The organism is Streptomyces albipurpureus (assembly GCF_023701525.1).
Classification (GTDB): Bacteria; Actinomycetota; Actinomycetes; order Streptomycetales; family Streptomycetaceae; genus Streptomyces; species Streptomyces albipurpureus.
In genome coordinates, this window is record NZ_JAMQAW010000010.1 from 228,358 (window position 1) to 286,028 (window position 57,671).

General features: G+C 68.3%; 49 protein-coding genes and 2 pseudogenes (1 of these 51 running past the window's edge). 35 read left to right on the top strand and 16 right to left on the bottom strand.

Annotated elements, in window-relative coordinates:
* Window positions 1–314: 314 nt before the first annotated feature.
* Window positions 315–554, bottom strand: a complete 240-nt coding sequence (locus NBG84_RS13055) for a chaplin (protein WP_250919552.1) — start codon at window positions 552–554, stop codon at window positions 315–317.
* 242 nt (window positions 555–796) lie between these two features.
* Here NBG84_RS13055 and NBG84_RS13060 point away from each other — a divergent pair, with 242 nt between their 5' ends.
* The 6 genes from NBG84_RS13060 (at window position 797) to NBG84_RS13085 (ending at window position 5,970) form a co-directional block, all read left to right on the top strand.
* Window positions 797–1,207, top strand: coding sequence for a rodlin (locus NBG84_RS13060; RefSeq protein ID WP_250919553.1), 411 nt, complete (start codon window positions 797–799; stop codon window positions 1,205–1,207).
* A 491-nt stretch (window positions 1,208–1,698) separates the two neighbouring features.
* On the top strand, window positions 1,699–2,109 hold the full coding sequence (locus NBG84_RS13065; RefSeq protein ID WP_250919554.1) for a rodlin: 411 nt from the start codon (window positions 1,699–1,701) through the stop codon (window positions 2,107–2,109).
* 323 nt (window positions 2,110–2,432) lie between these two features.
* Window positions 2,433–2,666: a chaplin ChpD gene (chpD, locus tag NBG84_RS13070; RefSeq protein ID WP_250919555.1), complete on the top strand. Its 234-nt coding sequence runs from the start codon at window positions 2,433–2,435 to the stop codon at window positions 2,664–2,666.
* Between the two features lie 292 nt (window positions 2,667–2,958).
* Window positions 2,959–3,612 (top strand): DUF4360 domain-containing protein, encoded by a 654-nt coding sequence (locus tag NBG84_RS13075; protein WP_250919556.1) that lies wholly within the window; start codon window positions 2,959–2,961, stop codon window positions 3,610–3,612.
* Between the two features lie 346 nt (window positions 3,613–3,958).
* The gene (locus NBG84_RS13080; protein WP_250919557.1) at window positions 3,959–5,170 is read left to right on the top strand and encodes a pyridoxal phosphate-dependent aminotransferase; all 1,212 of its coding nucleotides are present in this window, start codon (window positions 3,959–3,961) and stop codon (window positions 5,168–5,170) included.
* Window positions 5,171–5,583: 413 nt separating this feature from the next.
* Complete coding sequence (locus NBG84_RS13085) at window positions 5,584–5,970, top strand: SCO4983 family protein (RefSeq protein ID WP_250919558.1); 387 nt, start codon at window positions 5,584–5,586, stop codon at window positions 5,968–5,970.
* A 429-nt stretch (window positions 5,971–6,399) separates the two neighbouring features.
* Here the strand turns inward: NBG84_RS13085 and NBG84_RS13090 are convergent, their stop codons facing one another.
* Window positions 6,400–8,241: a phosphoenolpyruvate carboxykinase (GTP) gene (locus NBG84_RS13090; RefSeq protein ID WP_250919559.1), complete on the bottom strand. Its 1,842-nt coding sequence runs from the start codon at window positions 8,239–8,241 to the stop codon at window positions 6,400–6,402.
* A 302-nt stretch (window positions 8,242–8,543) separates the two neighbouring features.
* Here NBG84_RS13090 and trhA point away from each other — a divergent pair, with 302 nt between their 5' ends.
* The 3 genes from trhA (at window position 8,544) to NBG84_RS13105 (ending at window position 11,529) form a co-directional block, all read left to right on the top strand.
* The gene (trhA, locus tag NBG84_RS13095) at window positions 8,544–9,230 is read left to right on the top strand and encodes a PAQR family membrane homeostasis protein TrhA (protein WP_250919560.1); all 687 of its coding nucleotides are present in this window, start codon (window positions 8,544–8,546) and stop codon (window positions 9,228–9,230) included.
* Between the two features lie 119 nt (window positions 9,231–9,349).
* Entirely contained in the window at window positions 9,350–10,873 is a 1,524-nt protein-coding gene (locus NBG84_RS13100) for a DHA2 family efflux MFS transporter permease subunit (RefSeq protein ID WP_250919561.1), read from the top strand.
* Between the two features lie 5 nt (window positions 10,874–10,878).
* A complete protein-coding gene (locus tag NBG84_RS13105; protein WP_425608627.1) occupies window positions 10,879–11,529 on the top strand; it encodes a TetR/AcrR family transcriptional regulator in 651 nt (216 codons plus the stop codon).
* 106 nt (window positions 11,530–11,635) lie between these two features.
* Here NBG84_RS13105 and NBG84_RS13110 read toward each other — a convergent pair whose 3' ends face one another.
* Window positions 11,636–13,642: a thioredoxin domain-containing protein gene (locus NBG84_RS13110; protein ID WP_308312051.1), complete on the bottom strand. Its 2,007-nt coding sequence runs from the start codon at window positions 13,640–13,642 to the stop codon at window positions 11,636–11,638.
* A gap of 353 nt (window positions 13,643–13,995) precedes the next feature.
* On the opposite strand from NBG84_RS13110, the gene NBG84_RS13115 reads away from it, so the two are divergent.
* From NBG84_RS13115 to NBG84_RS41520, 3 genes are all read left to right on the top strand, one after another.
* Window positions 13,996–14,562 (top strand): Uma2 family endonuclease, encoded by a 567-nt coding sequence (locus NBG84_RS13115; protein WP_250919563.1) that lies wholly within the window; start codon window positions 13,996–13,998, stop codon window positions 14,560–14,562.
* A 698-nt stretch (window positions 14,563–15,260) separates the two neighbouring features.
* The gene (locus tag NBG84_RS13120) at window positions 15,261–17,051 is read left to right on the top strand and encodes a hypothetical protein (RefSeq protein WP_250919564.1); all 1,791 of its coding nucleotides are present in this window, start codon (window positions 15,261–15,263) and stop codon (window positions 17,049–17,051) included.
* 938 nt (window positions 17,052–17,989) lie between these two features.
* Window positions 17,990–18,205: a hypothetical protein gene (locus NBG84_RS41520; RefSeq protein WP_425608628.1), complete on the top strand. Its 216-nt coding sequence runs from the start codon at window positions 17,990–17,992 to the stop codon at window positions 18,203–18,205.
* 458 nt (window positions 18,206–18,663) lie between these two features.
* Here NBG84_RS41520 and NBG84_RS13130 read toward each other — a convergent pair whose 3' ends face one another.
* The 4 genes and pseudogenes from NBG84_RS13130 to NBG84_RS41525 all read right to left on the bottom strand — a co-directional run bounded on the left by NBG84_RS13130 (window position 18,664) and on the right by NBG84_RS41525 (window position 20,736).
* On the bottom strand, window positions 18,664–19,437 hold the full coding sequence (locus NBG84_RS13130; protein ID WP_250919565.1) for a DUF4365 domain-containing protein: 774 nt from the start codon (window positions 19,435–19,437) through the stop codon (window positions 18,664–18,666).
* Window positions 19,438–19,538: 101 nt separating this feature from the next.
* On the bottom strand, window positions 19,539–19,736 hold the full coding sequence (locus NBG84_RS13135) for a hypothetical protein (RefSeq protein ID WP_250919566.1): 198 nt from the start codon (window positions 19,734–19,736) through the stop codon (window positions 19,539–19,541).
* Between the two features lie 57 nt (window positions 19,737–19,793).
* A pseudogene (locus tag NBG84_RS13140) lies at window positions 19,794–19,928 on the bottom strand (DUF255 domain-containing protein); the annotation flags it as partial.
* A 135-nt stretch (window positions 19,929–20,063) separates the two neighbouring features.
* Window positions 20,064–20,736: pseudogene (locus tag NBG84_RS41525) on the bottom strand (type I-E CRISPR-associated protein Cas6/Cse3/CasE).
* A 268-nt stretch (window positions 20,737–21,004) separates the two neighbouring features.
* Here NBG84_RS41525 and NBG84_RS13150 point away from each other — a divergent pair.
* The 7 genes from NBG84_RS13150 (at window position 21,005) to NBG84_RS13180 (ending at window position 30,798) form a co-directional block, all read left to right on the top strand.
* The gene (locus NBG84_RS13150) at window positions 21,005–21,247 is read left to right on the top strand and encodes a type II toxin-antitoxin system VapB family antitoxin (RefSeq protein ID WP_250919568.1); all 243 of its coding nucleotides are present in this window, start codon (window positions 21,005–21,007) and stop codon (window positions 21,245–21,247) included.
* Window positions 21,247–21,666 (top strand): PIN domain nuclease, encoded by a 420-nt coding sequence (locus NBG84_RS13155; RefSeq protein WP_250919569.1) that lies wholly within the window; start codon window positions 21,247–21,249, stop codon window positions 21,664–21,666. Before NBG84_RS13150 ends, NBG84_RS13155 begins: the two co-directional genes overlap by 1 nt.
* Window positions 21,667–21,820: 154 nt before the next feature.
* Window positions 21,821–22,339: a hypothetical protein gene (locus NBG84_RS13160; protein WP_250919570.1), complete on the top strand. Its 519-nt coding sequence runs from the start codon at window positions 21,821–21,823 to the stop codon at window positions 22,337–22,339.
* Between the two features lie 126 nt (window positions 22,340–22,465).
* Entirely contained in the window at window positions 22,466–25,669 is a 3,204-nt protein-coding gene (locus NBG84_RS13165) for a tetratricopeptide repeat protein (RefSeq protein ID WP_250919571.1), read from the top strand.
* Between the two features lie 39 nt (window positions 25,670–25,708).
* Entirely contained in the window at window positions 25,709–28,318 is a 2,610-nt protein-coding gene (locus NBG84_RS13170; RefSeq protein ID WP_250919572.1) for a hypothetical protein, read from the top strand.
* Between the two features lie 4 nt (window positions 28,319–28,322).
* A complete protein-coding gene (locus NBG84_RS13175; RefSeq protein WP_250919573.1) occupies window positions 28,323–29,603 on the top strand; it encodes a CHAT domain-containing protein in 1,281 nt (426 codons plus the stop codon).
* Window positions 29,604–29,823: 220 nt separating this feature from the next.
* Window positions 29,824–30,798: a hypothetical protein gene (locus tag NBG84_RS13180; protein ID WP_250919574.1), complete on the top strand. Its 975-nt coding sequence runs from the start codon at window positions 29,824–29,826 to the stop codon at window positions 30,796–30,798.
* Window positions 30,799–30,878: 80 nt separating this feature from the next.
* Here NBG84_RS13180 and NBG84_RS13185 read toward each other — a convergent pair whose 3' ends face one another.
* The gene (locus NBG84_RS13185) at window positions 30,879–31,583 is read right to left on the bottom strand and encodes a TetR/AcrR family transcriptional regulator (RefSeq protein WP_250919575.1); all 705 of its coding nucleotides are present in this window, start codon (window positions 31,581–31,583) and stop codon (window positions 30,879–30,881) included.
* Window positions 31,584–31,821: 238 nt separating this feature from the next.
* Here NBG84_RS13185 and NBG84_RS13190 point away from each other — a divergent pair, with 238 nt between their 5' ends.
* Complete coding sequence (locus NBG84_RS13190; RefSeq protein ID WP_250919576.1) at window positions 31,822–33,042, top strand: saccharopine dehydrogenase family protein; 1,221 nt, start codon at window positions 31,822–31,824, stop codon at window positions 33,040–33,042.
* Between the two features lie 31 nt (window positions 33,043–33,073).
* Here NBG84_RS13190 and NBG84_RS13195 read toward each other — a convergent pair whose 3' ends face one another.
* Window positions 33,074–33,799 (bottom strand): TetR/AcrR family transcriptional regulator, encoded by a 726-nt coding sequence (locus NBG84_RS13195; RefSeq protein ID WP_250919577.1) that lies wholly within the window; start codon window positions 33,797–33,799, stop codon window positions 33,074–33,076.
* Window positions 33,800–33,963: 164 nt separating this feature from the next.
* On the opposite strand from NBG84_RS13195, the gene NBG84_RS13200 reads away from it, so the two are divergent.
* The 10 genes from NBG84_RS13200 to NBG84_RS13245 all read left to right on the top strand — a co-directional run bounded on the left by NBG84_RS13200 (window position 33,964) and on the right by NBG84_RS13245 (window position 46,067).
* The gene (locus tag NBG84_RS13200; RefSeq protein WP_250919578.1) at window positions 33,964–35,706 is read left to right on the top strand and encodes an amidohydrolase; all 1,743 of its coding nucleotides are present in this window, start codon (window positions 33,964–33,966) and stop codon (window positions 35,704–35,706) included.
* Window positions 35,703–36,692, top strand: a complete 990-nt coding sequence (locus tag NBG84_RS13205; protein WP_250919579.1) for a PDR/VanB family oxidoreductase — start codon at window positions 35,703–35,705, stop codon at window positions 36,690–36,692. The genes NBG84_RS13200 and NBG84_RS13205 overlap by 4 nt, the downstream gene beginning before the upstream one ends.
* Window positions 36,689–37,327, top strand: a complete 639-nt coding sequence (locus NBG84_RS13210; protein ID WP_250919580.1) for an MSMEG_1061 family FMN-dependent PPOX-type flavoprotein — start codon at window positions 36,689–36,691, stop codon at window positions 37,325–37,327. The genes NBG84_RS13205 and NBG84_RS13210 overlap by 4 nt, the downstream gene beginning before the upstream one ends.
* Before the next feature lie 83 nt (window positions 37,328–37,410).
* A complete protein-coding gene (locus tag NBG84_RS13215) occupies window positions 37,411–39,099 on the top strand; it encodes a CocE/NonD family hydrolase (protein WP_250919581.1) in 1,689 nt (562 codons plus the stop codon).
* 19 nt (window positions 39,100–39,118) lie between these two features.
* A complete protein-coding gene (locus NBG84_RS13220; protein ID WP_250919582.1) occupies window positions 39,119–40,795 on the top strand; it encodes an ABC transporter substrate-binding protein in 1,677 nt (558 codons plus the stop codon).
* A 14-nt stretch (window positions 40,796–40,809) separates the two neighbouring features.
* Window positions 40,810–41,757, top strand: a complete 948-nt coding sequence (locus tag NBG84_RS13225; protein ID WP_250919583.1) for an ABC transporter permease — start codon at window positions 40,810–40,812, stop codon at window positions 41,755–41,757.
* Window positions 41,754–42,671, top strand: a complete 918-nt coding sequence (locus NBG84_RS13230; RefSeq protein ID WP_250919584.1) for an ABC transporter permease — start codon at window positions 41,754–41,756, stop codon at window positions 42,669–42,671. Before NBG84_RS13225 ends, NBG84_RS13230 begins: the two co-directional genes overlap by 4 nt.
* Complete coding sequence (locus NBG84_RS13235; RefSeq protein ID WP_250919585.1) at window positions 42,668–43,663, top strand: ABC transporter ATP-binding protein; 996 nt, start codon at window positions 42,668–42,670, stop codon at window positions 43,661–43,663. Before NBG84_RS13230 ends, NBG84_RS13235 begins: the two co-directional genes overlap by 4 nt.
* A complete protein-coding gene (locus NBG84_RS13240; protein ID WP_250919586.1) occupies window positions 43,660–44,469 on the top strand; it encodes an ABC transporter ATP-binding protein in 810 nt (269 codons plus the stop codon). The genes NBG84_RS13235 and NBG84_RS13240 overlap by 4 nt, the downstream gene beginning before the upstream one ends.
* Window positions 44,470–44,549: 80 nt before the next feature.
* Window positions 44,550–46,067, top strand: a complete 1,518-nt coding sequence (locus NBG84_RS13245; protein ID WP_250919587.1) for a class I adenylate-forming enzyme family protein — start codon at window positions 44,550–44,552, stop codon at window positions 46,065–46,067.
* Between the two features lie 387 nt (window positions 46,068–46,454).
* Here NBG84_RS13245 and NBG84_RS13250 read toward each other — a convergent pair whose 3' ends face one another.
* The gene (locus NBG84_RS13250) at window positions 46,455–46,688 is read right to left on the bottom strand and encodes a hypothetical protein (RefSeq protein WP_250919588.1); all 234 of its coding nucleotides are present in this window, start codon (window positions 46,686–46,688) and stop codon (window positions 46,455–46,457) included.
* Window positions 46,681–47,562: a mycothiol conjugate amidase Mca gene (gene mca / locus NBG84_RS13255; RefSeq protein WP_250919589.1), complete on the bottom strand. Its 882-nt coding sequence runs from the start codon at window positions 47,560–47,562 to the stop codon at window positions 46,681–46,683. Before mca ends, NBG84_RS13250 begins: the two co-directional genes overlap by 8 nt.
* Before the next feature lie 175 nt (window positions 47,563–47,737).
* Between mca and NBG84_RS13260 the strand changes: the two genes are divergently transcribed.
* Entirely contained in the window at window positions 47,738–48,139 is a 402-nt protein-coding gene (locus NBG84_RS13260) for a DUF4307 domain-containing protein (RefSeq protein ID WP_250919590.1), read from the top strand.
* A 371-nt stretch (window positions 48,140–48,510) separates the two neighbouring features.
* Window positions 48,511–49,008 carry a transcription elongation factor GreA gene (greA, locus tag NBG84_RS13265; protein WP_250919591.1) on the top strand — a complete coding sequence of 166 codons (498 nt, stop codon included), beginning with the start codon at window positions 48,511–48,513 and terminating at the stop codon, window positions 49,006–49,008.
* Between the two features lie 185 nt (window positions 49,009–49,193).
* On the opposite strand, the gene NBG84_RS13270 is transcribed toward greA, so the two are convergent.
* From NBG84_RS13270 to NBG84_RS13285, 4 genes are all read right to left on the bottom strand, one after another.
* Window positions 49,194–50,045: an ABC transporter permease gene (locus tag NBG84_RS13270; protein WP_250919592.1), complete on the bottom strand. Its 852-nt coding sequence runs from the start codon at window positions 50,043–50,045 to the stop codon at window positions 49,194–49,196.
* On the bottom strand, window positions 50,042–51,061 hold the full coding sequence (locus NBG84_RS13275; protein ID WP_250919593.1) for an ATP-binding cassette domain-containing protein: 1,020 nt from the start codon (window positions 51,059–51,061) through the stop codon (window positions 50,042–50,044). The genes NBG84_RS13270 and NBG84_RS13275 overlap by 4 nt, the downstream gene beginning before the upstream one ends.
* Before the next feature lie 791 nt (window positions 51,062–51,852).
* Window positions 51,853–52,314, bottom strand: a complete 462-nt coding sequence (locus NBG84_RS13280) for a rho GDP-dissociation inhibitor (RefSeq protein ID WP_250919594.1) — start codon at window positions 52,312–52,314, stop codon at window positions 51,853–51,855.
* Between the two features lie 199 nt (window positions 52,315–52,513).
* Complete coding sequence (locus NBG84_RS13285; protein ID WP_250919595.1) at window positions 52,514–53,326, bottom strand: phosphotransferase; 813 nt, start codon at window positions 53,324–53,326, stop codon at window positions 52,514–52,516.
* Between the two features lie 433 nt (window positions 53,327–53,759).
* Between NBG84_RS13285 and NBG84_RS13290 the strand changes: the two genes are divergently transcribed.
* The gene (locus NBG84_RS13290) at window positions 53,760–54,866 is read left to right on the top strand and encodes a helix-turn-helix domain-containing protein (protein WP_250919596.1); all 1,107 of its coding nucleotides are present in this window, start codon (window positions 53,760–53,762) and stop codon (window positions 54,864–54,866) included.
* 119 nt (window positions 54,867–54,985) lie between these two features.
* Here the strand turns inward: NBG84_RS13290 and ilvA are convergent, their stop codons facing one another.
* Window positions 54,986–56,215: a threonine ammonia-lyase gene (ilvA, locus tag NBG84_RS13295; protein ID WP_250919597.1), complete on the bottom strand. Its 1,230-nt coding sequence runs from the start codon at window positions 56,213–56,215 to the stop codon at window positions 54,986–54,988.
* A gap of 156 nt (window positions 56,216–56,371) precedes the next feature.
* Here ilvA and NBG84_RS13300 point away from each other — a divergent pair, with 156 nt between their 5' ends.
* Complete coding sequence (locus NBG84_RS13300) at window positions 56,372–56,917, top strand: MarR family winged helix-turn-helix transcriptional regulator (protein ID WP_250919598.1); 546 nt, start codon at window positions 56,372–56,374, stop codon at window positions 56,915–56,917.
* 350 nt (window positions 56,918–57,267) lie between these two features.
* Window positions 57,268–57,671: the 5' portion of a sigma factor-like helix-turn-helix DNA-binding protein gene (locus NBG84_RS13305; RefSeq protein ID WP_250919599.1), read on the top strand. 109 nt of this gene lie beyond the right edge of the window; only the first 404 of its 513 coding nucleotides appear in the window; the start codon lies at window positions 57,268–57,270; its stop codon lies beyond the right edge, outside the window.

Genomic DNA, 57,671 nt, shown 5'->3' on the forward strand with positions numbered 1-57,671 from the left:
GGCATCGTATGCCGCCCCCTCCCCGTATGCCGTTGCCGCGGCTCCCACGACGCAGCGCGCCCCCGGCCCGCCCGGGTGTCCGCGCCACCCCAGACACCCGAGACTCGCCATCCGACACAGAAGAATCGGACGCGGAAGATCGGACGCGGAAGATCCGACGCGGAGAGCTCGATCCAACGCGGTCGACACAACGCCTTCGACACACAGAGGGGTCGGACGCAGTAAGGGGAGGTCACAGAGGGGGTCGGACACAGAAAGGTGGTGTCACCGACGAGTGCCGGTGACACCACCTCGGGTGTGGCGAGTCGGGAACGTCAGTCGTTCACCGAGGTGTTACCGAAGGCCGGGTTCAGCAGGCCGACGATGTTGATCGTGTTGCCCGTGAGGTTCACCGGAATGTTGACCGGGACCTGGACCAGGTTGCCGGAGAGAACACCCGGCGAGCCGACGGCTGCACCGTGGGCCGAGCTGTCGGCGAACGCGGTACCAGCGGCGGCACCGGCGGCCATACCGGCAGTGGCCAGGACCACGGCGGCCTTCTTGGCAGTCTTCATGGGAAATAGCACCTTCTGTTCGATGTTCTGCCCTGCGGACGGGCTCGCATAGATCGAAACGGTTGTCTTCAGGAGATGACACGGGCGACATCGCCAGTACCTCCATTTGGCCGATTGATCCGATGAACCACTCACATCGGGTCCACGGGGCCATTGGAGTGAATCGGGAGAACCAATCACCGGGGGGCGTAGTTGCTCAGGACGCTCCAGCAGCGGGCATCCACGAAACAGAAGGACTGAACATGTTCAAGAAGGTTATGGCGACCGCGGCGGTCACCCTCTCCGTGGCGGGCGCGGGCGCAGCGATGGCACCGCAGGCTATGGCCATCGGGGACCACCAGGGCACGACCTCGGTCAGCGGCAACGGCTCTTCCCAGTCGTACGGCAACTCCGAGACGTACGGTGACCTGAGCCCGCAGCTCGGCCTCGTCCAGGGCTCGCTCAACAAGCCCTGCATCGGTCTGCCGCTCAAGGCCAACGTCGGCTCCCTGATCGGCGCCATCCCGATCGCCGTCCAGGACATCCCGATCCTCTCGGCCCCGCAGAACCAGCAGTGCACCGAGAACTCGACCCAGGCCAAGGGCGACGAGCCGCTCTCGCACATCCTCAGCAACATCCCGATCCTCTCGGGCAACGGCGTCGCCAACGGCTGACCCCAGCACCGCCTCCGGTAGGCACCCTGGCGCTCCCACCTTTCGGAGACGGCGGCTGTACCAGCACACAAGCACCCCTGCTCCCTTGGCGCCGGGGTGCTTGCGCTGTTTATGGACCTTTGCTTTTGCTTTGTAAATACCGTGCTGGATTCATTCCGCAGACGGGTGAAGGAGTGGCATTCCCTCTTGTGTGCGGTGCTTGAATTGAGCGGGCGGATCGCCCATGGATCTGCTCCGTGTGTAGGCCTCCAGCCGGCGGCGCATTGCGTCGTGGGGCAGTCGTGCCTCCTGTTGGCATGGCGCGTACGGAGACACCCGGCGGTCCGCCCAGCCAGTGGAGAGTCCGTTTATATGACCCTCCGCTGATATTCCGTACGTCATCACCATCGGTAGCCATGCCGCATTCGAGTGAACGGGCGGAACCAAACCGGTGGAGAACAGTTGATCAGTCTGCTCCACGATCGATCGTTCATAGCGAAAAGGGACATCAAGTGATCAAGAAGATTCTGGCTACCGCAGCGGTCACCGCTTCGATGGTGGGCGCCGGTGCGGCGATGGCCTCCCCGGCCCTGGCCATCGGCAACGACGGCGGCACCACCTCCTTCAGCGGCAACGGCGCCTCGCAGACCTACGGCAACTCCGCCACCCACGGCGACATGAGCCCGCAGCTCGCCCTCGTTCAGGGCTCGCTCAACAAGCCCTGCATCGCCCTGCCCGCGAAGGCCAACGTCGGTTCGCTCATCGGCCTTATCCCGATCGCCGTCCAGGACGTCTCGATCCTCTCGGCCCCGCAGAACCAGCAGTGCACCGAGAACTCGACCCAGGCCAAGGGCGACGAGCCGCTCTCGCACATCCTCAGCAACATCCCGATCCTCTCGGGCAACGGCGCGGGCAACAACTAAGCGCCGAACCGAGTGTGCCCCTGAGCGCGATGCGTTCGGGGGCACACTCGTTTTCTGTTGTCGAGAGCCACCGGCACTCTCGAAAATCACACCCGGCAAACCCTACCGCTTTACTTTCCGTTATCACTTGCAGTAATAGGCCACCGATCGGAAAAATTATGGTGCGGCATACGAGTGACTTTTCGAACTAGCGGCCATATGGCGGTTTCCTGGCGGGAATCTGATCGTTACTAAATCTGCGGGGGCGCTCATGCACAGGAAACTGTCGACGCAGCGCGAGGGTCGCGGCTGCGTACAGCACCACCGCTGAAAGGATCAATGACATGAAGCACAAGAAGGCTGCTGCCGTCGTCGCGGGCCTCATCATGGCGCTGGGCTCTGCCGCCCCGGCCATGGCCGACGCCGGAGCCCACGGTGCCGCGGTCGGTTCGCCTGGCGTCCTGTCCGGCAACCTGATTCAGATCCCCGTTCACGTGCCCGTCAACGTCTGCGGTAACTCGATCAACGTGATCGGGCTGCTGAACCCGGCCTTCGGCAACGCCTGCGTGAACGACTGATTACTTTCCGTCGGCGTTACGGACAATTAGTCAGTAGGGAATTGCTGACAATTAGTCAGTGCGCACTGGCCCCGGGGTATGCGAATGCATACCCCGGGGCTGTTTTACGCCAACTCATAGCCGGGATCGACCAGAGTGCCTAACCCTCTGGCAACTCCACTCTCCGGTACCTAGCATTCCGCCTATCCGGCTCTACAGGGAACGGCGAGATTTACTGCGGAGTTGACATGACCCTGCCCGGTCATGGGCTTTTCCGGATGAAAGAATTCTCATTTCCATCGATCGGAGAATCATGTCTCGTGTACTTCTGGCGGGTGGCGCGGCGGCCGCTATCGTCGCGTCCTTGCTCGGCGCCACGAACGCCTCGGCGAAGACGACTAGCTTTGCTCCGCCCCCGGAGAAAATCACCATAGACATCGCGACCATCAATGGTTCCGGCTGTCATCCGGGCACCGCGGCCGTCGCCGTCTCCGAGGACAACACCGCCTTCACCGTGACCTACAGCGACTACCTCGCCAAGGTCGGAGTGGGCGCCTCGCCGACCGACTTCCGGAAGAACTGCCAGCTCAGCCTGGTCGTCCATGTGCCGCAGGGCTTCACCTACGCCATCGCGAGCACCGACCACCGAGGCTTCGCCAGCCTGGAGCCCACCGCCATCGGTACGCAGAAGGCCTCGTACTACTTCCAGGGCTCCCCGCTGACCGCCAGCAGAACCCACAACTTCCGCGGGCCGCTGAACGACAACTGGCAGGCCACCAACACCACCGAGTGGGGCCAGATGGTCTGGGCTCCCTGTGGCGTGAAGCGCAATTTCAACGTCAACACCGAACTGCGGGTGAGCCCCGGGCTCTCCGACCGGACGAAGACCACCAGCTTCATGACGATGGACTCCACCGACGGCGCCATCGACACCATCTACCGGCTCGCCTGGAAGGAATGCGTCTGAACCGCTCGCCCCCAGAGCTGATCCCCCAGAGCCCGACTGACTGAACAGCCGCCCCGTCCGCCTCCTTCGAGCGGACGGGGCGGTGGCTTTCTGCCCCTTACGGGGTTTTCGCCTTGCGGCGACTGCTCCTTTGACCTCCATACGGAGGAGGTGACGAGCGCAACATTCGCCACCCGCCCACGGAGTACGAAGGCGCAAACCGCAGGCGCCGGCCGCATCCGGGGAACGCTTTCCAAGGACGTATGGGGCTCCCGCCAAATGAAGCGCCAAAGAGGACATTCCCGTCGCGCCCGAGCGGGTGGAAAACACGAAGCGAGCGCCGAAACCCGCCCGTAAGCTCACGGTCATGCAGGTGATCCAGTCGACGAAGCTCGCGAATGTCTGTTACGAGATCCGAGGTCCGGTACTTGAGGAGGCAATGCGGCTGGAGGCAGCAGGGCACCGCATCCTCAAGCTCAACACCGGCAACCCGGCAGCCTTCGGGTTCGAATGCCCGCCCGAGATCCTGGAGGACATTCTCCGCAACCTCAGCAACGCCCATGGATATGGCGATGCAAAAGGGCTGCTGTCCGCGCGGCGCGCGGTGATGCAGCATTACCAGACCAAAGGCATCGAGCTGGACGTCGAGGACGTCTATCTCGGCAATGGTGTCTCCGAGCTGATCCAGATGTCGATGCAGGCGCTGCTCGACGACGGCGACGAGGTGCTCGTACCGGCCCCGGACTATCCCCTGTGGACCGCCTCGGTATCGCTCGCCGGTGGCACCGCCGTGCACTACCGGTGCGACGAGCAGTCCGACTGGATGCCCGACCTCGCCGATATCGAGCGGAAGATCACCGACCGCACCCGCGCGATCGTGATCATCAACCCCAACAACCCGACCGGGGCCGTCTACGACGACGAGATGCTGCGGGGTCTGACCGAACTCGCCCGTCGGCATCAGTTGGTCATCTGCTCCGATGAGATCTACGACAAGATCCTTTACGACGGGGCAACGCACACCCCCACCGCCGCAATCGCCCCCGATCTCCTCGTACTCACGTTCAACGGTCTCTCGAAGAACTACCGGGTGGCTGGATATCGCACCGGTTGGATGGCGGTCTGCGGGCCCAAGGGGCATGCCGCGTCCTATATCGAGGGGCTGACGATCCTCGCCAATATGCGGCTGTGCGCCAATATGCCCTCCCAGCACGCGGTGGCGTCGGCGCTCGGGGGGCGGCAGTCCATCGAAGACCTCGTACTGCCCGGCGGCCGCATCCTGGAGCAGCGGAACATCGCGTATGACCTGGTCACCCAGATCCCCGGGGTGACCTGCGTCAAGCCCAAGGGTGCGCTCTACCTCTTCCCACGGCTCGATCCCAAGGTCTACAAGATCAAGGACGATCGGCAGATGGTGCTTGATCTGCTGCGGGCCGAGAAGATCATGGTCGTCCATGGCACCGGGTTCAACTGGCCGGACCCTGATCACTTCAGGATCGTGACCCTGCCCGCGGCCCCAGAGCTCGCGGATGCCGTCACCAGGATCGGAACGTTCCTGGACGGCTACGGCCAGCCCTGAGCCGACGCACCGCGGGGAAACGCCCTCCTGGGCGGAGGGCGTTTCCCGCACACATCGCGCCATCCCCTGGGGTACCGCGATGTAGGGGATCAGCCGCGGGCGAGGGAGATCGAGCCCTCCCGGGCCGGTGCGCCGCCGAGGAGGAGCTCCGCGCGGCAGTCACCCACGAGGGCCCTCTGAGGCGCGCCCGGGCCCGCCGTCCGAGGGATTCGGGTACCGGTGAGCGGCCCGAGAGGAAGTGCGCCGGCGCAGGTCAGAGGCGGTAAGGGCGCATCGATCAGCGTGAACCGCGAAGAGATGGGCGAATTATGGGCGGAGGTCGACGACTATGCGCCAGAGGCTCCGACCCGGCTCAACTTTAGACACAATCTAAGCTAGGATGGTCTCTCGGAAGTGAGCAGGAGGCCACCCCCATGTACGAGCCGATCCGCACCAAATCCGTCCACTCCACCCCCGTCTCCGATGGCTATCCCCACCGGAGCCGCGACGAGGAGTTGGACATCCAGCTCGCCGGTCATCTCTCCGCGTTGCTGGCGGTCACCGATGAGCTGGCCCTCAAGCAGCCGGCCGAACAGATCGCCGCGCAGATCACCCGGCTCCGCGGCTCGGCACCCGTGCGCCGCACCGACCTGGGTACGGGGGACGCCCAGGCCCTGCACCGGCGCGCCCACGCGCTGGCAGGTCGGGTGCTGGTGGTCGCCGCTTCCCGCGCCGATACGACGGTCGCCATCCTCGCCGCCGAGCGCATGGACGCCCACAGCGCCGCCCTGGACGCTCCGCGTCTGGTCGGCGCCCGCTGACGGCCCCGGTCCACGAGCCGGGGAGGCCTGTGGACCGGGTGCCACGGATGTTCTCGCCCTCGCCTGGCCGTAGCGCGTGGAGAGGGCCCGGCCGGGCGACTCCATGGCGCGGCTGGCTGAATCTCTCGGTACGGCCCCAGGGGAATGCCCCCTGGGGAATCGGTATGTCCCCAGGGGAAGCCGCATACGGCGGGCAGCGCTGCCCTGGAGAACGGGCAAGCTCCCGGAGGCCGTGAGGGGGCTTCCGGGAGCACAGGGCCCGTTCTGGCGATCCGGCGGCTGAGGTCGGCCTGATCACCAACTCAGGCCCCTGACGTGGCAGGCCGGGTTGACCCCACAGGTCAGGGCGGATGCCGGTTGGCCTGCCGCGACATTCTCGGCGCTTCTCCTACCGCGCCGCCCGCATTCCCTGGGCGGCGCGGCGGGTGGTCAGCCCAGTCGGGCGACCAGCGCGTGGTACTCGTCCCACAGCCCCTTGGGTGTGTGGTCACCAAAGGTGTTGAGGTGCTCGGGGATCAGCGCGGCTTCCTCGCGCCAGACCTCGGTGTCCACCTTCAGCAGGAAGTCGAGCTCATCGGCGGCCAGCTTCAGACCGTCGGTGTCCAGTGCCTCGGCGGTCGGCAGAATGCCGATGGGCGTCTGGACGCCTTCGGCCTTGCCGTCCAGGCGCTCCACGATCCACTTCAGTACCCGGCTGTTCTCGCCGAAACCGGGCCAGACGAACTTGCCGGCGTCGTTCTTGCGGAACCAGTTGACGTAGTAGATCTTCGGTAGCGCCTCTTCCGCGCCCTGCTCGGTGACGGTCTGACCGACCTTGAGCCAGTGGGCCATGTAGTCGCCCATGTTGTAGCCGCAGAACGGGAGCATCGCGAACGGGTCGCGGCGCAGCTCGCCGACCTTGCCTTCGGCGGCGGCGGTCTTCTCACTCGCCACATTGGCGCCCAGGAAGACGCCGTGCTGCCAGCTGAAGGACTCGGTGACCAGCGGAACCGCGCTGGCGCGACGGCCACCGAAGAGGATCGCCGAGATCGGCACGCCCTTGGGGTCCTCCCACTCGGGGGCAACCGTCGGGCACTGGGCCGCGGGCACGGTGAAACGGGCGTTGGGGTGGGCGGCCGGGGTCGGGGACTCGGGGCTCCAGTCGTTGCCCTTCCAGTCCGTGAGGTGGGCGGGAGTCTCCTCCGTCATGCCCTCCCACCAGATGTCGTTGTCGTCGGTGAGCGCGACATTGGTGAAGACGGTGTTGCCCCAGAGGGTCTTCATGGCGTTGGCGTTGGTGTGCTCGCCGGTGCCGGGTGCGACACCGAAGAAGCCGGCCTCGGGGTTGATCGCGTACAGCTTGCCGTCCTCGCCGAACCGCATCCAGGCGATGTCATCGCCGATGGTCTCCACGGTCCAGCCGGGGATCGTGGGCTCCAGCATGGCGAGGTTGGTCTTCCCGCAGGCGGAGGGGAACGCGGCGGCCACGTACTTGGCGGCCGCGGCCTCGCCCTTGGGCGGAGTGAGCTTGAGGATCAGCATGTGCTCGGCGAGCCAGCCCTCGTCCCGGGCCATGACGGAGGCGATGCGCAGGGCGTAGCACTTCTTGCCGAGCAGCGCGTTGCCGCCGTAGCCGGAGCCGTAGGACCAGATCTCGCGGCTCTCGGGGAAGTGGGAGATCCACTTGGTGGAGTTGCAGGGCCACGGAACGTCCTCCTGGCCCTCGGCCAGGGGGGCGCCCAGGGTGTGGACCGCCTTGACGAAGAACCCGTCCGCGCCCAGCTCGTCCAGGACGGCCTGGCCCATCCGGGTCATGGTGCGCATGGCGACGGCGACATAGGCGGAGTCGGTGATCTCAACGCCGATCGCGGACAGGGGCGAGCCGACCGGTCCCATGCAGAACGGAACGACGTACATCGTGCGGCCGCGCATCGAGCCGCGGAAGATGCCCTGCTCACCGGTGAAGATGTCCCGCATCTCAGCGGGGGCCCGCCAGTTGTTGGTCGGGCCCGCGTCCGCTTCCTTCTCGGAGCAGATGAAGGTGCGGTCCTCGACCCGGGCGACATCAGTCGGGTCGGACGCGGCGAGGTAGGAGTTCGGACGCTTGATCGGGTCCAGCTTCCTGAACGTGCCCTTGGCGACGAGCTCCCCGCACAGGCGCTCGTACTCAGCTTCGGATCCGTCGCACCAGACCACGTTGTCCGGCTCGGTGATCGCTGCGATCTCATCGACCCAGGAGATCAGCTCGCGGTGGTGAGTGGGGATGGTGGGAGCCGCGATGTCGCGCGCCACGGTCGCTCCTAAATGAGGGTTTGAAGGTTGTTGCCCCGTGGGGGCTGCGACCCGGATGCTTCGTAGCCGCTCATCCGGTGCCGACCGCACTCATCTGATCATCGATGGCTGGTGCCCATATGTCCAGAGGGCATCTCACGTGAGCATCACCACTCAGGTCGGACCGCCGCCGCGCCCGGACCGATACGCGTATGGACCGCTTATCGTCGCCATAAAGGTCGGATAAGCGCTGGTCACGACCTGGAGGGCGGCAATCCCGGCACTTGTGTGGGACTTACGGTTCCGTAGGTACCATCCAGAGCATGACCTCTGCCGCGAGCTCCGCCGCGCCCGAAGTGACCGAGATAGAGCCGCCTCCCGTCAAACCGAGAATGCGCGGCTGGATTCATGCCGGAATGTTCCCGGCCGTGGTCATCGCGGGACTCGCGCTCACGGCCTTCGCCGGCTCCCCCCGCGCCCGGATGGCCTGCGCGATCTACGTACTGACCGCCTGCCTGCTGTTCGGCGTGAGCGCGCTGTACCACCGCGGCAACTGGGGGCCGCGCGGCGAGGCCATCCTGCGCAGGCTCGACCACGCGAATATCTTTCTGATCATCGCTGGCACCTATACCCCGCTCACGATGCTCCTGCTCCCCGATTCCACCGCTCGGCCCCTTCTGTGGGCCATCTGGGCAGCGGCAGCGGCGGGTATCGCCTTCCGGGTGCTGTGGGTCGGCGCGCCCCGATGGCTCTACACCCCCTGCTATATCGCGATGGGCTGGGCCGCCGTCTTCTTCCTGCCCGACTTCATGCGGACCGGGGGGATCGCCGTACTCGTCTGCGTGATCGTCGGCGGGCTGCTCTACAGCGCCGGCGGAGTGGTCTACGGGATAAAGCGCCCGAACCCGTCACCGCGCTGGTTCGGGTTCCATGAGGTCTTCCACTCGCTGACACTGGCGGCGTTCGTCGTGCACTACGTCGGCATTTCGTTGGTGGCCTATCAGCACTGACACCCCTCCCTCACCCTGCTGGCCGTGGCGGCGACCGCCACGGCCCTTTTTCTTGACCTCAAACCTCTTTTGAGAGTTACTGTCATTCGACAGTAACTCTCAAGTGAGGGCGGATTGCTATGTCCAGCCGCTGGTGGGCGCTCGGCGCCCTGGTCGCGAGCCTGCTCGTACTCGGCTTTGACCTCACCATCCTCAATGTCGCCCTGCCCACCCTGGCCGCCGAACTGGGAGCCTCCACGGGAGAACAGCAGTGGATGGCCGACGCCTATGTGGTCGTCTTCGCGGCCCTGATGCTCCCCGGGGGACTCCTCGGCGACCGTTTCGGCCGACGCCGACTGCTCATAGCCGGCCTGGGCCTCTTCCTGGTGGGCTCCGTCATCGGCTCGCTCGCCCCGGATGTCGGCACGGTCATCGCCGCGCGTGCCCTGATGGGCGCGGGCGGTGCGCTGGTGATGCCCCTCAGCCTCGCCGTCATACCGTCGCTCTTCAGCTCACCGGGCGACCGCACCAGGGCCGTCGGACTCGTCTCCGCCGCTTCCGCGCTCGGGTTGCCGCTCGGACCCATCGCCGGCGGCTGGCTGCTCGAACACTTCTGGTGGGGCTCGATCTTCCTCATCAACATCCCGATGGCCGCGATCGGCATGACCGCCTGTGCGCTGCTGCTGCCCGAGAGCCGCGACAGTGCCGCACCCCCGGTGGACACCGTCTCCGCCGCGCTGACGGCCGGTGGACTCGGATCCCTGGTCTACGGCGTCATCGAGGGGCCCACCCGCGGCTGGACCGATCCCTGGGTGCTCGCCATGCTCACCGCGGGCGCCGTTCTGGTCAGCGCGCTCATCCTGCGCGAACGCCGCGCCACCCGGCCCATGCTCGATCTCTCCCTGCTCGGCGACCGCGCCTTTCTGCTTCCCACCCTCACCACGACGATGGTGATGCTGGTGATGGCCGGTCTGCTCTTCACCGTCCCCATCCACCTCCAGACCGTCCTCGGGTACGACCCGCTGGAAACCGGCATACGCCTGCTGCCGATGATGGGCGGCCTGGTCATCGCCGCCCAGTGCGGCGCCCCGCTCGCCCGACGCGCGGGACGGCGGGTGTTGATCACCACGGGCTTGGTGGTGCTCGCGTTCGCCGCTCTCCTCGGCAGCCGCACCACCCTTGACCACGGTTACGGCTTCACCGCCCTCTGGCTCTCGATCATGGGGCTCGGTTTCGGTTTCGCGGTGGTGCCCGCGATGGACGCGGCGATCGCGGCACTGCCCGCTGCCCGGGCGGGCAGTGGATCGGCACTGCTGATGACCGTCCGGCAGATGGGCAACGCCATCGGCATCGCGCTGCTCGGAGCGCTGCTCGCCTCGGTGTACGTGGACCGGTTGGAGACTTCCGGTCTGCCGCCCGAGGCAGCGGCCACGGCCGAGGAGTCGGTGGTGGCCGCCCATGTCGTCGCCGAGCGGCTGGGCGATCCGGCACTCGCCGAAGCCGCCGACTCCGCCTTCCTCCACGGGATGACGAGCGCCCTCCTGGTGTGCGGGGCGGTCGCGCTGCTCACCGCCCTGCTGATGGGCGCGCTCCTGCCACGGCGAGAGCCCGAGACCGAGGCTCAGGGGAGCAGCGCGGCTGAGACCGCCCATGCACCACAATGAACCCCATGGCCGCCACCGCACACACCTCCCCGCAGCCCCACCAGGGCAACTCGGTCGCCGAGTCACTCCAGCCGCCGATGGGCCTGCGTGAGCGCAAGAAGTTGAAGACCCGGCTGGCCATCCGCAAAGAGACCTATCGACTGATCGCGGAGCAGGGGTACGAGGGGACCACGGTCGAGCAGATCGCGGAGGCGGCGGAGGTGTCGCCGTCCACGGTGTTCCGCTACTTCCCGGTCAAGGAGGACATCGTCCTCACCGATGAGTACGACCCGGTCCTCGAAAAGCAACTGCGGGCCCGACCGATCGACGAGGACCCGCTGGACTCCATCCGCGAGGTGATCGGGCAGGGACTGGCGGCGGCCGTCGCCGAGGAGTACGACGAACTCGTCCAGCGCACCCGTCTGATGGTGGGCGTCCCCGCCGTCCGGGCCCGGATGACGGAGACGATGGCCACCACCTCGGGGGTCCTGGTCCGCGCTCTGGCGGACCGCGCCGACCGCCCCCACGACGACCTGGTGGTACGGGCGTTCGTGGCGGCGGTCCTGGGGACGCTGCGCGAAGCGATGCTGTACTGGGCCGAGGGCGGACACCGCGAGGATCTGACGGAGCTCACGGACCGGGCTCTGCTGACGCTACGGAGCGGCTTGCGACGGTAGGCCAGGAATCCCGGAGCGGGAGGGCCCGGAGCCGGAAGGCCGGGGCGACCACCACCCGCCGCCTCCGGTCCGGGCCGTCCTGGTCGGTTCACGCCGTGGTGACCGGCTAGGGCAGCAGCTCCCGTTCCAGGTCCTCGCTCGTTGTCACCGGCATCCGGCAGACGAAGCCCCGGCACACATACGCCGCCGCCGCCTCCTTCACCAGGGGACGGTCCTTCAGCAGCGGGAACTCATCACCGTCCGGCTCGCCCCAGGCCACCACTGCTCCCGGGGCCCGGCTCAGTACGGCCGTACGGTGCAGTTCCCGTGCCAGCGGGTCACCCGCCGGGCCCACCACGGCGACCTCGCGCGGGCCGTCGAGGTGCGCCTCCGCCACCGCGAGGCCCCAGCCGATGAAGCGGGGGGCCTTGGGAGCCAGGGCCTTCACCACACCAAGGGCTTCCTCGGCCGCCGTGCGATGGGCCGTGGAGCCGGTGTGGGCCGCGTAGGACAGCAGCGCACCCGCCGCCGCCGTCCACCCCGACGGGGTCGCGTTGTCCGTCGGGTCCTGCGGGCGGCGGATCAGCCGCTCAGCGTCATGTGCCGTGTCGTACAGCGTGCCGTTCTCGCCCATGAACTGATCGAGGACGATGTCCAGCAGGAACCCGGCGAACTCCAGCCACACCCCCTCCCCCGTCACCCCGGCCAGCGCGAGGAAGCCCTCGGCGACATCCGCGTAGTCCTCCAACACCCCCGCGTTGGTTCCCACCCGCCCGTCGCGAGAGGTACGGGAGAGCCGGGCGTGGGGGTCCATGTGGAGGCGCACCAGCAGATCGGCCGCCTCCGTGGCGCGCTCGATGAGGTCCGGACGGTCGAAGTACGCCCCGACCTCGGCGAGGGCGGCGATGGCAAGACCGTTCCAAGCGGCCACCACCTTGTCGTCCCGCTCCGGGCGCGGGCGCTCCTCCCGAGCCGCGAGCAGGCGGCTGCGGATCTGGGGATCGACCTCCTCACCAGGGAGTTGGAGCACCGAAGCGCCCTCCTCGAAGGTGCCGCCCTCCGTCACTCCGTACAGCTCGATCGCGCGCTGGCCGTCCTGATCGCCCAGCACACCGCGCAGTTGTGCCGGGGTCCACGCGTAGAACGCGCCCTCGGCCGTACGGCCCTCGCCGTCATCGCTGTCGGCATCGAGCGCCGAGGCGAACCCGCCCTCCGCCGTGCGCAGTTCACGGACCATGAAGTCGGCGGTCTCCAACGCGACCCTGCGCGCCAACTCCGAACCGGTGGCGCGCCAGAGGTGGGCGTACACCCGGCAGAGCAGGGCGTTGTCGTAGAGCATCTTCTCGAAGTGCGGCACCACCCACTCGCGGTCCACCGCATAGCGCGCGAAACCTCCGCCGAGTTGATCGTAGATACCGCCGCGCGCCATCGCCTCACAGGTGTCGGCGGCCATCTCCAACGCGCCTTCCGCACCGGTACGGGCATGGTGGCGCAGCAGGAACTCAAGCACCATCGACGGCGGGAACTTGGGGGCGCCCCCGAAGCCGCCCCGCCGTTCGTCATAGTCACGCGTGAGCGTGAGCAGCGCCTGCGCCAACTGCTCCTCACCGGGGGCTCCCCCACCGCCGTGCGCAAAGGAACGCTCGGCAAGATCACGGGTGATCCGCTGGGCAACCTCGGCGACCTCCTCCCGCCGGCCCTTCCAGGCCGTCGAGACCCCTTCGAGCACCTGCCGGAAGGACGCCATACCGTGACGGGGCTCGGGCGGGAAGTACGTACCGAAGTAGAAGGGTTCGGCGTCCGCGGTGAGGAAGACGGTCATCGGCCAGCCGCCCTGCCCGGTGGCTGCCTGCACGGCCTCCATATAGACCGCGTCGACATCCGGCCGCTCCTCGCGATCGACCTTGACGGCGACGAAGTGCTCATTCAGATACGCGGCGGTCGGCTCGTCCTCGAAGGATTCATGAGCCATGACATGGCACCAGTGGCACGCGGAGTATCCGACCGACAGCAGTACGGGTACGTCGCGCTGCCGGGCTTCCTCGAAAGCCTCGGGTGCCCACGGCCACCAGTCGACCGGGTTGTCGGCGTGCTGAAGCAGGTACGGCGAGGTCATGCCACCCAAACGGTTCACGCGATCCAGCCTCTCACAATGCCCTAATCCTGCGACGAAGCCCGCGCAGACCCTGCTGCGCTTGGCCAAACCGCACTCAGGGGCATCGCGTGTTGGACAACACCCTCCCACTGGTCAACCCACCTGGGACGAGAAATCAATCGAGGCGGTTGGCTGGGCGGGCGAGCGTCCCGCCCAGCGAGCTGTGCGGGTGCGCGTACGGCTGAGGGCCTGGCCTCTAGATGACGGCGGCGCTCCGCACTGCGGGATGGAGGCCGTCGCGCTGTGCCGGATCCGGGCGCCCCTGCACCACAGAACAGTAGGCTGAGCGCAGCAGCGCTGGAACTGCCGGGGCTCCTCGGAGGAGGTACACCATGACCGCCGAAATGGTGGCACCCGAGTGGATGCATACGCCCATCACTGCGGAGCAGTACGACTCCTGGTCCGAGGAGCAGTGTGCCGGCATCGAGATCGTGGATGGAATGGTCGTTGTGAGTCCAAGCGCGTCCAAGCGGCACAACCGGCTCGCCCGAATCCTGGCGAATGCCCTGGACGCAGCGGCGGGCTCGGACTGGAACGCCGACACGGACTTCGACGTCCGCCTCCAGGACGTTCCACTCACCAACCGCCGTCCGGACGTCGTCGTCTATCAGGCGGAGACCATCGATCTCACGCCCACCCGCCCCGAGCACGTACTCCTGGTCGTCGAGGTCGTGTCGCCCGGCTCGGAGACCACCGACCGGATCGTGAAGGTGGACCAGTACGCCAAGGCAGGTATCCCCTTCTACTGGCGGATCGAACAAGCCGCCACCGGCGTCCCGATCGTCTACACCTATGTTCTGGACCCCGCCACCAAGGCGTACAGGGACGGCGAGATGTTCACCGGTGCGATCAAGGCTGTCGCGCCCTTCTCCGTCACGGTCGACCTGGAAGCCGTCTGACGGCGCCGGAAAATCATTTCCTCATGGCCGAGCACAAGGGAAAGCGGAAATTCCGGGAGCACCTGGAGGCTCTTTTCGCCGCGTCCGGCTCCCCTAAGCCAGCCGCCATCTGCTCTGCTAGCAGGGATCGCCTAGGGCGAACTTCCCTGTCCGTGCAGCGCATCAGCGATTGGCGAAGCGGAAAGCACATACCGACAAGCAAGCTCTTTCGAGAGTTTCTCCGTGCGGTCGATATCTTGGCTCGGCAGCGAAGCATCGCCCTCCCTGCCGCACTCGCCGACCCTGCAGTTTGGGATCGCCTACTGCGCGCGGCGCGAGCCAAGACTCCCACTCCGGCACAGGAAGAATCGCGTCACATCACGGTAGGCGCAGTCCGGATCCCGATCCGCCCGGTGGCTGAGTCTGAGCCCCTGGAACTGGGCGTACACCGAACGAGTCGCCTTGAGGGTGCTCCTCCACTACCGACCTACGTACCACGGGACGCGGACAGCACAGTCTCGGCTCAACTGGTAGAAGCCAGGGAGACCGGTGGCCTCGTCCTGCTAGTCGGCGAGTCCACAGCCGGAAAATCACGGTGCGCCTTCGAGGCTGTACGACGCGAACTGTCCGATCACTGGATCATTGCCCCGCCTGCAGCAAGCGACCTGAGCCCCGTGCTATCGCATATATCCCGACCGAGGCCCGGTCACCGAAAGTGGGTGCTCTGGCTGGACGACCTCGACCGCTACCTCCTCCCTGGCGGCCTCGATCAAGGCATGTTGTCCGCGCTCCTGGAGCAACGGGTTGTGGTCATGGCCACCATGCGTTCTGAGGTGTACGGCAATTACAGTGAGCGCGCGTTGCGAGGCATGGAAGCTGGCGTGGCGTCTGCGCGCCGCCTAGGCTCCCGGGTCCTGAACCTCATCGAGCCCCTCGTACTGGACCGACAGTGGTCCAAGACGGAAATGAGTAGGCTCCGCGCACACCTGGCAAACCCAAACTCCGATAGCCGTCTGGCTGACGCAGCCCGCCACCACGGCGTTCACGGCATCGCGGAATACCTCGCAGCAGGACCGAAGCTGCTCAAAGAATTCCAAACGACCCGACGCCAGCCGAAAGGCCACCCTCGTGGCGCGGCCTTGGTTCAGGCAGCGATTGACCTTGCGCGAGCAGGCATCTCCACTCCTCTGCCCGCTGAGACCCTGCTGGCATTGTCCGCATGTTATCTCGCTGCCGGGGACGCCTCCCGTCTCCAAGCCGAGAGCCCCGAGCAGGCTCTGGTGTGGGCAACCGAGATCCAGTTCGGTGTAGCGGGAATGCTGGTCGCTACCGATACCGCCGAAGCCTGGCGGCCATTCGACTACCTCGTGGACGCCATTGCCAGCGCCTTCGAAGCGGCGGCCATCCCTGACGAGGTTTGGGAGGCAGCGGTCACGCACGCGAATGGCGGTAGCGAGCTGCTACCTGTCGGACGGTCTGCCTTCCGCTTCGGTCGCCTGGTGCTCGCCGAGCGCTGCTTCTCTCCACTGGCGGCCCGAGGTGGCCACGCCGCTATGCACGACCTTGGATTCGTACAGCGCGAAAGACGGCCAGAACACACCTGGTCCTCGTGGTATCGGACGGTATCTGAGACAGGAACTCCATTGCAGGCCCGAGCCCTTGGTGCCCTGCACGAAATTGAAGGGCGATGGGACGAAGCAGCGGCCAGCTACGAGAGGGCCGCAGCTCAGGGAGATGCTCTTACCATGCGACTCCGGGGTGTGATCGCCCAGCGGCGCGGGCAAGACGACGAAGCCCATGAGTGGTACGTGCGCGCTGCAAAAGGCGGAGATGCGCTAGCAATCGCATCCTTCAGTAAACCGGGAATCTACCGGCCCGAAATGGGCCACGGGCTAGGTTCGGAAACCTGGGACCCAAGCGTCGAAGGGGATGAGGAAGACGAAGAGCCGTGGCGGATGACAGCCCGCACATCACGCATCCTCAGCTGCAACCTGGAGATCCTCGCCGATATGGCTCACGACGAGTTGGATGAACTGGGTGACCAGCCAATCTCCCCGAACATCTTTGGGATCTTCTTCGCTCGCTTGCCGGCCTCCACATGGGGCCAGCCACGACATTGGCGGCGTAGGGTGCTAAGAGCCCTGGATGATCTCAACGAGGACATCGCACTCGGCCACTCTCCTGAACCACGCTGCGCGGCGGAGGAACTGGCGCTCCACTTTGCTCTAGAGAGCGCTTCGGCAATGACATGTGATGAACCGGATCTGGTGGCTGAGTTAGCCCAAGGACTCCCCGATCAGCAGGGCGACTACGACTGGCCCGTTTGTTCAGATCTACTCTTTCAGGACCATGATGTGCTTTTCCTCTACAACCCGATGATGCAAGGCTTGGAGCACCCCGACGACCCGCTCAACCGACACATGGGTATTGGAGACTTGCGGCCCGAAGGGTGGTTCGAGGAGTTCGAGAACGTGCTGCCTCGCGATCCGTCCCGAGGATTCGCACATTGACGTGATCCCTCTAGATCACGTTGCCACATGCTGATCTTGAGTGGTGGATCACGATCGGGCGTTGCATCGCCATGAACTACATGAACTGTCCGATGGCGAGTGGGTGTTCGCCCAGCAACTGCTGCCCGGGACCTGCGGTGTCGAAAGCGGTTTGACGACCGGAACGCCCCGAATGGGATCGCCTGGACGTTCCCACCAGTACGGCACGGCGGGACGCGCCCAAGCGGTACAGGCCATGGACCACTCCGCCGGAAGGCCAAGGATGGCCCCTTCGAGCAGCCGCTTCAGAGGGGGAGGACGCGGTCGGCTACATCAACTGGCTGGTGTCCGGTGAACTCCACCGTCGTAGACGCTCACCAGCATGCCGCCGGGAATCGAAAGAGGGTCTCCACGGCCTGGCACTCGGCCGCTCCCCGGGGGACTGCCGAGTAGCCGGGGAAAATCTCACGACCTGGCCCCTTCACTCCACCCTCGTTACAGGGGCTTCATCACTACTACGAGCCGGTCCACCAGCAGGTCACGCGTCGGTACTCGACCCCTCGCGGTGTCCGCCGCCTGGGCCCCCGGTTTCGATGCCACCTTTGTCTTTTTCGACCGGTCAGCAGCGATTCACTTGCGTTCGCCTTTCCAGTTCCCACCTGACACCTCTTGCGGTGTCAGGTCCTCATCGCTCACCACGACGGTTTTCAGCCAACGCAGCATGAGGCGGTTTGAAGCCTCCCCCCGCAGGGCGACTCCAAGGGTCAAACCTTCATCTCTCGCACAGCACCATTTCCAGAACCTGTCCTACTACCAACTCCCTTTCATGTTCGGGACACAAGACCACCAAGATCCACCTGCCTTGCGATGCGCTGGGCCGTCAGCCCTCTTCGTCGTGACGGGCGGGAGGACCAACGACTGCACGCGGTTCACCGCGGTGATGGAGGCGAGAGGGGCCCATGGGTGAGGTCGGGAGCGACAAGGGCCGCGCCTCCGGAGCCATCCGGACCTGGCTGCGCCGCCGAGGCATCGCGCACACCGTTCCCGAGCGGGCTGACCAGATCCGCAACCGGCTCCGGCGCGGTAGCAAGGACGGCCGACCACCCCGCTTCGACAAGGGAGTCGAGTCCTACCAGGCAGCCGTCACTCTCCTTTCGGTCCTGATGTGGACGTGAGGTGTGAAGACAACTCCCGGTAGGCATCCGGACCGGAAGTCCGGACACTATCGGCCCGACCAGGGACTTCGAGCACCCTGGCGCACAAGGCGCCTTGGAGTTCAGGTACCGCGCAGCCTTGTATGAGCGTCAGCGCACCGGGCGGTGCGCTGACGCTCCGAAGGGATTCTCATCGTGACCGTGGCACTCCTGTCTACCGTGATCTGTGCTGGTGCACTCACCCTCCAGCGCGCCATCTATCCGCTGACCCTTCTCGTCGGCTTCTTGTCAGCGCTGCGCGGCCTAAGTGCCCCCGAGCGGGTCTTGACCTTTCGTGCCTTTGCCCGAGCAGTTGCGGACGTGAGTAACCACCCCACGCGCGGTTCGGCACGATCGGCCCTGCGCTCCCCTTCGGCTCACCTGCATTGAGACATTGAAGTGACCGGCGCGACGTCAGAGGTAGGCAGCTCCAAGGAACCTCAGGGCCAGGCATGATCGCTCTGCTCGACCGGTCGGCGACACCACTCCGTGGATCTGAAGCACCCCATGAGCCAGTGCGCTTCCGCGCTGTTGAGGATGACACTGCCGATCATCGGGATGGGATCAAAGCGGAGCAGTCTCTCCTGAACCCGCACGGGCTCCCAGTCGAGATCATGATGAAGCAGGACTGCGAATGGCTTCCCACGCTGCTGCCAGAAGATCACGGGTTCGCCATACTCGTTCTCGAAGGGCTTAACGATGTCGTTCGGAGTGAACTCGACGTCCGCCATGTCAGCCCAACGGCCGACCCCTTGACGTTCCCACACCAGCAAGTTCCGCATGCTCTGCACGAAAGTCCCGATGGTGCCGTCGTCCAGCACGGACTCCCGTGAGACAACAACAGATTTCAGCATCTTGCGCAGCGCGTCGGCTCGGCGGAGCTGACGGGTCGCATTGGCCCAGAAAAGGCATCCCCGCTCAGGATCATGGACTACACAGAGCACTGGCAGACTACCGTCGCGCCAGTTGCCCCCGTGATCCCCGACTCGGACGCGGTGGCCCTTTCTGGTACGCGTCGAGATCCCACCTTTAACCTGTACGGCCATGGAGTCTGCGGTTCGCTCGCCGTTCTGTACGAAGGTGACGTGCAAGTCCTCACCGTGGTCGTTACCGCCGTCGACCTCCTGCACGATGTGCCCGTGGCGCTCCAGCAGTCCACGCACCTCATTCACGGCTATGCGCCCAACGCGCCGACTCTCAGACACCTTCGGCATCCCGCCCCCTCTTGATCTACGGGGACAAGGCTAGAAGAGCAACAACGCACAAACAGCTCCTACGTAAAGGACGGTGCGTCCGGGACGAGGTCGCCTGTCAATCACCGCCCATCTGACAGGCACGAAGAGGCTTGTGCGGCTGAAAGCGACCAGCTAATGGCAATGGGCGGGCAGGTCATCTCCTGCTCGCCCATTGCGAGGCCAGGTCGCCCCTCCATGGACCAATCAGGCGAGGCTGCAAGCTGCTCCTGCGTCCAGGCGTCGATCTTGGCGTTAAGATCATCACTGTCGGTGCTCATGGCGCCGCTTTATGGCGTCATACCTGGTCGGCACTTATGGGTTCAACGAGTGCACTGGCACCAGTGGCAGCTGGAATACCCCACGCTGAGCAGCACGGGCACGTCCCGCCGCCGGGCCTCCTCGGGCGACCAGTCGACCGGGTTGTCGGCGTGCTGCAGGTACGGCGAGGTCATGCCACCCAAACGGTTCACGCGATCCAGCCCCTCACAGCGCCGGACGCGACCTGCGAGAACGGCACGAGTCGAACGACCTCCCGCTCGGTCGGACGGCCCGGCATCCCGGAACTGCAGGCCGGGGTGCACAGCAGCACCGGACCTGCCGTGCCCTCAGGCTTGCGGCTGAACACGGGCACCCCGCTCTTCCGACCGCAAGGGCGCAATCGACAGCAGCCCACACCGTATGCCCGCCCTCTTCCCATGCCAACGGGTCTTTGCGGCTCGCAGCGCATCAGGATCCACGATCTCCGCGGTGCCCTCGAAGCGGACCCGGTGATGGCGCGCCGTCTGGGGCACCGCCTCCCTTGCCGCGGCGTCCGACAGCGGCGCCCAGCGGATGGGAGAGGTGGGTGTCGGCGAGGCGCGCCCGGTGGTGCCACCAGTCGTCGGCGTGGCGGCCTTGGAGGGCAACGACGAGAGGCAGGTTCTTGTACGGCTCCCGCGTGGTGCGGCCGGGGCGGCACCACGGTTGGCAACGCAGCGGTAGGACAGGCTGCGGCCGTGGGCGAGGGCCTCCAGGAGCGGCTCAATGGCGTGGTACACCGAATTTGACCGCGTACCCGTCCGGAAGCCGCTCAGGAGCGGCCTCTCTGTTGTCCTGGACCACGAACCTGGCCTGCTCGACCCGGTGCAGTACGCCGAAGTGCCCGCGTGCCTCATGGAGTTCAGGGAGGTCGGGGAAGAGGGACAGCACACGCCGGTGCATGGCGACGGCGTTGCGCAGTTCCTCGCGTACGTCGGTCCGGGAAGTGTCGAGAGCGAGGTGGGCAAGCCAGGTGGTCATACGGCGGCCCCGGCCTGTTGGGCGAGGGCACAGTGGCGGCGAGCAGATGTACAGCGAGGGCCTTGAGGTAGTTGGTTCCCAGTTTGTCGGTGTCCAGGCGCTCGCGCGGCCACGAGGAACCGGGGTGGATCCTCGCGAGCCAGTGCCGAAGCGAGCCGACCGCGTTCTGCGGCCACTCCGGCGAACCCAGCAGAAGAGCACCAAACGATATCGTCACTCAAGGCAAGACGATATCGTTTGGCGTATCTGATCGTCCAAGGAGGCCAGCATGGCAAGGACAGTGATCGACCTCGACGAGGCCATGGTCGCCGAGGCCATGCGCATCTTCGACACCAAGACAAAAGCCCAGGCCGTCCGGCTCGCTATGGAAGACGCCGTCAAAAGGCACCTGCGGCAGGAGGGCTTCGAGGCCATGGACATCGGCGACTTCGACTTCAGCGAGATCATCGAGAGCACCGGTCCTCGCAATGCCGACGGGACCCTCAAGCGCGACGGCGGTCGGGCCGCCTGATGCAGGACCGCTTCCTTGTCGACAAATCAGCTCTAGCGCGCTGGACGAAGCCCGGCGTGAAAGAGGTGCTGAAGCCTCTCCACGAGCGCTACCTGCTGGCAGTCTGCCAACCCACCGAGTACGGGATGATCCACTCAGCCCGGGATACCGCCGAGGCAACGCGAATCAGCACCTGGCTCCATGCCTTCGACTACCTGCCCGGTGACGACGACATCTTCGCCCGCGCACTGGAGGTGCAGCGCCACGCTCTCGACACGGGCTTCCACCGGGCGCTGTCACTCCCCGACCTTCTCATCGCCGCCACAGCGGAACTGAACCGGTTGACCGTCCTCCACTACGACGAAAAGTTCGACATGATCGCCTCCCTCACCGGCCAACCCACCGAGTGGGTCGTGCCACCAGGCACCGCCGACCGCTGAACGGTACTCAGAGCGCTCTTGAGCCACCGACCCCTGCGGGGAGCCTGCCGACCCCGGCGGCGATCGTGTCCGTGACGAAGGCCCAGACTCCAGTCCGGCGGCTGCCTCAGCAGCCCGGCCAATACTGGGCCCGACGTGGGAACGCGTACGCTCCGTGCTGGAGACCGAGCAGAACGCTGCGGGCGGAACCACCCCCACCACCCCCGCGTCCCTCCACGGCATGGACCCTGTCGACCGAAGCAACCGCACAGACCAGAGTGCGAGCCCCCGAACCCAACCGCCCTGGGCGGTCGGCTGTCTCACCTTCCTGGGCAGCGGGCTGGCGGGATACGGCGTCTACCGGCTCTCCCGGGCGGGGCGGCAGGACTGCGGTGTGGTGCAGGAGCACCAGCTCAGCGTTCTGGACTGGTGGATGTGGGAGGCGCCGTTGACGATCACCGCGGCGGCCTTCGCCGGGCTGGTCGGCTGGGCCCTGGTGGCCGGGGTGGTGCGGCGGGCCGGGCGGGGGGTGCGGTCGGTGGTGCCGACGGTGGCTGTCGTGGGGGTGCTCGGTGTGCTTGCCCTGGTGCATTTCGCCTGGTTGGGGACGCCCTATGCGATGGGCACCATCAGCGAGGGCGGCTGTGGTGACGGCAATGTGCCGGCTTGGTGGCCCAGCTGGTTGCCCGTCTGAGGGCTGACCCGCGCCGGACCACGAGGCGGCGCGGAGCAATGCGCCCGCCACAGGCTCTCTCGCGCTGAAGCCCTGCACACAGGACACTTGGACCCGAAACGGGAACCGATCTTGAGGGGGAACCCTATGCGGGACAGCCATCGGGCCGAAGCCGAGCGGCTGTTGGTGCGCGCCGTGGAGGAAGAGGCGCGGCGTACGGGCGGACGAGCGGACAGTGGGACGCTGTTGGCGCGCGGACGGGCGGCACTCGATGTGATGGCGTCGAACGCGGCCGATGAGTACGCGGCGTACGAACACGCGCTGGCCGAGGCGGAGTCGACCAGTAGACCCCTGGTCGCGCAGTTCAGCAGACAGAACATATCCACTCCCGTCCTGGTGACCGCCGTCGCGGCCGCCGCGGCGGTGGGTGCCGATGTGGCGCTTGGCACCAGTACCGGTACGGCGCTGGGGGCGGGTGCCATCGTCGCCGTCGCCGGGGCGGCGACCACGGTCGCCAAGGTGACCGCGGCGCACTGGCCCGCCGCTCATCGCCGGGCGGGGGCGCTGGGACAGCCCGGGGGTGCCGAGCAGTTGCGGCTCCAGTGGCTGACCGCCTTGGAGGTGCGGGGCATCCGGCCCTTCCTGGACCAGCAGCGAATGCTGGCTGCCACGCTGCCCGTCCCGCGGAAGGCTGCCTCTCCGCAGTTGCGGGGCGGGGATCGCAGCGCGGCGGCGCGGCGGCGATCGGTGCTCGCCCAGTCCTTCGGTCATCTTCCCGAGGCCAGTGGGACGTTCACCGGGCGGCGGGATGCGATGGCGCAGATCACCCAATGGGTGCAGGCGGGTCGGGCGTCAACCGAGACCAAACCGACGGTCGTGGTGGTGTACGGGGAGCGGGGCTCGGGCCGCACCGCGCTCGCGGTGCGTGCGGCGCACCATCTCAAGGACCAGTTCCGGGGTGCGTGTGTGGTGGGTCTACGGGGAGACAGCGAGCATCCCCTCGCCACCCGGGACGCGCTGCTGCATCTGTTGAACCGGCTGGGCGCACCACGCGAGCAGCTGCTGTTCCGCGAGCGGTCCTCGACACAGCAGCAGGTACGACGGTTGGGCGAGCTGTACCACCAGCAGCTGACGGGGCTCGCGGTGACGGTGATCCTGGATGACGCGGGCGATCCGGAGCAGGTGCGCACCCTGATCCCGGAGCGTTCGGACAGCCTGGTGTTGGTGACGGCCCGTACGCGGTTGGAGTTGCCGGCTGACACTCCGGCGTGGGTGCACCAACTGCCGGTGGAGGCGCTGGACTCGGCCGGTGCGGAGGAGTTGCTGCGCGGGGGCGAGCCGGAGCCGTCGTGGGGTGTGTATGACGCCCAGTCGGTGCAGCGGGTGCGGGATCTGTGTGGTGGGCTGCCGTTGGCGTTGCGGATCGCGGGTTCCTCGCTGGGGTCGCGTACCGCGGAGCAGTTGGCGAGCGCGCTGGAGGAGTACGGGCCGGTCGGGCCGGTGGAGCGGGCGTTGTGGTTGCGGTACACCGATCAGCCCGACCAGGCGCGCGGACTGCTGCGGCGCCTCGCACTCGCCGGGCGGGCCTCGCTGGGCGCGGCAGCGGCGGCGGCCCTGCTGTCCGCCGAGGAGCAGGAGGCGCAACGACTCCTCGCGGAGTTGACCGCGGCCGGACTGATCGACCAGGTGCGGGGCGATCGCTATCGGCTGCACGATTCGGTGCGCGCCTTCGCCCGGGCCCGGCTGCTGGAGGAGGAGGCGGCCGATGAGCGTACGGCCGCGCAGGGACGGCTGATACAGAACTACGCGGATCTGGCGGGGGCCGTGATCCGTATGGTCGACGGCAAGCTCTCGACCCGGGCCGGGCAGTTCGGGGCGCACGGCTTCTCCTCGTTGGAGTCGGCGCTGCGCTGGCTCGACGATGAGTCCAGCTTCATCACCTCGGCGCTACGGCACGCGGAGGGCGTGGACCAGCAGACCGTGCTCAATCTCCTGGGCGCGCTGGCCGACTACTGCCTGCTCCGCGGTGACCTCTACCGTCTCGGTGAGATCAGCGAGCTGGCGCAGTCGGTGAACCAGGGGCTGTTGGAGCGTTCCGTGCAGTGGCGCACGGGTATCGCGGCCCGTCAGCTCGGTGAGTTGGACAAGGCCCGTTCGACCCTGTCATCGGTGGTGGGGCTCTACCGCGAGGCACAGAACGACTCGGGTACGGCGCTGGCGCTCTGCTCGCTCGGCATCACCCTGCACCATCAGGGCAATCTCACCGAGGCCGCGGCCCGGCTCACCGAGGCGATCGGGCTCCAGAGCGCACCGGAGCAGGACGAGGACCGGGCTTGGTCGCTGCACGCACTGGCCGCGGTCCGCCGCGACCAGGCCCATCTCGCCGAGGCGCTCTCGCTGTTGGCGACCGCGCTGGAGCTGCACCGTCAGGGCGAGTCGGTGCACGGCGAGGCGTGGACGCAGTTCCAACTGGGTCAGGTGTGTCTGCGCATGGGCGATGTGCCGCGGGCCGATGCGGCGCTGCGGACCGCGCTGGACCTCTACGGGCAGACGGGCGATGTCCGCGGTGGCGCGTGGGCACTGACCCAGTTGGCGCGCGGCCGGTTGGTGGACGGCGATCCGGCACCGGCCGTGGATCAACTGCGGCAGGCGCTGTCCCGGCACCGTGAGAACGAGGACGCGCGGGGCGAGGCGTGGACGCTGTACTACCTGGGCCAGGCGTTGGAGGAGCGGGGCGACGGCGATCAGGCGGTACGGGAGCTGGAGCGGTCGCGGACGATGTTCTCGCGGATGCGCGATGTCTATGGGCTGGCATGTGCGCGCCATCATTCGGGCCGGCTCACCCGTGACCAGCGCGCGGCCCAGACGGGCAACCTCCGCAACTCCGGTTTCGCCCGCCAGCTGCTGGTCGATGCCCGGGCGGACTTCCGTCGCATCGGGGTGGCCCACGGCGAGGGGTGGAGCGCTCTGGAGCTGGCCCTGATCGACGCCGGCAACAGCAAGGCCCAGCAGGCGTTGGGGTTGTGTGACGAGGCGGTGGAGCTGTTCGCCTCGTACGGGGATGAGCGCGGCGGGGACTGGGCGCGCTTTCTGCGGTGCACCTTGCTGCCGTTCGCCTCCCCGGGTGGTACGGAGGTCGGCGCGGTGGTGGCGCAGCAGGAGCTCGCCCAGCTGCGGGAGGCGGGGCACCCGGCCCGGGACGGGAAGTTGGAGGACTGCGCGCAGACGCTGGCGGTGATGCTGGAGCGCGGGGTGAGGTTGGAGGACGGTTGGCAGGCGTGGAGCCTGGGGATGGTGCCCAACCGCCACGCCCGGGAGGTGATGGGCGTTCCCGTGGTGGTCGCGAACTGAAGGCGCAATACTGGGTGGTTGGGGGCGGGGGGACACACGATGGCCGACGGCGGGGGTGAGGGGCAGCTGGTCGGGCGGGCCGAGCTGGTAGCGCGGGTGATGGAAGCGCTCAGGGGTTCGCCGCCGTTGCACAACACCCGAAAGCGCGACGGTGTGATGGCCCTCGGTCAGATCCATGCCATCCGTCTGATGGAGCTGTACGGCCAGAGCGGCGCGGGCACCTCGGCCCTGGCCCGGCATCTCGCCGCACTGGTCGGCGGTGACCGCGCTCAACCGGTGCACTGGCTCCCCGTGGTGGGAGACGACACGGAAGCGCTGCTGCTGCGGTTGTCAGCCCGGCTGGAAGTCTCACCGGTCGCTGTTCAGGGTGTGTCACCGATGGACTTCACCACGGGACTGGAGTCGCTCTGCCGTCAGGCTCTCGCCCGACAGCCGGCCGTTGTGGTGGTGGATGGAGTGCCGCCGGGGAGAGCGGGTGCAGCCCTGTTGAAGACGCTGGCGGCGGCGGTGCGGTCCACGCGCGCGCTGGTGGTGGCGACCTCGGTGGCGAACCACTCCCCGGCCCTGGAGCAGTTGTCCGCCTGGCAGGTGCCCAAGCTCTCCGCCGAACACAGCGCCGACTTCCTGGCGCTCTCCGACGCGGACGCCGATCCCTGGCACCGAGCCTGCCGGGGGCTGCCGGTGCTGCTGCGGTTGGCTGCCGGCCTGCTGCGGGACGGGCCGTGGGAGGGTCCGGTCCCGGCCTCGCCCGAAGAGCTGTTCACCCGGGTCAGGGAGGCGTTGGACCCCGATGCCACGGCCTTGCTGGCCGCGTTCGCCGCGTTGGACATGGCGGAGCTGCCCGAGACCATGGCACGGGCGCTGCCCCTAGCGAACGTGGACGGTGCGCTAGGGGAGCTTGTGGCACGCGGGGTGCTGCACCGTCCGCGTCCCGGGTACCTGCGGCTTCCCGCCCTGCTCCGGGAGTTCACCAGCACAGCCCGGGGTGAGGGCCGAGCCGGGCGGTCCCGGGCCGAACTGGAGGCCGCCCTCGCGGCGACGGCGAACCCCTCCCCCCTGGAGCCGTATGTCTTCCTGGCCGCGCGGACACTGCGGTCACCGGACCAACAGGCCCGTGAGTGTGTCTCGGTGGTCGCTGATGCCCTGGCCCAGCGCAATGATCTGGCCCGGCTGCTGCTGCTTTCCCGGCTGGTGGGCAAGGAACGGGATCTGAGTCTTCCGCTGGGCGTGGTCGCCCGCCAGATCGGCGACGTCAGGCGAGCGACGCAGCTGATCGTCCTTGCCGAGGACAGCGGGGCCGCTCGCGTGGAGCTGGCCGAGTTGGGGCGGCAGAAGGCGCAGCTGAACAAGGTGGGCTGGTTGCTCCTCCCGGAAGCGGTGGACGGCCGGGAGTTGCGTCTGCTGGCCGCGATCTCCCTTGACCAGGGCAAGGTCGATGGGGCGGCGAAGCTGTTGCGACGGGCGATCGAGGCCCATCAGATGGCCGGGGACGACAGCGGCGAGGCATGGGCGGCCTATGAGTACGGGCGGTTTCGGCTGGTGGTGGGTGATCCCGATGGGGCCGAGGGGTATCTGCGCTCGGCGCGTCGGACCTTTGGGCGCCGGGGTGAGATGCGCGGTATGGCGTGGGCGGACACCGGATTGGCGTGGGCCCTGGTGCTGCGGGGAGACCCTTCCCGTGCGGTACCGGCGCTCTGGCGGGCGGTGGTAGGCCATCAGAGGGCCTACGATCCGCGCGGCGAGAGCTGGGCGCTGCTCCAGTACGCCCTGGCGCTCGCCGACGAGGGGTCCACCGCGGCGGCGATCAGTTGGCTACGCGTGGCACGCGGGTGCTTCGAGACCGCTCAGGACGCGCTGGGCACGGCCTGGGTCAAGCACTACCAGGCACTGCTCCAGCCGCAGGGGTTCCCGTGGGTGGGCGAGCTCAAGCAGGCAGCGGCGGAGTTCCGGGCCGCGGGCTGTCTCGGTGGCCTCGCCTGGACCCAGTTGGAGATCGGGCAGCGCACTTCTGAGCCCTCGCTGATCGCCGAGGCGCGGGAGCTGTTTCGGAGCGTCGGAAACGAGGCCGGGGAGCATTGGGCCGATTTCGCGACCGCGGTCAACTCCCCGTCGGAGCAGGCGCGGACCGAGGCTCTGCATGAGTTGCAGCGCTTCTACCCGGCTGCCCAACTGCCCATGGGCCGGGTCGCCCAGCTACCGCTAGCCGCTCGCTACACCGTCCCCGAGCCGGGGAACAGCATCGGATCGCCGCTGCTAGCCCCGCGCCCCGAGCAGGAGTGCCGGGTGCGACTCGCCGTGCTGGACGGGGTGTACGAGGGTGGCACCGCGCGGATCTCGGTCAGCGTCGAACCGGGCAGAACGCATCCCTGGACGGACGCGGACCCGCACGCTGTTCCCCTGCTCAGTGTGTCCGCGACCGTCCTCGGTGATGCCGAGATCATGCCCGCGGAGTCGGTGACGGTCTGGCCGACCGCGGGTGTCTCGGGCGGGGTGGGCAGCTCGGAGTTTCGCCTCACCCCCCGTCGCAGCGGCACCTTGCGGTTGCGGTTCACGGTCGAGGACCGGGGTAGCGGTGTGGTCCTCCAGCGAGTCGAGACGGAAGTGGAAGTACTCACCCCGGCTCTGGTGCCCTCACACCAGGAGGGCTGAGCGGATGGTTCGCGAACTGCCCGTCCGGATCATCGAGGACCCCAGCCGCGGCTTCACCCTGCTGCCGCGCCGCCAGGTGGTCGCACCGGATCTGGTCATCACCTGCGATCTCCTCGGGGATGACCGTATCCAGCTGCGCATGTACGGGGCCGCCGTACCGCTCATCGGCTCCGAACACCGGGTGGTCGTCCAGCGCAAGCCAGCGGAGATCCGGGCGGTGGCGGCGCGGCTTCGGCATCTGTGGAAGCGGGAGCTGATCGACCTTCAGCCGCTGGATGAGCGGGGGCGTCCGATTCGCGGCCGGGCCGAGTTCCCGTACGCCTGTCAGCTCGATTTCACCAAAGAGCCGCAGGGGGAGCTGTTCGCCGCGCTGGATGAGTTGGCGAACCAGGGTTCCTACCTGCTGTTCGAGCTGCTGCTCGGTGGGGGCGACAGTAAAGCGCTGGGCACGTTCCGGGAGATCCTGCTGTCGATACTGCGCGGGGAACGCCCGTTGCGCATCCGGATCGACTCGGATCTGTTCCTTCCGTGGGGGATGCTGGCGCTGCCGCGTGGTCTGCCGCAGGGCGAGGGGGTGGCGGGGCTGTTCTCACGGTTCCTCGGCTACCGCCATCAGATCGAGCACACCAGCGGCCACTACCCCGGTGCGCGGGGTGCGTTCTCACCCGCGCCGCCGCCGGTTCCGGTGGTGTCGCTGAACCACGACAGGACCATCGATCCGGGCGGGCGCACCCGGGCCGGGGATGTCGCCGCGGCGCTGGCGAAGAACACCTCGTTCACCGAGCGCACCACCCGGGCCGAGCTGCTGCGGGCCCTGGACGAGGGCTCGCTGAACGAGCAGTTGATGTACTTCTGGTGCCATGGCAGCTTCCGTACCGACGAGGGGCAGACGCCCTGCCTGGTGGTGCGGCTCACCGACGGGGGCGAGATCGACGCCTACACCGTGCAGGGCCGTCCGCTGACCGATGAGCATGAGCCGTTCCAGCCGCTGGTGCTGCTCAACGCCTGCTACGCGGGGCTGCCGAGCGGGGCGGATCTGGCCTACCTGGGGCGGGCGCTGATCGAGCGGGGTGCGCGGGGGGTCATCGGGCCGCAGATCGAGATGCCGCAACTCTTCGCCGCCGAGTACGCGCTGGCCTTTGTCACCCGCTATCTGGAAGGTCGGGAGACGGCGGGCGAGATCGCCCACTCGCTGGCCCGGCACTTCGCGGATGAGTACCGCAACCCGCTGGGTTTCGCCTACGGGCTGCACGGTGGCATGGACGAGCGGCTGGAGCGCGGCTGATGGGGAGGTACGCGCCCCATCCCAGGGGGTGGCTTCCCCTGCCCGGGCCCAAAGCCCCGCGCACCGATCCACCACCCGAGCCGGGCGCCGTGCCCCGGTGGGGCGCCCGACATCGGCTCGGTCTTGGTTCGCGATGCGCCCCATCGCAGGACACCAGTAGCCCGCCAGGAGCACAACAGTTGTGCCGGCCCTCTCCTCCCCCGTCCCCAAGGCAGGTCCCATGACTACGCTTCGTACGGTCGATCTCGATGAGAGCGGCTGGCTTCTCGACGGTGGGGAGCCCGTTCCCGCGGACCGGCTCGATGAGCACTTCGGGTCGGTGCTGACCCCGCCGCCCTGGGCCACCGACATCATCGTCTACGTCCACGGCTGGCAGACGAGCCCCGAGTCCGCCGCCAACGCCGTCACCCGGCTGATGGCGCTGGTCGAGGAGCAGTACGAGAGCCGGAGCGCTCTCTATCCGGCGCTCGCCGCTCGCTTCGCCCCCTGGGTCGTTCTGCTGCGCTGGCCATCACGTAGCGGGGCGCACTTGGCGGGCTACCGCCGCATCCGGGACCGTGCGCACGCGCTGTCCGCCGGCGGCGGGCACGCCGGGCGCGTCATCGGGCAGCTCCTGGGCCATCTCGACACCCAGCGGGGCAACCCCGGCGCGGCCCCCGTACTCGCCAGCCGGTCCGGGCAGTATCTGCATCTGGTGGGGCACTCCTTCGGCTGCCGGGTGCTCTGCGAGGCCGTCCAGTGGGCGGCGGCCGAGCGGCCGGGGGCGACCCTGGGGTGGAGCAGACCGGGGCCGGGGCTGCCGTTCACCGTGGACTCGCTGCTGCTGCTCCAGATGGCCGCGCCCCGGGACGTCTTCGCCACCGTCTTCACCGCGCTGGCCGACGCTCCCCTGCGCGGACCGGTGGTCGCCACCTACGCCGAACGTGACTGGGCGACCGGGCTCTGGCACCGCCTCGCCGAGAGCCGGCGCGGCATCGGCAGCCAGGGCATCGGTACGGCGCCGGAGCCGGTTTCGGCGATCCGGATGCTCTCGCCCACCGAGGCGTACGCGCTTGACGCGCTCGACCACTGGTTCGTGAGCGTCGACGCCGGGACGGTCTTCACCGCCGGGAGGGGGCCGGCGGGCTCGCACTCGGACCACATCCGGCCGGAGACGGCCCATCTGCTGCTCTCCCTGGCGGACCACAGCCGCTGAGTGCGACACCTGGCTCAAGGAGTCCCCGTCAGTGACGGCGGCCGGGCCGAAGGTCCCGCGGTCATCGCCCCGCCCCGCGTTCAACGCCCTCGGGTCAGTCGGCTCGCCGTACTGTCCAGGAGCATGTCGAGCGTGGCCGGGTAGGCGCTGCCGTCCATACAGGCGACCAGGGGCCCGGCGGTCGCCGCGATATGGGGGTGGGTGCCCGGGGTCAGTCGGCCGTACCTGGTACGCCACATCTGACGGTCGGCGTCCCGCACCGCGCGGGGCAGGGCCAGGGCCGCACCGTCCAGGGCCGCGAACGCCAGGCTCAGATCGACCAGGCTGCGGTAGACGCGTACCGCGTCGGCGTTCTCCAGTCCCGCCGTGCGCAGCACCCCCAGGATCGCCTCGATCGCCGTCGCCTCATGGGTGCGTCCGGTGATGCGGCTGGCGGCGAGTACGGCGGCCTGGGGATGGGCGAGGTAGGCGGAGTGCAGCCGCAGCCCGATACCGCGTAGGTCGGCGCGCCACTCGCCGCTGGCCCGCCACCCCCGGATCGCCCGGCCGATCAGTTCGTCGGCGATGGCCAGGGTCAGCTCGTCCATCCCGCGGAAGTAGCGGTAGAGCGTGCTGGGATCGGCGCCGAGGGCCGCCCCGAGCCGGCGTACGGTCAGGCCCGCGCCGCCGTGGTACCGCAGCAGTCGCAGGGCGGTCTCCACGATGAGTTGTTCGGAGAGCACAGCGCCCTGCCGGGTGGGGCGCCGCCGACGGCGCTCTGATTCCGGTACGACTCGCTTGGCCATGGTCCGCTCCGCTCCTTGGGAGTTCTGCCTGGGGTTTTCCGTGGGGGGACGGTCTGCTGGGGGCCGTTCCGCGTCACCGGGATCGCCGGCAAGGTGGCTGGGATCGCCGTCGATGGGGGTTGTGTGCGTTCGGCTTATGCCAACACCGTTGCCGGTGGATGTCCGGTAGGCGTTGTATCTGCCTCCAGGGCCGCGATGCCGGGCCCGATGGCGACCGAGTGACGGATGGGATGACGCGATGAGAGTTCTGCTTGTCGGGGCCGGAGGTGTGGGCGGCGCGATCACCAAGATCGCCGCCCGGCGCCCGTTCCTTGACCACATGGTGGTGGCGGACTACGACCTGACCCGCGCCGAGCGGGCCGTCGCCGCTCTCGGGGCGGCGGCGGATCGATTCACCGCGGTCCGGGTGGACGCCACCGACCAGGCGGGGGTCACCGCGCTGCTCACCGAGCACCGTTGTGATGTCCTGCTCAACGCCACCGACCCGCGTTTTGTGATGCCCCTGTTCGAGGCGGCGCTCGCCGCGGGCACCCACTACCTCGACATGGCGATGTCGCTGTCCCGGCCGCATCCCGAGCGTCCGCACCAGGAGTGTGGCGTCAAGCTCGGCGACGAGCAGTTCGCCAGGGGTGAGAAGTGGACTCAGAGCGGGCGGCTCGCCCTGGTCGGCCTGGGCGTTGAGCCGGGTCTCTCCGATGTGTTCGCCCGCTACGCCGCCGACGACCTCTTCGACGAGATCGAGGAGATCGGCGTCCGGGACGGTGCCAACATCACCGTCGACGGCTATGACTTCGCCCCCTCGTTCTCCATCTGGACCACGATCGAGGAGTGCCTCAATCCGCCGGTGGTCTATGAGTCGGACCGGGGCTGGTTCACCACCGAGCCGTTCAGCGAGCCGGAGGTCTTTGACTTCCCCGCGGGCATCGGGCCGGTGGAGTGCGTCAACGTGGAGCACGAGGAGGTGCTGCTGATCCCGCGCTGGGTCAAGGCGGGGCGGGTGACCTTCAAGTACGGCCTGGGCAATGAGTTCATCGAGGTCCTCAAGACCCTGCACAAGCTCGGTCTGGACACGACCGCCCCGGTCACCGTCAACGGCGACGGCGGACCGGTTCGGGTCTCGCCGCGCGATGTGGTGGCGGCCTGTCTGCCCGATCCCGCGGGTCTCGGTGACCGGATGCGCGGTAAGACCTGCGCGGGCACCTGGGTCAAGGGCACCAAGGACGGCCAGCCGCGTGAGGTGTATCTGTACCACGTGGTCGACAACGAGTGGTCGATGCGGGAGTACGGCTCGCAGGCCGTGGTGTGGCAGACCGCCATCAACCCGGTTGTCGCACTGGAGCTGGTGGCCACCGGAGCCTGGAGCGGCAGCGGTGTGCTCGGCCCCGAGGCGTTCGCCCCGAGGCCCTTCCTCGATCTGCTGACCGACTACGGCTCCCCTTGGGGCCTGCGCGAGCAGTGAGCGCCACCCGGTGGTGCGGCGGGCGGGACCCTCATTCTCCGGGGTCCCGCCGGGCCCGCCCGTCGCCTCGGGGCGCGCGGTGCTCCATGGAGTCGAGCAGCAGACCCAACGCGGTCTCGAAGACATCCGCCGAGTCCACCTCGAAGAGGGGATCGCGGACCCGGTGGATGTGCGGGTACTCCTGAGGGTCGGCCGCCCGGTAGGCGCGCTTCCACCCATCGGCCTCATCCGCCTGGGTCTTGGCGTCCAGACTGTGAAAGGCGGCCTCACCGCCGGACCACAGCAGGGCGAAGTCCGCGACGACCCGGTAGAGCAACGCCGCTTCGGCCGGGTCGAACCCGGCGTCGCCGAGGGCTCCGATCACCGCGTCGGCCGCGCGCATCTCGGCGGGACGCCGGGTGGTGCGCGGCCCGGAGAGCGCGGCGGCGGCCGGGTGCGCCAGATAGGCGCCGCGCACCCGGCGGCATACGTCGGCGAGGGTGTCCGCCCAGTACGGCTGGGCTGAGAAGCCTTCGAATGCCTCCTCAAGGAGACGGTCGGCGACCGCGAGGAGGATGTCGTCGCGGCCGGAGAAATGGCGGTAGACCGCGGTCTGGTCGGCGCCGAGCGCCTTGCCGAGGCGGGGCATCGAGAAGGCGTCGGCGCCATGCTCGTCCAGCAGGCGCAGGCTCGTCTCCACGATGCGTTCCGGGGTGAGCGCGCCTCGGGGCAGCCGAGTGCGACTGGCGCGGGTGGTGCGGCCGGGTGTGGTGGTCACCGGTTCATCATCTCGCTTCCCGAAATCTCCGTCACGGCTGGCGCACAGTACCCTACAGCACATTTGACAAAGCCTTAGTCCAAGCCATTGACATGACTGGTTCGCGGGTGTTTCCTCTGACCCATCAGCCGGTACGCCCCTTTCACGGAACAGGCCGAAACCGCATGACCGACACCCGTATCCCGCCACGGCCCAGCGCCGCACCCAGCGCCCGGGCCAGGGGTGATCGGGCCGACCTGGTGCTCACCGGCGGCCCGGTCTTCACCGGTGACGCGGCCCGCTCCTGGTCGGACGCCGTGGCGGTGCGCGCCGGACGGATCGTCGCGGTCGGCGCACCGGCGGCCCGCGCCCTCACCGGACCGGGCACCGAGGTGGTCGACCTGGCCGGCCGGCTGCTGGTCCCCGGCTTCGTGGACGCCCACGCCCACCCGGTCTTCGGCGGTCTGGAACGGGCCCGCTGCGATCTGCTCGCCGCGACCGGCCCCGCCGAGTGCGCCCGGCTGGTCGCCGAGTACGCGGCCAGGCATCCCGAGCGGCCCTGGGTGGTGGGCGGCGGCTGGTCGATGGACCACTTCCCGTCCGGCGCCCCCGACCGCGGGACACTGGACGCGGTGGTCGCCGACCGTCCCGTCTTCCTCCTCAACCGGGACCGGCACGGGGCCTGGGTGAACAGCCGTGCCCTCCAACTCGCCGGAATCGACCGCCACACCCCCGACCCCGCCGACGGCCGGATCGAACGCGCCCCGGACGGCACCCCCACCGGCACCCTCCACGAGGGCGCGGCCGACCTCGTCGCCCGGCACCTCCCGGAGATCACCGCCAGGGAGTACGAGGAAGCGCTCGTCGAAGGGCAACGGCATCTGCACTCGCTGGGGGTCACCGGCTGGCAGGACGCGCTGATCGGCGCCTACCTCAGCTATCCCGACCCGCTGGCGGCCTATCTCTCACTGGCCGGCTCGGGCAGGCTCACCGGCCGGGTCACCGGCGCCCTGTGGTGGGATCGCGAACGCGGTGTCGAGCAACTCCCCGAACTCATCGAACGCCGCGAGCGCGGCCGTATCGGCCGCTTCCGCGCCACCACCGTCAAGGTGATGCAGGACGGGGTCTGCGAGAACTTCACCGCCGCCCTGCTGACCCCTTACCTCCCCGCCCCGGGATCAGGCACCCAGGGCCCCGGTAGCGGACACAGCTATCTGACGCCCACCGAGCTCAACCGTGCCGTCACCGCTCTCGACGGGGCCGGCTTCCAGGTCCACTTCCACACCATCGGCGACCGTGCCGTACGCGAGGCACTCGACGCCGTCGAGGCCGCTGAGGCCAGCCGCCGACAGGGCGAAGGCTCCGTACTCCTTGGCCATGGCGGCGACAACCGACACCATCTGGCACACATCCAACTCGTCCACCCCGACGACATACCGCGCTTTCGTACGCTGCGTGCCACCGCCAACATGCAGCCGCTGTGGGCCGTGTGCGACGAACAGATGTCGGAGCTGACCCTGCCGTTCCTCGGGGATGAACGCGCCGCCCGGCAGTATGTGTTCGGTGCGCTCCGGGCCGCCGGTGCCACCCTGGTCGCGGGCAGCGACTGGCCGGTCTCCAGCGCCGATCCGCTCGCCGGAATCCATGTCGCCGTCAATCGCACCAGCCCCGGCGCCCGCACCGATCGGCCCTTCCTGCCCGAACAGCGGCTGCTGCTGGCCGACGCGCTCTGCGCCTACACCTCCGCCGGCGCCTGGGTGAACCATCTCGACCAGGTCACCGGCACCATCACCGCGGGCAAGTACGCCGATCTGGCCGTCCTCGATCGCAACCCCTTCGACGGATCACCAGGCCGCATCGCCGACACCCGCGTCGATCTCACCCTGGTCGAGGGCGCGCCCGTCTACCGACGGGAGGGCGCGCCATGACCGATGCCACGGCCGCCACCGGGAACGACGAACTACGGCTGCGGGTGACCCGACTGTGTTGGGAGGCCGACGGAGTGCTCTCCCTCACCCTGGCCGACCCCCACGGCAACGCCCTCCCCCACTGGCAGCCCGGGGCCCATCTGCGACTCACCCTGCCCACCGGCGTGGAACGGCACTACTCGCTCTGCGGTGACCCCGCTGACACCGGCACCTACCGGGTGGCCGTACTGCATGAGCCCCGCGGACGCGGCGGCTCCGAGTACATCCACCGCTTTCTGCGCCCGGGGGCGGTGATCGCGGCCGGGCGGCCCCGCAACAACTTTCCGCTACTGCCCGCGGCCCGCTACCTCTTTGTCGCGGGCGGTATCGGTATCACCCCCCTCCTGCCGATGCTGCGCGCGGCCGAACAGAGCGGTGCCCACTGGCGGCTCCTCTACGGCGGGCGAAGCCGGGCGTCGATGGCGTTCCTGGGCGAACTGGCCGGGTACGGGGATCGGGTGCGGGTCTCGGCCCGCGACGAGCGGGGGCGGCTTCCGCTGGCCGCGGCCCTCGCCGAGGCGAACGCCTCAGCCCCGGCACACGAACCGGTCGCCGTGTACTGCTGCGGACCGGAGGGCCTCCTTGACGCACTGGACGAGCAGTGCGCGGGCCGGAGCGGCCTTCGCCCCCATGTGGAGCGCTTCAAACCACCGGCGTCGCAGGGCGTCGAAGAGTCCAACACACCGGTGGAAGTGCGTTGTGTACGGTCCGGGACCACCGTCGAGGTATCCGCCAAGGAGAGCGTCCTCGACGCTCTGCTCGCCTCCGGCGTCAAGGTCCACGGCTCCTGCCGCGAGGGCATCTGCGGCACCTGCGAGGTCACCGTCCGCGCCGGCACTCCCGACCACCGCGACCACATCCTGGACGCGGCCGAGCGAGAGGCGGGCCAGGTGATGTACCCGTGCGTGTCCCGCTCACTGACCCCCGTACTGGAGCTGGACCTATGACCACGGCACCGCTGTCCACCCGCCCCGGGCGGATCGGCCTCGCCCGTGTCCGGGAGATCATCGGCACCCCCGAACCCGTGATGCGGCAGAAGGTCCTGGACCGTCTCGACGATCACTGCCGGCTCTTCATCGCGCACTCGCCGTTCTGCACCATCGCCTCCGCCGATCTCACGGGAAGGACCGACTGTTCGCCCCGCGGCGATCATCCGGGCTTTGTCCGGGTCCTCGACGATCGCACCCTGCTGATCCCCGATCGGCCCGGCAACCAACTCGCCGACACCTTCACCAACATCACCGAGAACCCCGGTGTGGGGCTGCTGTTCCTGGTGCCCGGCTATGCGGAGACCCTGCGGGTCAACGGGCGCGCCTACCCCACCGATGACCCCGATCTACTGCCGATGCTGGAGTCGCGCGGGCGGCCGGCGAAGCTGGCCACCGTCGTGGAGGTCGACGAGGCCTATCTGCACTGTGCCAAGGCCATCATCCGATCGGGCCTGTGGGAGGACGAGCCGCGCGAGCTCGCCGCCCAGCTTCCCTCCGGCGGGACCATCGCCGCCGCACACTTCGGCATCGCCGGTCTCACCGCGGCCCTCCTCGACGACGATCTCGCCGACGACTACCGCCACAACCTCTGAGCGGACCCGTACCCCCGCCGTTCACCAACCCTCGCCCGGCATCCAGCGTCCGTCCCGGAATCCGTCGCCCAGAGAGGAATCCCATGACCGTCCCGTTCCTGCGGATCGGCCCGTCACCGCTCCATGAGGGTGCCGAGCAGCACATGGTCCCCATGCGCGATGGCACCCGCCTCGCCACCGACATCTATCTGCCGACGGCTCCGCGCAAGCACGCGGCCGTCGTCAGCCGGATGCCGTACGACAAGGCCAGCGCCTATATGGCGGTCCACAAGCTCGCACCGCTCTATCTGGAGCGCGGCTATGTCTTCATCGCCCAGGACGTACGCGGCAAGTTCCGCTCCGAGGGCGACACCGTGCCCTTCGTCCATGAGGTCGAGGACACCTTCGACACCCTCGACTGGATCGCCCGCCAGCCCTGGTCCAACGGCGCCGTCGCCATGGTCGGCGACTCCTACCACGGCTATACGCAGTGGGCCGGTGCGGCGAGCGCCCACCCCGCGCTGCGGGCGATCGTCCCACGGGTCACCAGCTTGGAGATCTCCGACCTCAGCGGCCTGACCGGCACCGGTACCGACCACGCGCTGGGCCTCTACCACGCCAACTACTTCGCCCATATGTGGGTGGACCACAACCTCTACGCCTACGAGGTCGACTGGTCCCTGCGGCCCCTGCGGGACCTCTTCGAGGACGCGTTCGCCGCGATCGGCCACCGTTCCGCCGCCGTGGACAGTGTGATCTCCGGCCGTCCCCTCACCGACCCCTTCCGCGCCCAACACCCCTTCACGGCGCCCCCGGTGCCGGTACTGCACCGTGTCGGCTGGTTCGACAACCTCATCGACGCGTCGATGCGCGACCACACCGCCCAGCTCGCCGACCCACGCTGGCGCGACCACACCTATCTCGACGCCGACGCCTGCGACCACCACACCTACCACCTCGACCAGGCCCCCGTACCGCCCGAGCAGGACCACGGAGTGCACGAGTCGGTCCTCGACGCGGTCCTACCGCGCTATCTCGGCCGGACCCTGGACTTCCTGGACGCCTTTGTCTCCGGCCGCGGTGACCGCGCGGGCTTCCCCCGCGCCATCTGGTACCAGGGCCATGACGGTGAACGCACCGCCGCCTCCTGGCCGCCGCCGGCCACTCGTGAGCTGCGCCTCCACCCGGCCGGGGCCGCACAGGCCACCGCCAGCGCCGACGGCGGCGCCCTGACCGAGTCCGCGGAACGCGGGACGACGGCCGTCCGCTGGACCCATGACCCGCTCAACCCCGTACCGTCCTCGGTCCGCGACCCCTGGGTGCACCTCCAGGAGTATCCGCAGGAGCAGTCCGTACACGACCGGCCCGATGTGGTCACCTTCACCGGCGCCCCCGTCGAGGCACCGCTCGACCTGGTCGGTGCCGTCACCGCCCTGGTGGACATCGAAACCACCGCGGCGGCCGGCCACCTCTTCGTCAAACTCCATGACGTCGCGCCCGACGGCACCGCCCATATGATCGTGCGCGGCCAGCGCGGCATCACGGGCCACGGCCCGCAGCGCGCCCCCGTCGACCTCGGTCACACCGGATACCGGCTACGCCCCGGCCACCGGCTGCGCCTCCAGATCTGCGGCAGCGACTTCCCGCTGTACGCGCCCCACCCCGGCACCGATGGCGATCTGTGGCAGGCCACCGAGTTCAGCCCGGCCGAACAGACCCTGCGCATCGGCGGCGATCGCACCCATCTGACCCTCACCGTCTCCGACGGCTCCGCACAGCTGCACTCCGCATAGACGCAAGGAGACCACCCTCATGACTCTCCAGGCCGCAGGACCGAGCCACTCAAGACCTCGGCGCACCGCGCTGATCGCCGTCATCGCCGGCGCCCTCACCCTGACCGCGTGCGGCGGCGGGGACGGGACCAGCGGCGACGCGCCCACCTCCTTCGCCAAGGGCCAGGCCGACACCCCGGCCGCCAAGGGCCCTCTCGACTCCTACACCTGGTACGGCGACTACCGGGCCCCTTACAGCCTCGACCCCGTCAAGAACGCCGACTACCCCGAGCAGACCGTCCTGCCCAACATCTGTGAGTCGCTGCTGCGGGTCCGTAGCGACTACACCCTGGAACCCGCGCTCGCCTCCGCCTGGAAGCAACCCGACCCCAGGACACTGGTGTTCACCCTGCGCCAGGGGGTGAAGTTCGCCGACGGCACTCCGATGACCGCCGCCGACGTGGTGTACAGCCTGGAACGCAACAGAAAGCCGGCGATCACCTCCTCGTACAGCTCCCTGTACGCCAATGTCGCGTCGATCACCGCGGGCGGCACCAGCTCCGCCCCCACGGTCACGGTCAAGTTCCGCGAACCCAACGCCGTGTTCGTCAATGTCATGGCCACCCTCGGCGGGTCCGTCATGAGCCGCGCCCACGCCGAGTCCAAGGGCGCCGCACTCGGCACCCCGGCAGCGGGGGTGCTGTGCACCGGCCCCTACCGGGTCACCTCCTTCGACGGCGCCGGCGATCTCGTCCTGGAACGCAACGACCACTACTGGGACGCCAAGGCGGTGCGTTCGAAGAAGGTCACCTTCGTCTTCCCCACCGGCGCCCAGGCACTGTCCAACGCCATCGCCGGGAAGTCCGTCGACGGCGGCTTCAACATCCCCTCCCAACTGGTCCCCACCCTCGCCAAGGCGGCTGGCGGCAAGCTGTGGACCGGCGCCGCGGGAAGCTCGCCCCAGAACCTCGACCTCGTCATCAGCGACCTCAAGGGCGGCCCGCTGGCCGATGCCCGACTGCGCCAGGCACTCTCCGGCGCCATCGACCGCGAGGGCATCGCCCGCAGTGTGTTCTCCTCAGCGGCCGACCCGCTGTACGCGGTGGCCGGCCCCGGCACCTGGGGATACGAGCGCGAGCAGTACCAGAAGGCGTATGACGCCCTCACCGTCAAGACCGACCCCGTCCAGGGCAAGAAGCTCGTCACCGAAGCCGGCGCCACCGGCCGGAAACTGAAACTCGCCTATCCCACCGGCATCGACATGTACGCCAGTGTGGCCACCACCCTCCAGCAGGCCGCCAAGAAGATCGGCCTCGACATGGAGATCGTCGGCCTCCCCCTGGCCCAGTACGGCGAGATGTTCATCGACCCCGCCGCCCGCAAGCCGTACGACGCCTTCCTCACCATGAACTACATCCAGATCACCGAACCGGCGTTCCTCTACGGCTTTATCGCCACCCCCGACGGCCCGCAGAACTACGGGGGCTACGACAACCCCCAGGTCGCCGAGAAGATCACCCGCGCCTTCGGCACCACCGACGACAAGGCCAGGGCCGGGCTCCTGATCGAAGCCCAGGCCCAGTTGGGCAAGGATCTGCCCTGGATTCCCATCGTCGCCCCCCGCGCCACCGTCTATCTGAGCGACAGAGTCGCGGGCGTCCCCCTGACCTTCGCCTACATGGGTCGGCCCTGGGCCGGCTCCGTCGGCGCTCCCTGAGAGCGGGGCGCACCATGATGCGATTTCTCGCCGGACGCCTCACGGGGCTGTTCATCACCCTGTCGGTATCGAGCTTCGTGGTCTTCGGCGCGCTCTACCTCGCGCCCGGCAGCCCCGAATCGGTACTCCTCGGCAACAGCACCCCCACCCCGGAGCGCCGTGCCGCGATCCGGGAGCAGTACGGCCTCGACGACCCGTTCATGGCGCGCTATCTGCACTGGCTCGGCGACATCCTCCACGGCGATCTGGGCACCTCCTTCGTGGGGAACCAGCCGGTGTCCGGACGGATCGGCGCGGTCTTCGACACCACGCTGTACCTGGTCGGTGTGACCGCCGTGCTGATCGCCGCGATCGGCCTCGGCCTGGGGCTGCTCGCGGCCCTACGGCCGGGCCGGATCGACGCCCTGGTCTCCACCGTGACCGCGGTGGTCGCCGGTGTCCCGGCGTTTGTCGCGGCCTCCGTGGGCATCTCCGTGTTCGCCGTACGACTCGACTGGTTCCCCGCCTACGGAGCCGGTGGCGAAGGCTTCCTCGGCCGCCTGCACGGGATGGTCCTGCCCGCCCTCTCGCTGGCCCTGATCGCTTCGGCACTGCTCGCCCGGGTCACCCGGGCAGCGGTCCGGGCCGAACTGGACAAGGAGTACACGCAGACAGCCCGTGCCCGAGGCATCCCGGGCCGACTCATCGTTGTGCGCCATGTGCTGCCCAACGCGGCGCCGCCCATCGTCACCGTCGGCGGACTACTCGTCGCCGCGCTCTTCGCCGGAACCGTCGTCGTCGAGAACGCCTTCGGGCTACCCGGCATGGGCTCCCTGCTCATCGGGTCCGTCAACCAGAAGGACTTCCCGACCGTGCAGGCCGTGACACTCCTGATGGTGACGGCCTTCGTCCTCGCCAACCTGGTCGTCGACATCACCCAGCAACTCCTTGACCCCCGGCTACGCCAGGGAGGCACCGCATGACGCTCACCCAGCCGTCGCTCACAGCCGTGGAGTCCGCCCCCAGCAGGGCGAACGCGGCAGGGCGCCGGCTGCGAAACCGGCTGGGTGCCACGGGGTTGGTCGCCCTGTGCTGGATCGCGCTGATGATCGGGTGCGCAGCACTCGCTCCCGTGATCGCGCCCCATGACCCCAACGCGCAGGACCTGCTCCATGTCTACGCCGCCCCCGGTGGGGACCATCTCCTCGGCACCGACGGCACCGGACGCGACATCCTGTCCCGGCTGATCTGGGGCGCCCGCACCAGCCTGGTGGGCCCCGCGCTGGTCGTCCTGCTGAGCCTGGTGGTCGGACTGCCGCTCGCACTGGCCGCCGCCTGGCGCGGTGGCTGGCTCGACGCGGTCGTCGGACGCTTCCTCGACATCGTGTTCTCGCTGCCCGCGATCCTCGTCGCCGTACTGGCCGTCGCCGTCTTCCGGCCCGGCCCGGCACCCGCGATCCTCGCCCTGGCCGTCGCCTATCTCCCCTATGTGGCCCGCGTCGCCCGCAGCGCCGCCCTACGCCAGCGCGCCATGCCCTATGTCGCGGCCCTCACCGTCCAAGGCCACGGTGGGGTGGCCATCTGCGCCCGCCATCTGCTCCCCAACATCACCCCGGTGGTGGGCGCCCAGATCCCCATCGCCTTCGCCAACGCCCTGATGGACCTGGCGGCCCTGTCCTTCCTGGGGCTCGCCGTGCAATCCCCGCAGGCCGACTGGGGCGTCCTGGTCAACGACGCCCAGGCCGTCCTGCAAGGCCACTCGTCCCAGGTGGTGTACGCCGGTGTGCTGATCATCGCCACCGTGGTGGCGTTGATGCTCATCGGCGACCGGTTGGGCGGAGACATCCGCCGTCGGCGTGTCCGCCGCGCGCCCCAGCCAACCGGGAGAACCCCATGAAACCCCTGCTCCAACTCGACCGGGTGTCCGTGAGCATCCCCATCGACGGCGACCCCCGCCGGGTCATCAGCGATGTCTCCCTGGATCTCGCACCGGGCGAGGCGCTGGGCGTGGTCGGTGAGTCGGGCTCCGGCAAGTCCATGACCGCCCGTACCGTGATGGGTCTGCTGCCATCCGGCAGCAGTGTGGCGGGCGCCGTCCGGTTCGACGGCACCGAGCTCTACGGCCCCGAGAACCAAGGCCGCGCCGGACGGTCCCGTACCGCCGCCGCCCGCCGGGACATCGGCATGGTCTTCCAGGACGCCCGGGCGCATCTGGACCCACGCCAGCGCATCGGCGACTTCCTCGTCGAGACCGACCGCGGCGGCGCCGCCCGCAAGGCGGCCGTGGAGACGCTGGATCGGGTGGGCATCGACGACGCGGCGCGGCGCATGCGCCAGTACCCGCATGAGATGTCCGGCGGCATGCTCCAACGCGTCATGATCGCCTCGGTGCTGCTCGCCCGCCCCCGGCTGATCCTGGCCGACGAACCCACCACGGCCCTCGATGCCACCACCCAGGCCGAAGTCGTCTCACTCCTCGACGAACTCCGCCGCGAGGACGGCACCGCCCTCGTCTTCATCACCCATGACCTCGATCTCGCGGCCACCTTCTGCGACCGGGTCGCGGTCATCTACGCCGGCTGCCTCCAGGAGGTCCGCCAGGCGGAGTTGCTCATCCGGGCCCCGCTGCACCCCTACACCCGCGGGCTGCTCGCCTCCCGGCCGGCCACCGACTCCCGGGTGCCCAGGCTCCCCGTGGTCCCCGGCCGCCCGCTGTCCGCCTTCGAAGCCCCGCCCGGCTGCGCCTTCGCCGCGCGCTGCGCCCATGCCGTCGACCACTGCCATCAGACCCGGCCGGCCCTGACCGCCCGGCAGGGCGCGCTGGTGCGCTGCGATCGCCTGGCCGCCATCGAGGCCGCCCCCGTACCGGAGAAGGTGAACCGGCCATGACCGCCGCCCCCGTCGTCGATGTCCACGAGTTGCGCAAGGTCTATCGAACCGGCACATCGGGGCCGCTGGGACCGCGCCGGAACGAGTTCGTGGCCGTCGCCGGAGCCACCTTCCAGGTCGCCGCCGGCGAATGCCTCGGCATCGTGGGTGAATCCGGATCGGGCAAGAGCACCACCGCCCGGATGCTCGCCGGCCTGGAGCGGCCCACCGCGGGGACGATCTCCGTACTCGGCACCGACCGCAGCCGCCCGGCCCGCCGGGCAGCCGAACGCCATCTGCGCGGCGGCCAGCTCCAGATGGTCTTCCAGGACCCCTACACCTCGCTCGACCCCCGCCAGACCGCCCGCGACACCATCGACGAGACGCTACGTCTGCACACCCGGCTGAGCCGCGCCGAACGAGCCGACCGGGTCAGCGAGATCGCCGCATCGGTGGGCCTTGACCAACGGCAGGCGCACGCGCTGCCCGCTGGTCTCTCCGGCGGCCAGCGCCAGCGCGTCGCCATCGCCAGGGCACTCGCGGCCGACCCCCGGGTGATCGTCCTGGACGAGGCCGTCTCCGCGCTCGATGTGTCCATCCAGGCGCAGATCCTCAATCTGCTCGCCGACATCCGGGACGCCACCGGCGTCGCCTATCTCTTCATCACCCATGACCTGGCCGTGGTTCGCCATATGGCCGATCGCGTCCTGGTGCTCAAAGAGGGCCACATCGTGGAACAGGGCCCCACCGCAAAGGTACTGGACCACCCGGAGCACCCCTACACCCAGCGGCTACGGGAGAGCGTCCCTGCCCGGGGCACCCCGTGACCCACCGCCGGTACCGCCACCAGCGACCGCGCAGGGCGGCACTCACCCCGCCCGTGCTCCAGACACCGATGGAGGACCCCGTGAAGGGACCCGGAGACATCCTGCGCCGGGCGGCAGCCCGGTTCGACGCCAAGACCGCGCTGATCACGGCCGACCGTACGCTCAGCTACACCGAACTCGACACCGCGGCCGGCCGGGTGGCCGCCGCACTCGCCGCCCGTGGGGTCGGCCCGGGCCAGACGGTGTCGCTGTACGCGCAGAACCGCTGGGAGTGGATCGCGGCCTACCACGGCGCCCTGAGAGCGGGCGCGACCGTCAACCCCGTCAATGTCATGCTCACCACCGAGGAACTCGCCTTCGTCCTCAAGGACTGCGGGGCGGCGGCGGTCTTCACCTCGGCCGCACAGGCCACCGCCGTGGCCGAACTGACCGGGGACCTACCCGAGCTCCACACCGTCGTCTCCTTCGGCGGCCCGGCCTCCGGCGCGCTCGACTTCGACGAACTGATCGCCACCGAAGCCCCGGAACCGCAGTTCGCCGTGGACCCCGATCTGCCCTGCACCATCGGCTACACCTCGGGCACCACCGGCCACCCCAAGGGCGCGGTGCAGAGCCATCGCGCGGTACTGCTCAACTGCGCCCTGACCGCGACCATGCACGCCCGGACCGAACACGACACGGTCCTCACCGCGCTTCCCGCCCCGCATGTGTACGGCAATGTCGTGATCAACGGGACCTTCCTCGTCGGCGGCACCGTCGTCCTGATGGAACGCTTCGCCCCAGCCGCCGCGCTCCGACTGATCGGCGAACACCGAGCGACCCTCTTCGAGGGGGTCCCGACGATGTACGCGACGATGCTCGCCGACCCGGCGCTGACCGAGGCGGACCTGACGTCCCTGACCCGCTGTACGGTCGGCGGCCAGACCATCCCCACGGCGACGATCGAGCGATGGGAAGCCCGCAGCGGGGCCCCGCTGATCGAGCTCTGGGGAATGACGGAGATTTCGGGCCTGGGCACCACCCACAGCCCCCACGCACCCGCGGTACCAGGGTCCATCGGCGTCTCACTGCCCGGGGTCGAGATACGGATCGCCGACCTCGCCGACACCACCCGCGGCGCCCCCACCGGGGTACCGGGTGAGCTGCTGGTCCGCGGCCCGATCGTGATGCTCGGCTACCACCGAAACCCCGAGGCCACGGCGGAGGCGATCAGCCCGGACGGCTGGCTGCGCACCGGCGACATCGCGACCATGGACGCCACCGGGCATGTCTTCGTCGTCGACCGCCGCAAGGACATGGTGATCACGGGTGGCTACAACGTCTATCCCGCGGAGATCGAACGGATACTCGCCGAGCATCCAGCGGTCGCCATGGTGGCTGTCGGCCCGGTGCCCGACCCGGTGAAGGGCGAACTGGCCTGTGCCTATGTCGTACGGGTCCAGGGCGCGGACACCACGGCCGAAGAGCTCATCGCCTTCGCCGGGGACCGTCTCGCGGCCTACAAGCGACCGCGTCTGATCCGCTTCGTCCCCGATCTGCCCAAGACATCCACCGGGAAGATCATGCGCCGCTCACTGATCACCTCATACGAACAGTGATCACCGCTACCGGTGGGCGGTGGGCGGTGGCGAGCGAACACCGACGATCGGCCGATCGTCTCTTTCCCTCACCGGTCTCTCCAGCACCGGTGCTGGAGAGACCGGTGCCGCCCGCCTGGACGCCGCATCCGGACCGGTCATCGCATCCATGCCGGTCGTCCCGGTGGGACCGTCATCGCGGCAGGAGCGGTCTTCACAGCCGGAAGGGGCCGCTGAGGCCCGTCTCCCGGCCGGCTGCGCCAGGGCAGCACGGTCGCTGCTCTCCCTGACGGACCGCTACCACCGCTCGGTCACTGACCGTAATCACCCAGGGCGATCGCGGACCCGCACCCCGACCTGCCGTCACCGGGGGCGGCGCGGCTCGGCTGTCGGGTCAGCGGCCGCTGGTCAGGCGCCGCTGGTCCGGGGGGACTGCTCCGCCTTGGGGTCTGGAGCCTCTTCGAAGTCGATCTGCCCCATGTGTCGGTTCATGGACTTCATCAGGAACCAGACGCCGACGGCCAGCGCCGCGAAGACCAGGAACCCGAGGACACCGGGGGTGACCTTGTTCTCGTCGAGCTCCTTGGCAAGGGTGGCCGCGTGCGTCATTGCGAGGTTTGCGCTTGCGCTCATATCAGGCATTGTCGCGGATGCCCGCGAAGAGGTCGTCCTCGGGGAGGGAGGTATCGACCAGAGACTTCACCAGCTCGTACTCCTCGGTCGGCCAGACGTCCTTCTGAAGGTCCAGCGGAACCCGGAACCAGCCGCCTTCCGGGTCGATCTGGGTGGCGTGCGCGATCAGCGCCTTGTCCCGGATCTCAAAGAACTCCGCGCACGGAACGTGCGTGGTCAGCGTCCGCTCAACGTGCTCGAACTCACTCCAGCGCTCCAGCCACTCCCCGTACGGGGACTCCAGGCCGCGCGCCAGCAGCGCCTCGTGCAGAGCGACCGTACGCGGCCGGTTGAAGCCCTGGTTGTAGTAGAGCTTGAGCGGCTGCCAGATCGGCCCGAACTCGGACTCGGGGAAGCGCTCGCTGTCCGCCGCCCCCTCGAAGGCCACCATGGTGATCTTGTGGGTCATGATGTGGTCGGGGTGGGGATAGCCGCCGTTCTCGTCGTAGGTGGTGATCACCTGGGGACGGAACGAGCGGATGGATCGCACCAGCCGGCCGGCGGCGCTCTCCACGTCCTCCAGTGCGAAGCAGCCCTCGGGCAACGGCGGCAGCGGGTCGCCCTCGGGGAGACCCGAGTCAACGAACCCCAGCCACTCCTGCTCGACGCCCAGAATCTCGCGGGCCTCGTCCATCTCCTTCTTACGGACGTCGTGAATGTTCTCTTCGATGTACTTGTCACCCACGAGCTTGGGGTTGAGGATGGAACCGCGCTCGCCTCCGGTGCAGGTCACGACCAGCACATCCACCCCCTCGGACACATACTTGGCCATCGTGGCCGCGCCCTTGCTCGACTCGTCGTCGGGGTGGGCGTGAACGGCCATCAGCCGCAGCTGCTCAGTCAAGACTCGATCCTCAGTGATTCGTCGTGATGCGTCGCAAATGGTCTGTACCGTCCGGCAGGACTTCCGCCGCCCGGACGTCATGCAGGGTGCCGGTCATGAAGCCGAAGGGGGCTTCTATAGTGACCGAATCGGGGGAGGGAAAATTCCGGCGTCCCCCAGTCCTGGAGGAAAGACCATGACCGCCGTGCGCGAGCAGCTTCCCGAGGGCCGATACGGGCGCTCGGCAGACCAGCGCGCCGACCGCAAGCTCAAGATCCTAGGAGCGGTCCTGGGCGTCGGGTTCATCGGGATGGTCGGCTGGTTCGGCTATGACTACATAGCGGGTCAGAAGATCAGCGCCGAGGTGATCAAGTTCTCGGTGGTGTCGGACTCCGAGGTCCAGGTGCATCTGGAGATCCGTAAGGACGCTTCGGCGAAGGGCACCTGCACCGTGCGTTCGCGGGCCGAGGACGGCGGCGAGGTGGGCCGTCTCGAAGTGGCGGTGGACGACGGCAAGGCCAGGATCGACCAGGTGGTCAAGATCCGTACGACGTCCCTGGCGACCAGCGCGGAGCTGGCCCAGTGCACCAGCGAGTAGCGCCGCACGGCCGGACAGCGGTGCGCCGGTAGGAGACCGGACGCCTGTCGCGTTCTCCCATCCAGGCCATCCGTGTGACGCCTGATGGCCGTGTGACATCAGTCCGGCCCGCTGGGGCCCGGGGGCGCTCTGATCGGCCGGGCCGGGCGGCTTCGGTGCCGCCCTGATCGCGAAAACGCGGTAACGGCTGCGGAGAATCTTGACGCCGCCGGCCGGATTCCCGCACTGACCTGCACCGATGTATGTCTGAGGGCTTTTGTTCTCCCCCTTACGCCGCGAAATTGTTAGGCTCGTGGTTTCGCCCACCCAGGAAGGCACATCCTTCTGGGTAGGGCGTTGCTTTGTATTCCCAGTACCTACGAGGAGCACCTGTGACCCAGACCAGCGAAAACGTCACCTGGCTCACCCAGGAGGCGTACAACCAGCTCAAGGCCGAGCTGGCGTACCTGTCTGGTCCCGCGCGCGTCGAGATCGCCAAGAAGATCGAGGCTGCGCGTGAGGAGGGGGACCTGAAGGAGAACGGCGGGTACCACGCTGCCAAGGAGGAGCAGGGCAAGCAGGAGCTCCGGGTGCGCCAGCTGACCCAGCTCCTGGACACGGCGAAGGTCGGCGAGGCGCCGGCCGACGACGGCATCGTGGAGCCCGGCATGGTGGTGACGATCGCCTTCGACGGCGATGACGACGACACCCTGACCTTCCTGATGGCTTCGCGTGAGTACGCCAGCTCCGACATCGAGACCTACTCCCCGCAGTCCCCGCTCGGCAGGGGTGTGAGCGGCAAGAAGGTCGGCGACACGGCCGCGTACGAGCTGCCGAACGGCAAGGCGGCCTCCGTGACGATCCTGGCGGCCAAGCCCTACGGCGGCTGATGACACCAGCGCTGACCGCGCACGGACGCGGTACGGGCCGAACGCCCGCAACCAGCGGATACGAAGGCGGCCCGCGAGCGTCGCCGGGCGCCGGGCCATCGGGCCGGGCGCCGATCGGACAGAGTCAGGGCCGGATCGCATGAGGCGATCCGGCCCTGTTCCGTGCGGTGTCGCCCCGGCCGGGCTCAGCCAGCGGCCGAGCGGTACTTGCGCACCGCCAAGGTGCGGAAGAGCACGATGATGACGATGGACCAGATCAGCGAGGCCCACACCGGGTACTGCATGGGCCAGGCGTCGGACTGGGAGACCCCGGGGTTGCCGAACAGCTCACGGCAGGCTTGGACCGTGGCGCTGAAGGGGTTCCAGTCGGCGATATGGCGGAGCCAGGGGGTCATCTGGCTGGAGTCCACAAACGCGTTCGAGACAAAGGTGACCGGGAAGAGCCAGATCAGCCCGCCGGAGGTGGCAGCCTCAGGCGTTCGGACCGAGAGCCCGATCAGCGCGCCGATCCAGGAGAACGCGTATCCCAGCAGCAGTAGCAGACCGAAGGCGGCCAGCGCCTTGGGGATGCCCTCATGGATGCGCCAGCCCACCAGCAGGGCGACGATCACCAGCACGACGATGGTGAGGGCGGTCTGGACGAGGTCCGCGAGCGTACGTCCGGTGAGGACGGCCCCCCGCGACATGGGAAGCGAGCGGAACCGGTCGATCAGTCCCTTGTGCATGTCGTCGGCGATGCCGGCGCCGGATCCGGCCGTGGCGAAGGTGACCGTCTGCGCGAAGATGCCCGCCATCAGGAAGTTGCGGTACTCCACGGCGCTGGTGTTGCCGCCGACGCTCACCGAACCGCCGAACACATAGCTGAACAGCACCACGAACATGACCGGCTGGATCATGCCGAAGATGATGACTTCGGGAATTCGGGTCATCCTGAGCAGATTCCGCTTGGCGATGACCAGCGAGTCCCGCACCGATTGAACGATGCCGCCCCGGGGCAGCGGGGCCGTGAGATTGACGGCCTCCGTGGTCGTGGTCACTTCGTCTTCTCCTTCTGGGATCCGCGGCCGCCCTGGCCACCGGGACGGGCCGCGTCCTCGGCCTCTTCCGCCGCCGCCTCGGCGGCATGGCCGGTGAGCGAGATAAAGACATCGTCGAGAGTCGGTCGGCGCAGACCGATGTCGTCGATCTCCACGCCCCTGGCGTCCAGGTCGCGGATGACCTCGGCCAGCAGCTTGGCGCCACCGGTGACCGGGACGGTGAGCTTGCGTGTGTGCTCGGCAACGGCGACTTCGCCCTTGCCGAAGCCCCTCAGCACCTCGGTGGCGGGAGCGATCTGATCGCGCTGGTGCACCACGACCTCGACCCGCTCGCCACCGGTCCTGGCCTTGAGCTCATCGGCGGTGCCACGGGCGATCACCTTGCCGTGGTCGACCACGCAGATGGTGTCGGCGAGATGGTCGGCCTCCTCCAGGTACTGCGTGGTCAGCAGCAGCGTCGTACCGCCCCTGACCAGTTCCTGGATGACCTCCCACAGCTGCTGCCTGTTGCGGGGGTCGAGACCGGTGGTCGGCTCGTCCATGAACATCACGGGCGGGGAGACCACCAGCGCGGCGGCGAGGTCGAGTCGGCGGCGCATACCGCCGGAGTAGGTCTTGGCGGGTCGGTCGGCGGCATCGGTGAGATTGAAGCGATCCAGCAGCTCAACGGCTCGCTTCTTGGCATCCCGACCGCTCATTTGGTAGAGCTGGCCGACCATCTGGAGGTTTTCGCGACCCGTCAGATACTCGTCGACGGCGGCGAACTGGCCGGACAGACCGATGGATCGGCGGACTTCATTGGGGTGCTTGAGGACATCGATGCCATTCACAACGGCCTTGCCGCTGTCAGGCTGAAGCAGGGTGGTCAGAACTCGCACGGCCGTGGTCTTGCCGGCGCCATTGGGGCCGAGAAGTCCAAGAACCGTGCCTTCAGGGACGTCGAGATCGACGCCGTCCAAGGCCCTGACCTCACCGAAGGTCTTGACCAGTCCTTCGGCGTAAATCGCGCCTGGCATAGGGAACTCCCATGGTGGCAGGTGGTTCGGGCGTCGGTGCCGGGGTGCGGACCCGTATCGAGTAGCCCTTTATATGCGGTTACTACGGACACATCATGATCTATCCCACGCCCACTGATGTCGCGATGAGACGTCGACAGTATCGCGATATAAATCGCGAATCTCAAGAGCTATCGCGATACATCGCAGCTTCATGTACGCGACACCCACACCCATCTCAGGCACGGCCCGCTGCCCTCACTCAGAGTGGCCTTGGCCGAAAGGCGCTGCCTCTGCGAGGTCACAACGCGGGCGCGCAAGCCGGTTGGGGGCGACTCAGTCGAGACCGCCGATCAGCGCTGTCGCCAGATCGCCGAAGCACGGCAAGCGGAATCGGGGTTCGCGACCGCCTTCGCCCCGACGAACGCATCCGGCCGGATGACCGACCGGAGCCGACCGGCCCGCCGGCGCACCGTTCACCTACCGAGGGGTGGGACGCGGACCATCCGCACAGGGAGGACAGTAGGCGCACCGACAGCACGGCGCCATTGGGTTTCGGCGAGCCCGCACGATCGCTCGCCGGTGAGACGGAAGGAGTCGGCCTCCCCCTTCCGTGCTTCGTCCACCGCGGACGGCCAACCTCTTCGCGAAAACGACGGCGGGCCGGGTACCTGGGTACACCGGCCCGCCGTCCGCGTTACTCCCCCTCACCCACCAGGGTGTCCAGCGAGCGGCGCATGACCTCGCACCTCGCCCGCGCACGCCCCCGCTGACTGCGCCTCAGGCTCGGCCCGGAGCGCGGAGGGTTCGCCTCACCACTCCGTCGCCAACTTGTACGACCACTTGAAGTCAGCGTGAACCGTGCCGTCATCACCACTGATACGCGAGCTGACGACATAGCTGCCCGCACGGGCCATCAATCCTGACGGGGCCTCCTCGACTCCGAGCCGCTTCGTGTACGGGTCAGGCAACGGGCCGTAGGAGCCCAGAGGTTGGTCCACCTTGTCGATCCTGAGCCCGGCCCGCTTCACCACATGCGCGTACCGCAGGCCCGATGCGATGCCGTGGTCCACGCGGAAGGTGATGGCGATCTGGTACTCCACGCCTTCCTTGATGATGACCGGCTGACTCAGGTCGACCGCGGCGGGGTCCACGGTCAGCGCCTTACCCTCTGGCAGCGAGTCGGACAACACGCTCAAGGTCAGCAGCGCCACTTGGGACGCTTCAGAAGACTCAGTCGGCAGCAGATCGCCATCGGTGTGAGGAGTGCTCATCAGGGCCTCTCTTTGATGTGCCGGAGATAGCCCCCGACACCCTACCCGCAATGATCACCCTCAGAAATCAGAGCGTCACAGATAGCGACACTCTCTGTTGTCTCGATCGGCACCTGGGCCGTGCGGCGCCCGCCCAGCCGATCCGCAAGCAAAGAGCAGCGCCCCCTCGCATCACGCCCGATAGCGCTATCTGCTCTGCTCAGAGGCCATTCGGCGGCTCATGGGGAAACTCAAGCAGGTGTCGAAACCGGGCATTGCTGCCCGCCGCCCCTGACTCCCCCACCTTGTCGGACCAATGCCGGCAGGTGACCTCCACCAGTGCCTTCACGGCCCTGGGGTCCGCCTGCCTCCACGCGGGGAAGCTCGCCAGCCACTGCCGGGCCGACTCCGGTGTCTGGTCACACTCCATGAGTCGCACTGCCGTGTAGGCGGCATCGACCCAGACCGGGCCCAACGCGGGCATGGCCCAGTCGATGACATACGCACTCCCCCCACGGCTACCGATCATGAGGTTATGCGGATTGGTATCGGTGTGCAGCAGATGTCCCCCGCTCAACAACTCCTTCTCCCCCGGCTCCAGATAGCCGGCGTACCGCTCCACCAGGGGCGGTACGGGGAAGTCAGGGACGCGCAGACAGTGCATCAGCCGAAGGGTCCAGCCGATCGCCGCAAGGTCCTCACCCGTACTTAAGTCGGCGTGCCGGCCGTCGAGATGGGCGAAGACAAGGCAGTACCAACCCGCCGCCCGCGCACTGTGCCGAATGGTCGCCGCGATGCCCCGCACCGTGGGATTGATCAGCTCTTCCATCCGGAGTGCGGCGACCTCGTCCAGTTGGGATTCGCGTACTCCCTTGAGGAAGAATCGCCCGTTGCGTTGGGTGTGCAGAACCAACGCCGTTGAGCAGTTCAGCCCTTCAGTAACGACCTCCGACTCGATCACCTCCCCCGTGCGCGCTTCTACCGCTTGCCGCAATCCCCCGGGGAGGGCATCCCAACCGACGCGTTCAGACATTGCTTGCCTCTCCAAGTGCGAGGGGACACCGACGTCCGATGCGCCCTGTCCGCTCAGTTTCTAGCCTTGGGTCACACCACACTTGCGACACCGGTTCTTTCCGCTCCAACCAACCCATTTGTGGTCGCACTCACTCAGAATCCATGGCTTCATACGTCGATCCTGCCCCCGTTTCTTTCGCGTTCGATCTCTTCGGAAAGCCCGCCCAGCCGAGCCCTTGCGGGCCGTCGTGGCGAGTCGGTGAGGAGGTACACACCCTGGGGTGCGTAGATGAGAGTGCGCCGGGTGGTGCGGAGTCGCACATAGGGGCGGAATGGGGGCAGGTGCTCGTCATGGAAGGGGGTGTGCCGGTCCCTGGCGTGTTGCGGTGTGAGGGTGGCCCAGGGCCCGTGGCAGGCATCGAGCCGAACCGGCCCATGGGCAAGATGAACCAATGGGCATTGGGGCATTGACCAGGGACCTACGCAAAGCGCGAGGATGGTCACAGGGACGACTCGCGGATGAAATCAATATCGCGTTCGGAACGTCCCTCACACGGGAGTACGTCAGCCGCTGGGAGCGTTCCAAGGTGGCACCAGGCCCCTTCTATCTCCGGTGTCTTTCGGCCGTCCTGGACGTGCCCCTAGCTGTCCTTGAGGGTGAAGTGAAGCGTCGTACTTTCCTGTCCGATGTGGCGGCCACCGCCATAGCCCCCGTGGTGGCCTCAGATCTGCTGAGCACCGGGTTTTCCGCCAGGCTCAAAGGCGGGCCTTCCGTTGAGGAGTGGGAGGAGAAGCTCTCCACCTATGGCACGGAATACATGAGCCTTGGCGCTGAGGACATTCAACGGCGGGTGGCGGGCGAGCTCGTCCTCGTGCAGCAGCAGTTGGACGAGCCCCGGTTGTGGTCTGTCGCGGCCCGGCTTATGACCCTGTACGCGAAGACGTTCCCCGGAAATGACGGAGCGAAGGCGGTGAGCTGGTATCGGCTCGCTGCCGCAGCCGCTGATCAGTCGGCAGACGATCAGACTCGGGTCTGGGTCCGGGGGCGGGCGGCGATCGCCCTTGGGTACGAGGGTGCCTCGCTCGGTGTCGCCGACCTGTTCGCGGATCAGGCCGTGGCGATCAGTGACCAGCCATCCCTGGGGCTCTTGAACGCCCTGATGGGCAAGGCTCACGCGGCGGCCGTCCGGGGCGACTCTCAGACCGCACGACGTCTGCTGGACCAGGGGCTTCGGGTCTTTGAGCAGGCGGGGTCATACGAGCAGACATCTGACTACGCCGTTCCCTGGTGGCGCATGAATGTCTTCGTCTCGCTTCTCGCCGCTCGCCTGGGCGATGAGACTGCGGCGGTTGACGCACAGGATGCCGCGAGGGCGGACCTTCCCCGCGCGCTCCCCCGGTTCGCAACACACCTGGAGATGCATCGGGGACTGATGATGGCGAAGTCCGGCGACAGGAGAGGAGGCGCGACCTACGCCCGTGCGGCACTCAACGCGCTTCCTCCGGAGAAGCACTCGCTGACCCTGCGCCTCCTCATGGCGGAGATCGAGCCTGCCTGAGCCCGCCGGTCACCACCACGACGGGACCTGCTCCGAGCCCGCCGGTCGTCACCGCGAAACCGGCCTGCCCAGGTGCCCCAGTCGTCAGCGCGGCCCCGAACACCACCGGCGAGGGGCCCTCACCCCACCACCGTGTACCCCGCACCCCGCAGTGCCGCCGCGACCTCGTCGCAGTGCTCAGGCCCCTTGGTCTCCAGTTGGAGTTCCACCTCCACCTCCGTGAGCCCAAGGCGCGGGTCGGTGCGGACATGGCTCACGTCGAGGACGTTGGCGTCCAGCACCGACAGGGAACCGAGGAGGGCGGCCAGGGCGCCCGGGCGGTCGGTCAGGCGCAGGCGCAGGGAGAGGTAGCGGCCGGCGGCGGCCATTCCGTGGCGCAGTATGCGCTGCATCAGCAGGGGGTCCACATTGCCACCGGACAGGATGGCGACCACCGGACCGCGGAAGCTCTTGGGATCGCTCAGCAGGGCGGCCACCGGAGATGCTCCGGCCGGCTCGACGACGAGCTTCGCTCGTTCCAGGCAGAGCAGCAGCGCGCTGGACAGGGCGTCCTCGGAGACCGTGCGGACCTCGTCGACGAGCTCGTTGATGATGTGGAACGGCACGTCTCCGGGGCGGCCCACCTTGATCCCGTCGGCCATGGTCACCGGCGTGTCTATCGAGACGGGGTGGCCCGCGGCCAGGGAGGGCGGGTAGGCGGCGGCGCCCTCGGCCTGTACCCCGACCACGCGTACGTCGGGCCGCACCGCCTTCACCGCGACCGCGATGCCGGCCGCGAGTCCGCCGCCGCCGATACCGACGACGATCGTGCGCACCTCGGGGCACTGCCCCAGGATCTCCAGGCCCACCGTGCCCTGCCCGGCGATGATGTCCGGGTGGTCAAAGGGGTGGATGAAGACCGCGCCCGTCTCGTCGGCGTACTCCTGCGCGGCGGCCATGGTCTCGTCGACGACCTGCCCGTAGAGCCTCACATCAGCGCCGTACTCCTGTGTCGCCGCCACCTTGGGGAGCGGTGCCCCCACCGGCATGAAGACGGTCGAGCGCACTCCGAGCAGGGAGGAGGCCAGGGCCACCCCCTGGGCGTGGTTTCCGGCGGACGCGGCGACGACGCCCGCGGCGCGTTCCTCCGGGCGCAGTCCCGCTATCCGCACGTAGGCGCCGCGCAGCTTGAAGGAGCCGGTGCGCTGGAGGTTCTCGCACTTGAAGTGGACCGGGGCGCCCACCAGCTGTGACAGATGCCTGCTGCCCTCCATAGCGGTAACGCGCGCGACACCGGAGAGCATCTTCTGGGCCCCACGGACATCGTCGAGGATGACGGGGCGAAAGGTGTCAGGCCTGCTGAAGGTCATGACGCCAAGTCTCGCAGCTCACACGCGGCACGGCCGCCCGGCGAAGCCACTCCCGAACCGCTTGTTATGGGTTTTCCCAGGCCCGGTACGCACCGCCCCAGGGCCGCGTACTCTGTCCCCCACCAATCGACCACCGCACGAGAGAGCCCCCTGGCCATGCCCACTTCTCAGGACATGACGACTCATCTCGAACCTGGCCTCCTCGATGCTCTCCAGCACCAGGTCGCCCTCTTCGCACGTCGCGCGGAGCAGACCCGGCTCGGCGGGGTCGGCCAGGTCCGCAATTCCATGGACCGTGCCGCCTATCTGCTGCTCAACCGGCTTGACCGGGAGGGTCCGATGGGTGTGAAAGCACTCGCAGCAGGGATGGGCATCGACTCATCGACCGTCACCCGCCAAGTCGCACCGCTGGTCGACACCGGCCTGGTGAAACGCACCTCACACCCGGAGGACGGCAGGGCCGTCGTACTACAGCTCTCCCCTCGCGGTCAGGCTCGCCTCGAAGAGGTCCGCAGCTCGCGTCGAGAGCTGATGGCGCAGGTCACGGACGGTTGGACGGAGTCGGAGCGAGAGTCGTTCTGCACCCTGCTCACCCGTTTCAACACCGCGCTCTCGGACCGTCAGACAGGGATGTCACCGATCGACCAGGGGGTGGCCGGACTGCCCTCGATCAGCGCACAGAATCCGCCGACGGTGTCATAGGACACCCCACGCCCGGCGTCACAACACATCGCGTCCGGCGTGATGCGCCCAAACGCCCCTAGGCCCGTCCAACTCAGCAGGCTCCTCGGGGCGACCGTCCTCAAGGGTACGAACCCATACGGCTTCTTCGGCTCGTACGGTTCCACCGACGCAGACCCGTCCGCACCACATCGCCCGGAACGGGTACCACTGCACCGGACGGGTACGGCTTCACCGGCTCGTACCACTCCGCAAAGCCATCGCACGGACCTCCAACACCACAACCCCGGTGTCCAGGCTCCTCGCGTAGGTGCACGAAGTGCCGCGCCGACCTCTTGACCACGGCCGTACGGCTGCCTCTATATGAGGACGTGAGCGAGCGGCGGTCGGCACTGGCGGATCGCCGCGCCCGGGAGTTCGAGGCGTTTGTCACGGGCGCGGCTGGGCGGCTGCTCCATGCCGCCACCCTGCTGACGGCCGAGACTCCCGACGCCAATCCGCGCGCCCAGCGGCTGCTGACGGCCGCGCTGGCGCAGACATACGTGGAGTGGGATCGGCTACGCGGCGAAGATCCTTACAACCGCACCCGCCAGGAACTGGCCACCCGTTTCGCCCGTGTCTCCTGGCGCCGGCAGCGTACGGACGGCGGAGTGCTGGCCCAACTCACCCCGCAGGAGCGGTTGGTGGTGGTGTTGCGGCTGTACGAGCAAGTCGCCGAGGAGCAGACGGCGGCGCTGATGGGGCTGCCGGTGGAGCGGGTGCGTACGGTCTGTCG

Excerpts from the sequence above, each read along its gene's own strand:
- NBG84_RS13055 (WP_250919552.1), bottom strand. The coding sequence starts at position 554 with ATGAAGACTGCCAAGAAGGCCGCCGTGGTCCTGGCCACTGCCGGTATG.
- NBG84_RS13060 (WP_250919553.1), top strand. The coding sequence starts at position 797 with ATGTTCAAGAAGGTTATGGCGACCGCGGCGGTCACCCTCTCCGTGGCG.
- chpD (WP_250919555.1), top strand. The coding sequence starts at position 2,433 with ATGAAGCACAAGAAGGCTGCTGCCGTCGTCGCGGGCCTCATCATGGCG.
- NBG84_RS13075 (WP_250919556.1), top strand. The coding sequence starts at position 2,959 with ATGTCTCGTGTACTTCTGGCGGGTGGCGCGGCGGCCGCTATCGTCGCG.
- NBG84_RS13080 (WP_250919557.1), top strand. The coding sequence starts at position 3,959 with ATGCAGGTGATCCAGTCGACGAAGCTCGCGAATGTCTGTTACGAGATC.
- NBG84_RS13085 (WP_250919558.1), top strand. The coding sequence starts at position 5,584 with ATGTACGAGCCGATCCGCACCAAATCCGTCCACTCCACCCCCGTCTCC.
- trhA (WP_250919560.1), top strand. The coding sequence starts at position 8,544 with ATGACCTCTGCCGCGAGCTCCGCCGCGCCCGAAGTGACCGAGATAGAG.
- NBG84_RS13100 (WP_250919561.1), top strand. The coding sequence starts at position 9,350 with ATGTCCAGCCGCTGGTGGGCGCTCGGCGCCCTGGTCGCGAGCCTGCTC.
- NBG84_RS13105 (WP_425608627.1), top strand. The coding sequence starts at position 10,879 with ATGGCCGCCACCGCACACACCTCCCCGCAGCCCCACCAGGGCAACTCG.
- NBG84_RS13115 (WP_250919563.1), top strand. The coding sequence starts at position 13,996 with ATGACCGCCGAAATGGTGGCACCCGAGTGGATGCATACGCCCATCACT.
- NBG84_RS41520 (WP_425608628.1), top strand. The coding sequence starts at position 17,990 with ATGGGTGAGGTCGGGAGCGACAAGGGCCGCGCCTCCGGAGCCATCCGG.
- NBG84_RS13130 (WP_250919565.1), bottom strand. The coding sequence starts at position 19,437 with ATGCCGAAGGTGTCTGAGAGTCGGCGCGTTGGGCGCATAGCCGTGAAT.
- NBG84_RS13135 (WP_250919566.1), bottom strand. The coding sequence starts at position 19,736 with ATGAGCACCGACAGTGATGATCTTAACGCCAAGATCGACGCCTGGACG.
- NBG84_RS13150 (WP_250919568.1), top strand. The coding sequence starts at position 21,005 with ATGGCAAGGACAGTGATCGACCTCGACGAGGCCATGGTCGCCGAGGCC.
- NBG84_RS13155 (WP_250919569.1), top strand. The coding sequence starts at position 21,247 with ATGCAGGACCGCTTCCTTGTCGACAAATCAGCTCTAGCGCGCTGGACG.
- NBG84_RS13165 (WP_250919571.1), top strand. The coding sequence starts at position 22,466 with ATGCGGGACAGCCATCGGGCCGAAGCCGAGCGGCTGTTGGTGCGCGCC.
- NBG84_RS13170 (WP_250919572.1), top strand. The coding sequence starts at position 25,709 with ATGGCCGACGGCGGGGGTGAGGGGCAGCTGGTCGGGCGGGCCGAGCTG.
- NBG84_RS13175 (WP_250919573.1), top strand. The coding sequence starts at position 28,323 with ATGGTTCGCGAACTGCCCGTCCGGATCATCGAGGACCCCAGCCGCGGC.
- NBG84_RS13180 (WP_250919574.1), top strand. The coding sequence starts at position 29,824 with ATGACTACGCTTCGTACGGTCGATCTCGATGAGAGCGGCTGGCTTCTC.
- NBG84_RS13185 (WP_250919575.1), bottom strand. The coding sequence starts at position 31,583 with ATGGCCAAGCGAGTCGTACCGGAATCAGAGCGCCGTCGGCGGCGCCCC.
- NBG84_RS13190 (WP_250919576.1), top strand. The coding sequence starts at position 31,822 with ATGAGAGTTCTGCTTGTCGGGGCCGGAGGTGTGGGCGGCGCGATCACC.
- NBG84_RS13200 (WP_250919578.1), top strand. The coding sequence starts at position 33,964 with ATGACCGACACCCGTATCCCGCCACGGCCCAGCGCCGCACCCAGCGCC.
- NBG84_RS13205 (WP_250919579.1), top strand. The coding sequence starts at position 35,703 with ATGACCGATGCCACGGCCGCCACCGGGAACGACGAACTACGGCTGCGG.
- NBG84_RS13210 (WP_250919580.1), top strand. The coding sequence starts at position 36,689 with ATGACCACGGCACCGCTGTCCACCCGCCCCGGGCGGATCGGCCTCGCC.
- NBG84_RS13215 (WP_250919581.1), top strand. The coding sequence starts at position 37,411 with ATGACCGTCCCGTTCCTGCGGATCGGCCCGTCACCGCTCCATGAGGGT.
- NBG84_RS13220 (WP_250919582.1), top strand. The coding sequence starts at position 39,119 with ATGACTCTCCAGGCCGCAGGACCGAGCCACTCAAGACCTCGGCGCACC.
- NBG84_RS13225 (WP_250919583.1), top strand. The coding sequence starts at position 40,810 with ATGATGCGATTTCTCGCCGGACGCCTCACGGGGCTGTTCATCACCCTG.
- NBG84_RS13230 (WP_250919584.1), top strand. The coding sequence starts at position 41,754 with ATGACGCTCACCCAGCCGTCGCTCACAGCCGTGGAGTCCGCCCCCAGC.
- NBG84_RS13235 (WP_250919585.1), top strand. The coding sequence starts at position 42,668 with ATGAAACCCCTGCTCCAACTCGACCGGGTGTCCGTGAGCATCCCCATC.
- NBG84_RS13240 (WP_250919586.1), top strand. The coding sequence starts at position 43,660 with ATGACCGCCGCCCCCGTCGTCGATGTCCACGAGTTGCGCAAGGTCTAT.
- NBG84_RS13250 (WP_250919588.1), bottom strand. The coding sequence starts at position 46,688 with ATGCCTGATATGAGCGCAAGCGCAAACCTCGCAATGACGCACGCGGCC.
- NBG84_RS13260 (WP_250919590.1), top strand. The coding sequence starts at position 47,738 with ATGACCGCCGTGCGCGAGCAGCTTCCCGAGGGCCGATACGGGCGCTCG.
- NBG84_RS13275 (WP_250919593.1), bottom strand. The coding sequence starts at position 51,061 with ATGCCAGGCGCGATTTACGCCGAAGGACTGGTCAAGACCTTCGGTGAG.
- NBG84_RS13280 (WP_250919594.1), bottom strand. The coding sequence starts at position 52,314 with ATGAGCACTCCTCACACCGATGGCGATCTGCTGCCGACTGAGTCTTCT.
- NBG84_RS13285 (WP_250919595.1), bottom strand. The coding sequence starts at position 53,326 with ATGTCTGAACGCGTCGGTTGGGATGCCCTCCCCGGGGGATTGCGGCAA.
- NBG84_RS13290 (WP_250919596.1), top strand. The coding sequence starts at position 53,760 with ATGGGCATTGGGGCATTGACCAGGGACCTACGCAAAGCGCGAGGATGG.
- ilvA (WP_250919597.1), bottom strand. The coding sequence starts at position 56,215 with ATGACCTTCAGCAGGCCTGACACCTTTCGCCCCGTCATCCTCGACGAT.
- NBG84_RS13300 (WP_250919598.1), top strand. The coding sequence starts at position 56,372 with ATGCCCACTTCTCAGGACATGACGACTCATCTCGAACCTGGCCTCCTC.